Annotated in this window: 51 protein-coding genes (2 of these 51 only partly in view); 31 read left to right on the top strand and 20 right to left on the bottom strand. The window is 66.3% G+C overall.

What is annotated here, in order from left to right; all coding sequences use genetic code 11:
- Positions 1-1528, bottom strand: the 5' portion of a protein-coding gene (rmuC, locus tag ABE571_RS09715) for a DNA recombination protein RmuC (RefSeq protein ID WP_313211286.1). It extends 56 nt beyond the left edge of the window; 1528 of the gene's 1584 nt are visible here — the first part of the coding sequence; the start codon lies at positions 1526-1528; the stop codon falls past the left edge of the window.
- Positions 1529-1565: 37 nt separating this feature from the next.
- The gene (locus tag ABE571_RS09710) at positions 1566-2573 is read right to left on the bottom strand and encodes a zinc-binding alcohol dehydrogenase family protein (RefSeq protein WP_346493623.1); all 1008 of its coding nucleotides are present in this window, start codon (positions 2571-2573) and stop codon (positions 1566-1568) included.
- Between the two features lie 90 nt (positions 2574-2663).
- On the opposite strand from ABE571_RS09710, the gene ABE571_RS09705 reads away from it, so the two are divergent.
- The 3 genes from ABE571_RS09705 to ABE571_RS09695 all read left to right on the top strand — a co-directional run bounded on the left by ABE571_RS09705 (position 2664) and on the right by ABE571_RS09695 (position 4861).
- Positions 2664-3587 (top strand): LysR family transcriptional regulator, encoded by a 924-nt coding sequence (locus tag ABE571_RS09705; RefSeq protein ID WP_313211285.1) that lies wholly within the window; start codon positions 2664-2666, stop codon positions 3585-3587.
- Between the two features lie 61 nt (positions 3588-3648).
- Positions 3649-4275 carry a leucine efflux protein LeuE gene (leuE, locus tag ABE571_RS09700; protein ID WP_070474168.1) on the top strand — a complete coding sequence of 209 codons (627 nt, stop codon included), beginning with the start codon at positions 3649-3651 and terminating at the stop codon, positions 4273-4275.
- A 184-nt stretch (positions 4276-4459) separates the two neighbouring features.
- Positions 4460-4861, top strand: a complete 402-nt coding sequence (locus ABE571_RS09695; RefSeq protein WP_070474169.1) for a hypothetical protein — start codon at positions 4460-4462, stop codon at positions 4859-4861.
- On the opposite strand, the gene ABE571_RS09690 is transcribed toward ABE571_RS09695, so the two are convergent.
- Positions 4827-5726 (bottom strand): LysR family transcriptional regulator, encoded by a 900-nt coding sequence (locus tag ABE571_RS09690; RefSeq protein ID WP_346493622.1) that lies wholly within the window; start codon positions 5724-5726, stop codon positions 4827-4829. The genes ABE571_RS09695 and ABE571_RS09690 overlap by 35 nt on opposite strands.
- 100 nt (positions 5727-5826) lie before the next feature.
- Here ABE571_RS09690 and ABE571_RS09685 point away from each other — a divergent pair, with 100 nt between their 5' ends.
- The 3 genes from ABE571_RS09685 (at position 5827) to ABE571_RS09675 (ending at position 8893) form a co-directional block, all read left to right on the top strand.
- Entirely contained in the window at positions 5827-6822 is a 996-nt protein-coding gene (locus ABE571_RS09685; protein WP_313211282.1) for an aldo/keto reductase, read from the top strand.
- Positions 6823-6923: 101 nt separating this feature from the next.
- Positions 6924-7334, top strand: a complete 411-nt coding sequence (locus ABE571_RS09680; RefSeq protein WP_313211281.1) for a hypothetical protein — start codon at positions 6924-6926, stop codon at positions 7332-7334.
- A 146-nt stretch (positions 7335-7480) separates the two neighbouring features.
- Positions 7481-8893, top strand: a complete 1413-nt coding sequence (locus tag ABE571_RS09675) for an amino acid permease (protein ID WP_313211280.1) — start codon at positions 7481-7483, stop codon at positions 8891-8893.
- Positions 8894-9018: 125 nt separating this feature from the next.
- Here the strand turns inward: ABE571_RS09675 and ABE571_RS09670 are convergent, their stop codons facing one another.
- Both ABE571_RS09670 and ABE571_RS09665 read right to left on the bottom strand, forming a co-directional pair.
- Positions 9019-10269, bottom strand: coding sequence for a dipeptidase (locus tag ABE571_RS09670; RefSeq protein WP_346462796.1), 1251 nt, complete (start codon positions 10267-10269; stop codon positions 9019-9021).
- A 119-nt stretch (positions 10270-10388) separates the two neighbouring features.
- Positions 10389-11558, bottom strand: a complete 1170-nt coding sequence (locus ABE571_RS09665; RefSeq protein ID WP_313211278.1) for a class I SAM-dependent rRNA methyltransferase — start codon at positions 11556-11558, stop codon at positions 10389-10391.
- Between the two features lie 414 nt (positions 11559-11972).
- On the opposite strand from ABE571_RS09665, the gene ABE571_RS09660 reads away from it, so the two are divergent.
- Both ABE571_RS09660 and ABE571_RS09655 read left to right on the top strand, forming a co-directional pair.
- Entirely contained in the window at positions 11973-12932 is a 960-nt protein-coding gene (locus tag ABE571_RS09660; protein WP_070474178.1) for a TerC family protein, read from the top strand.
- Positions 12933-13029: 97 nt separating this feature from the next.
- Complete coding sequence (locus ABE571_RS09655; RefSeq protein ID WP_070474180.1) at positions 13030-13812, top strand: rhomboid family intramembrane serine protease; 783 nt, start codon at positions 13030-13032, stop codon at positions 13810-13812.
- Positions 13813-13925: 113 nt separating this feature from the next.
- Here ABE571_RS09655 and ABE571_RS09650 read toward each other — a convergent pair whose 3' ends face one another.
- The 5 genes from ABE571_RS09650 to rpmH all read right to left on the bottom strand — a co-directional run bounded on the left by ABE571_RS09650 (position 13926) and on the right by rpmH (position 18901).
- Entirely contained in the window at positions 13926-14978 is a 1053-nt protein-coding gene (locus tag ABE571_RS09650; protein WP_346493636.1) for a glycerophosphodiester phosphodiesterase, read from the bottom strand.
- A 136-nt stretch (positions 14979-15114) separates the two neighbouring features.
- Positions 15115-16458 (bottom strand): tRNA uridine-5-carboxymethylaminomethyl(34) synthesis GTPase MnmE, encoded by a 1344-nt coding sequence (gene mnmE / locus ABE571_RS09645; RefSeq protein ID WP_313211277.1) that lies wholly within the window; start codon positions 16456-16458, stop codon positions 15115-15117.
- A gap of 108 nt (positions 16459-16566) precedes the next feature.
- Positions 16567-18264, bottom strand: a complete 1698-nt coding sequence (yidC, locus tag ABE571_RS09640) for a membrane protein insertase YidC (protein ID WP_088435262.1) — start codon at positions 18262-18264, stop codon at positions 16567-16569.
- On the bottom strand, positions 18264-18755 hold the full coding sequence (gene rnpA / locus ABE571_RS09635; RefSeq protein WP_313211276.1) for a ribonuclease P protein component: 492 nt from the start codon (positions 18753-18755) through the stop codon (positions 18264-18266). Before rnpA ends, yidC begins: the two co-directional genes overlap by 1 nt.
- 5 nt (positions 18756-18760) lie before the next feature.
- Positions 18761-18901, bottom strand: coding sequence for a 50S ribosomal protein L34 (gene rpmH, locus ABE571_RS09630; RefSeq protein ID WP_006404565.1), 141 nt, complete (start codon positions 18899-18901; stop codon positions 18761-18763).
- 253 nt (positions 18902-19154) lie between these two features.
- Here rpmH and dnaA point away from each other — a divergent pair, with 253 nt between their 5' ends.
- The 17 genes from dnaA to ABE571_RS09545 all read left to right on the top strand — a co-directional run bounded on the left by dnaA (position 19155) and on the right by ABE571_RS09545 (position 37757).
- Positions 19155-20489 (top strand): chromosomal replication initiator protein DnaA, encoded by a 1335-nt coding sequence (dnaA, locus tag ABE571_RS09625; protein WP_046272260.1) that lies wholly within the window; start codon positions 19155-19157, stop codon positions 20487-20489.
- Between the two features lie 276 nt (positions 20490-20765).
- A complete protein-coding gene (dnaN, locus tag ABE571_RS09620; RefSeq protein ID WP_019184048.1) occupies positions 20766-21866 on the top strand; it encodes a DNA polymerase III subunit beta in 1101 nt (366 codons plus the stop codon).
- A 1137-nt stretch (positions 21867-23003) separates the two neighbouring features.
- Entirely contained in the window at positions 23004-24101 is a 1098-nt protein-coding gene (gene recF, locus ABE571_RS09615; protein ID WP_313211275.1) for a DNA replication/repair protein RecF, read from the top strand.
- A 113-nt stretch (positions 24102-24214) separates the two neighbouring features.
- Entirely contained in the window at positions 24215-26674 is a 2460-nt protein-coding gene (gene gyrB / locus ABE571_RS09610) for a DNA topoisomerase (ATP-hydrolyzing) subunit B (protein WP_346462795.1), read from the top strand.
- 73 nt (positions 26675-26747) lie between these two features.
- Complete coding sequence (locus ABE571_RS09605) at positions 26748-27599, top strand: CPBP family intramembrane glutamic endopeptidase (protein WP_313211273.1); 852 nt, start codon at positions 26748-26750, stop codon at positions 27597-27599.
- Positions 27600-27671: 72 nt separating this feature from the next.
- Positions 27672-28478, top strand: coding sequence for a M48 family metallopeptidase (locus ABE571_RS09600; RefSeq protein WP_313211272.1), 807 nt, complete (start codon positions 27672-27674; stop codon positions 28476-28478).
- A 142-nt stretch (positions 28479-28620) separates the two neighbouring features.
- Entirely contained in the window at positions 28621-29817 is a 1197-nt protein-coding gene (locus ABE571_RS09595; RefSeq protein ID WP_313211271.1) for a tetratricopeptide repeat protein, read from the top strand.
- A 257-nt stretch (positions 29818-30074) separates the two neighbouring features.
- A complete protein-coding gene (locus ABE571_RS09590; RefSeq protein WP_172407616.1) occupies positions 30075-30632 on the top strand; it encodes an energy transducer TonB in 558 nt (185 codons plus the stop codon).
- A gap of 86 nt (positions 30633-30718) precedes the next feature.
- Positions 30719-31477, top strand: a complete 759-nt coding sequence (gene exbB, locus ABE571_RS09585) for a TonB-system energizer ExbB (protein ID WP_019184055.1) — start codon at positions 30719-30721, stop codon at positions 31475-31477.
- 57 nt (positions 31478-31534) lie between these two features.
- Complete coding sequence (locus ABE571_RS09580) at positions 31535-31960, top strand: biopolymer transporter ExbD (protein WP_046272259.1); 426 nt, start codon at positions 31535-31537, stop codon at positions 31958-31960.
- Between the two features lie 3 nt (positions 31961-31963).
- A complete protein-coding gene (locus tag ABE571_RS09575) occupies positions 31964-32377 on the top strand; it encodes a biopolymer transporter ExbD (protein ID WP_046272258.1) in 414 nt (137 codons plus the stop codon).
- A 115-nt stretch (positions 32378-32492) separates the two neighbouring features.
- Complete coding sequence (gene cls / locus ABE571_RS09570) at positions 32493-33953, top strand: cardiolipin synthase (protein ID WP_346481165.1); 1461 nt, start codon at positions 32493-32495, stop codon at positions 33951-33953.
- A gap of 68 nt (positions 33954-34021) precedes the next feature.
- Positions 34022-34282: a hypothetical protein gene (locus ABE571_RS09565; RefSeq protein WP_070474188.1), complete on the top strand. Its 261-nt coding sequence runs from the start codon at positions 34022-34024 to the stop codon at positions 34280-34282.
- 4 nt (positions 34283-34286) lie between these two features.
- Entirely contained in the window at positions 34287-35030 is a 744-nt protein-coding gene (locus tag ABE571_RS09560) for a pyridoxine 5'-phosphate synthase (protein ID WP_346493621.1), read from the top strand.
- Positions 35031-35316: 286 nt separating this feature from the next.
- Positions 35317-36408 (top strand): PA0069 family radical SAM protein, encoded by a 1092-nt coding sequence (locus tag ABE571_RS09555; protein WP_346493620.1) that lies wholly within the window; start codon positions 35317-35319, stop codon positions 36406-36408.
- Between the two features lie 101 nt (positions 36409-36509).
- Positions 36510-36875 (top strand): hypothetical protein, encoded by a 366-nt coding sequence (locus ABE571_RS09550; RefSeq protein WP_346493619.1) that lies wholly within the window; start codon positions 36510-36512, stop codon positions 36873-36875.
- Positions 36876-37481: 606 nt separating this feature from the next.
- Positions 37482-37757, top strand: a complete 276-nt coding sequence (locus ABE571_RS09545; protein WP_346493618.1) for a hypothetical protein — start codon at positions 37482-37484, stop codon at positions 37755-37757.
- Here ABE571_RS09545 and ABE571_RS09540 read toward each other — a convergent pair whose 3' ends face one another.
- The 3 genes from ABE571_RS09540 to ABE571_RS09530 form a co-directional block, all read right to left on the bottom strand.
- On the bottom strand, positions 37758-38468 hold the full coding sequence (locus tag ABE571_RS09540) for a 2OG-Fe(II) oxygenase (protein ID WP_346493635.1): 711 nt from the start codon (positions 38466-38468) through the stop codon (positions 37758-37760).
- 109 nt (positions 38469-38577) lie between these two features.
- On the bottom strand, positions 38578-39594 hold the full coding sequence (locus ABE571_RS09535) for a class 1 fructose-bisphosphatase (RefSeq protein WP_313210537.1): 1017 nt from the start codon (positions 39592-39594) through the stop codon (positions 38578-38580).
- Positions 39595-39761: 167 nt separating this feature from the next.
- Complete coding sequence (locus ABE571_RS09530; RefSeq protein WP_070474201.1) at positions 39762-40964, bottom strand: amino acid aminotransferase; 1203 nt, start codon at positions 40962-40964, stop codon at positions 39762-39764.
- 176 nt (positions 40965-41140) lie between these two features.
- Here ABE571_RS09530 and ABE571_RS09525 point away from each other — a divergent pair, with 176 nt between their 5' ends.
- A complete protein-coding gene (locus ABE571_RS09525; protein WP_346493617.1) occupies positions 41141-43267 on the top strand; it encodes a TonB-dependent receptor in 2127 nt (708 codons plus the stop codon).
- Positions 43268-43277: 10 nt separating this feature from the next.
- On the opposite strand, the gene ABE571_RS09520 is transcribed toward ABE571_RS09525, so the two are convergent.
- Positions 43278-43619 carry a hypothetical protein gene (locus ABE571_RS09520; protein WP_102788774.1) on the bottom strand — a complete coding sequence of 114 codons (342 nt, stop codon included), beginning with the start codon at positions 43617-43619 and terminating at the stop codon, positions 43278-43280.
- Positions 43620-43763: 144 nt separating this feature from the next.
- Between ABE571_RS09520 and ABE571_RS09515 the strand changes: the two genes are divergently transcribed.
- From ABE571_RS09515 to ligD, 3 genes are all read left to right on the top strand, one after another.
- On the top strand, positions 43764-44159 hold the full coding sequence (locus tag ABE571_RS09515) for a hypothetical protein (RefSeq protein ID WP_346493616.1): 396 nt from the start codon (positions 43764-43766) through the stop codon (positions 44157-44159).
- Positions 44160-44254: 95 nt separating this feature from the next.
- Positions 44255-45196, top strand: a complete 942-nt coding sequence (locus ABE571_RS09510; RefSeq protein WP_070474208.1) for a Ku protein — start codon at positions 44255-44257, stop codon at positions 45194-45196.
- A 6-nt stretch (positions 45197-45202) separates the two neighbouring features.
- Positions 45203-47788, top strand: a complete 2586-nt coding sequence (gene ligD / locus ABE571_RS09505; RefSeq protein WP_346493615.1) for a DNA ligase D — start codon at positions 45203-45205, stop codon at positions 47786-47788.
- Here ligD and ABE571_RS09500 read toward each other — a convergent pair whose 3' ends face one another.
- From ABE571_RS09500 to adh, 4 genes are all read right to left on the bottom strand, one after another.
- Positions 47789-48184 carry a hypothetical protein gene (locus ABE571_RS09500; protein ID WP_346493614.1) on the bottom strand — a complete coding sequence of 132 codons (396 nt, stop codon included), beginning with the start codon at positions 48182-48184 and terminating at the stop codon, positions 47789-47791.
- A 56-nt stretch (positions 48185-48240) separates the two neighbouring features.
- A complete protein-coding gene (locus ABE571_RS09495; protein ID WP_070474214.1) occupies positions 48241-48618 on the bottom strand; it encodes a DUF779 domain-containing protein in 378 nt (125 codons plus the stop codon).
- An 81-nt stretch (positions 48619-48699) separates the two neighbouring features.
- Positions 48700-49728, bottom strand: coding sequence for an alcohol dehydrogenase AdhP (gene adhP / locus ABE571_RS09490; protein ID WP_176990769.1), 1029 nt, complete (start codon positions 49726-49728; stop codon positions 48700-48702).
- Between the two features lie 83 nt (positions 49729-49811).
- The gene (gene adh / locus ABE571_RS09485) at positions 49812-51341 is read right to left on the bottom strand and encodes an aldehyde dehydrogenase (protein ID WP_346493613.1); all 1530 of its coding nucleotides are present in this window, start codon (positions 51339-51341) and stop codon (positions 49812-49814) included.
- Positions 51342-51580: 239 nt separating this feature from the next.
- Between adh and ABE571_RS09480 the strand changes: the two genes are divergently transcribed.
- On the top strand, positions 51581-53464 hold the full coding sequence (locus ABE571_RS09480) for a sigma-54-dependent Fis family transcriptional regulator (RefSeq protein ID WP_346493612.1): 1884 nt from the start codon (positions 51581-51583) through the stop codon (positions 53462-53464).
- 19 nt (positions 53465-53483) lie between these two features.
- On the opposite strand, the gene eda is transcribed toward ABE571_RS09480, so the two are convergent.
- Together eda and ABE571_RS09470 are read right to left on the bottom strand one after the other, a co-directional pair.
- On the bottom strand, positions 53484-54122 hold the full coding sequence (gene eda, locus ABE571_RS09475) for a bifunctional 4-hydroxy-2-oxoglutarate aldolase/2-dehydro-3-deoxy-phosphogluconate aldolase (RefSeq protein ID WP_346493611.1): 639 nt from the start codon (positions 54120-54122) through the stop codon (positions 53484-53486).
- The gene (locus ABE571_RS09470; protein WP_313210560.1) at positions 54109-55125 is read right to left on the bottom strand and encodes a sugar kinase; all 1017 of its coding nucleotides are present in this window, start codon (positions 55123-55125) and stop codon (positions 54109-54111) included. The genes eda and ABE571_RS09470 overlap by 14 nt, the downstream gene beginning before the upstream one ends.
- A 271-nt stretch (positions 55126-55396) precedes the next feature.
- On the opposite strand from ABE571_RS09470, the gene ABE571_RS09465 reads away from it, so the two are divergent.
- A protein-coding gene (locus tag ABE571_RS09465) for a TonB-dependent receptor (RefSeq protein WP_346462780.1) crosses the window boundary here: on the top strand, positions 55397-56965 show its 5' portion. Its footprint extends 1188 nt past the window's final position; only the first 1569 of its 2757 coding nucleotides appear in the window; it begins with the start codon at positions 55397-55399; its stop codon lies beyond the right edge, outside the window.

The raw sequence follows: 56965 nt of genomic DNA, 5'->3' as shown, positions 1-56965 counted from the left end.
TGTCGCCGAGCAGGTCCTGGGTCTGTTCACTGCCCAGCGTTTCCACGCTGCGCAGGCGGCGCTCGATGGTGCGCGTCTTGCGGCTGGCTTCGCCGAGGCTGCGGCCGACGGTGGTGATCTGCTTCTCGGCCTTTTCCAGGATGCCGGCGAACTTGCCGAACTCGCTCTTGACCGCACCGAGCAGGCCCCACACTTCACTGGAGCGCTGTTCGATGGCCAGCGTGCGGAAGCCCATCTGCAGGCTGTTGAGCAGCGCGGTCACGGTGGTCGGGCCGGCCACCACCACGCGATGGTCGCGCTGCAGCAGGTCGATCAGGCCGGGGCGGCGGATCACTTCGGCGTACAGGCTTTCAGTGGGCAGGAACATCACCGCGAAATCGGTGGTGTGTGGCGGGGCGATGTACTTGTCGCAGATCGATTTGGCCTGGATGCGGATCGCGCGCTCGAGCTGCGCGCCCTGCACGCGCACGCCCTCGACGTCGCCCTGCTCCTGCGCATCGAGCAGGCGCTCGTAATCCTCGCGCGGGAACTTGGAATCGATCGGCAACCACACCGGGGTGTCTTCATGGCCGCGGCCCGGCAGGCGCACGGCGATATCGACGATCTCGTTGCTGTCCGGGCGCACTTTGACGCCGCGCGCGTACTGCTCCTGGGTGAGCGTCTGCTCGAGGATGTTGTCCAGCTGCACTTCGCCCCAGCTGCCGCGGTTCTTGACGTTGGTCAGCACGCGCTTGAGGTCGCCCACGCCGGTGGCCAGCTGCTGCATCTCGCCAAGCCCGCGCTGGACCTGCTCCAGCCGCTCGGAGACCAGCTGGAACGAAGCACCCAGGCGGGTTTCCAGGGTGGTCTGCAGCTTCTCGTCCACGGTCACGCGCATCTGGTCGAGCTTCTCGGCGTTGTCGCTCTGCAGGCTCTTGAGCTGCTGCTCGAGCGTGGCGCGCATCTCGCCGATACGCTGCTCGTTGCGCTGGGTCATTTCCTGCAGGCGCAGGCCCAGCGATTCACCCAGGCGCTGCTGCGACTGCCCGGTTTCCTCGCGGCCCAGGCGCGCGTCTTCGGCCAGGGCCTGGCGCAGCGCGGCCATGTGGCTGTCGGTGCGCGTGGTCAGGTCCACCAGCTGCTGGCCGAACGCTTCAATGCGCGCCTGCTGCTGTTGCCCGAATGCTTCCAGCTGCGCACGCACTTCCTGCATGCGCAGTGCCAGCAGGTCGCCGGTGCGCTGCTGGCTGAGCGTGCTTTCCTCGCGTGCCTTGCGCGCGTCTTCACCGAGCGCATCGCGCAGCAGGTCCAGGCGCTGGTCGGTGCGGGTGGAGAGATCGGTCAGCGCGCGCGCGAAACTCTCCAGCCGGGCATCCTGCTGGCGGCCCAGGCCTTCGAGCTGCTCACGCAGTTCGCTGCGGCCGACCCGCGCTTCCTCGCGCAGGGTCTGTTCGAGGCCGCCGTTGCCGGAACGCCGCAGCAGCGCGAGCAGCTGCAGCACGAGGACGGCACACACCAGGCCGCCGAGAATGAGGAATTCGGTTTGCATGCGCCAAGTGTAGGCCGCGGCGGTCTCATTGGCTGCGTCAGAACCCTTCAAGCACGAGCTTGCCCCGCGCGCGGTGGCTCTCGATCAGGGCGTGCGCCTGACGCAGGTTGGCGGCGTTGATGCGGCCGTAGTGTTCGCCCAGCGTGGTGCGCAGCACGCCCGCGTCGATCAGCGCGGCGACGCGCTCGAGCAGCTCGTGCTGTCGCTGCACATCGGGGGTGTTGAAGCTGGAGCGGGTGAACATCGATTCCCAGTGCAGGGACAGGCTCTTGCGCTTGAGCGCCATCACATCGAGCTGGCCGGGATCGTCGATCAGCGCCAGCTGGCCCTGCGGGGCTAGCACGGTGACGATCTGGTCGTAGTGCTGGTCGGTATGGGTCAGGCTGGCCACGTGGCTGACCTCGGCGATGCCCAGGCGCTGCAGGCCTTCGCTCAGCGGCTGGGTGTGGTCGATCACGTGGTGCGCGCCCAGCGCGTAGACCCAGTCCTGGGTATCCGGGCGCGAGGCGGTGCCGATCACGGTCAGGCGGGTCAGCTGGCGGGCCAACTGGACCAGGATCGAGCCGACGCCACCGGCGGCACCGATCACCAGCAGGGTCTGCCCTTCGCCGCCGTCTTCCGCGATGCGCAGGCGATCGAACAGCAGCTCCCAGGCGGTGATCGCGGTCAGCGGCAGTGCCGCGGCGGCGGCGTCATCCAGGCTGGCCGGCTTGTGGCCGACGATGCGCTCGTCCACCAGCTGGTACTCGGCGTTGCTGCCGGCGCGGCCGATCGCGCCCGCATAGAAGACCGCGTCGCCGGGCTGGAACAGGGTCACCGCGTCGCCCACCGCATCCACGATGCCGACCGCGTCGAAGCCCAGTACGCGCGGCTCGGTGACCGCCACGCCGGTGCGGACCTTGGTATCGACCGGGTTCACCGAGATCGCGCGGACCTCGACCCGCAGATCGCGCGGGCCGGGGGTGGGGATCGGCAGGGTGATGTCCACCAGCGCGGCGGGGTCGCTGATCGGCAGGCCATGCTGGGTATAGGCGACGGCTTTCATCGGGGGAGATCCAGTGGGGAAGGCGGACAGCGTGCGCTTCACGGCGGGGTGGAGAAAGGCGCAAAATCGGGCAGCACTTTCACTGCAGGAATGAAAATGATCCGGTTCGACGACCTCGCCCTGTTCGTCCGCACCGCCGCGCTGGGCAGCTTTTCCAACGCCGCACGCGAGGCGGATCTGCTGCCCGGCCAGGTTGCTGCGGCGGTGGCGCGGCTGGAACGCGAGCTGGACCTGCGCCTGTTCGTGCGCTCCACCCGCAGCCTGCGCCTGACCGCCGAGGGCGCGCTGTACCTGCCCTATGCGCAGGAGGTGCTGGCCGCGCTGCGCGAGGGCGAGGCCCGGGTGCGTGGCGAGGATGCCGAACTGCGCGGCACGCTGCAGGTGGCCGCACCCTCGGATCTGGGCCGCAACCTGCTGCTGCCATGGCTGACCGAGTTCCGCGCCGCGCACCCGAAGCTGCAGCTGCGCCTGCAGTTGTCCGACCAGGTGGCCGATGTGTTCCGCGATCCGGTCGACATCGCCTTCCGCCTGGGCCGCTTCGACAACGCCAGCTATGTCGCCCTGCCCCTGCTGCCCGGCAATCGCCGGGTGCTGGCCGCATCACCGGACTACCTGGCCCGGCACGGTACGCCGGACAACCTGGAAGCGCTGAAGGAGCACCACTGCCTGCTCTATCAACTCGCTGGGCGTGCCTATGACCGCTGGAGCTTCGAGGCCGATGGTCGGCGCACGGTGATCCCGGTGCGCGGCAACATGGTCTGCGACGATGCCGACGTGGTCCGGCGCTGGGCAGTGGCGGGGGAAGGCATCGTGTTCAAGTCGTGGCTGGATATCTGCGCCGATGTGCAGGCCGGGCGCCTGCAGGTGCTGCTGGACGGGGCCGGCGACAGTCTTCCGTTGAACCTGGTGTGCCCGCACCGCAAGCAGTTCTCGCCCGCCATCCGGCAGCTGCATGCGATGTTCGCGCAACGGCTGCAGCCGCTGCTCGCCGGGTTGCCGGCCGGCGCGCGCTGACGCTATCGCCCGGCGCGCGGCTGCCGGACAATGCCCCTCCCCCCGTAGTCGAGTCGCCGCCATGCCGTGGATGGGCATCCAGGATCTGTGGACCTTTGTTGCTGCCGTGCTGGTGTTCCTTGCACTGCCGGGCCCAGGCACCTTCACCCTGCTCACCGCCACCGGGCGCGGCGGGGTGCGCGGCGGTTACACGGCGCTGTTCGGCCTGCTGCTGGGCGACCAGATCCTGATGTGGCTGGCGGTAGCCGGTGTGGCGGCGCTGCTCAAGGCCAACCCGCTGGTGTTCCACGCGGTGCAGTACCTCGGCGCGGCGTACCTGGTGTGGATCGGCATCGGCCTGCTGCGCGCACCGCGCGCCCAGGGCGAGGAAGGTGGCATCCGCCTCACGCCGGGCCACTACTTCCGCCAGGCGGTGCTGATCAACCTGCTCAACCCGAAGGCGATCATCTTCTACATGGCCTTCCTGCCGTTGTTCATCGATCCGGCACGGCACCAGGGTGTGGTGACGTTTGCGACCATGGCGCTGATCATCTTCGTCATGGGGCTGGCCTACTGCTCGGTGCTGATCGGGGTGGGCAACCTGCTGCGCCGTCGGATTCTGCAGCACCCGCGTGTCGGGCTTTGGCTGAGGCGGGTCGCAGGGGTGTTCCTGGTCGGGTTCGGTGTGCGGCTGGGCGTGAGCGGCTGAACCCTTGCAGGCCGGCAGGGTGCACGATGACAGCGCGCGTCGTGTTCGGCTGCGGATAGGCAGCATCATCGCGACGCTCGGTTTTCATTCAAACATTGAGATTCCCCTGCGTACCGGCGAGGTGTCCAATCGGCGCCATCGTCCAACGTCGCCACCGGCGCGTGCGCAACACTGCGGGGACCCCATGCCGCCACCTGTCTACTTCGTGCAGCACCTGAGCGGTCATGACGAGCGCCTGCTCGGCATGCACACCCGGCGCATCGATCTGGCCCATCCCGCCGTGACCCGCATCGTCGCGGGGCTTCAGCCGCTGGACCGGATCGATCTGCGTACGTGCCTGTTCGACTGCCACGCCAGCCTGGTGCTTGGGCTGCGCCATCGCATCGCCGAGGCCGAAGCGGCGGCGCAGGGCTGGCGTCTGTTCGATGCCGACGGCGTGTTGTGCTGCAAGCGCTTCCCCGGGGATGCGCAGGTGATCTATCCACAGGGCCATCCACCGCAGGCAGACTGGGCACGCGCCCTGCTGCCCGGCACCGGCCCAGCCGCGCGCGTCAGCGCCGCATCGCCTCACGCAGGTGGTCGATGAACACCCGCAGCTTGGGCGCCATCTGCTCACGTGCCGGGTAGTAAAGGTGGAAACCGGCGAACGGCTGCTGCCAGTCCTGCAGCACGCACTGCAGCCGGCCGGCCGCCACGTCGCCGGCGTACAGCGCCTCGAACCCCTGGGCCAGGCCAATGCCCCGGGTGACGGCGGCATGGATCAGCCCGGCGTCGTTGAACACCAGCCGGCCCGCCACCTCGACCTCGAAATCGCGACCCTCGCCGGTGAACTCCCACGCCATCCGCCGGCCGGTGCTGAGCCGGTGCACGATGCACTCGTGCGCGACCAGGTCGGCCGGGGTCGCGGGCACGCCGTGCATGGCCAGATAGTCCGGCGTGGCCACCACCACCTGGCGTTCCAGCGGCCCGATCGGCACCGCGATCATGCCGCGGGCCAGGCTTTCGCCCAAGCGGATCCCCGCGTCGAAGCCGCCGGCGACCAGATCGGTCAGCGCGGTTTCCACGAACAGCTCCACCTCGATCTGTGGATAACGCGCCAGGAAGCCGGGCAGGTGCGGCAGCACCAGCAGTTCGGCAGCGATCCGCGGCACGTTGATGCGCAGCTTGCCGGCGGGGACATCGCGCACCTGGTCCAGGTCGTCGAACGCGGCGTCGATCCGGGCCAGGCCCTCGCGTACCTGCGCCAGGAAGCGTGCGCCCTGCTCGGTCAGGCCGACCCGGCGCGTGGTCCGGTGCAGCAGCCGCACGCCAAGGTGGGCCTCCAGCGCACGCACCGTCTGCGAGAGCGCCGAGGGCGATACGCCCAGCTCGTCGGCGGCCCGGGTGAAGCTGGCATGGTGCGCGACGCGGGCGAAGGCAACCACGGCGGGCAGGGGATGCTGAGCGCTCATTGTGAAGGCTTGCTTCAAAGACGATGCAGGAGCGGCCAGTTTATCCACATAGTCCGCAGGAGGATGCTGGTCCTGTTCCTTCCCTTCCCCGGAGTACTTCATGCAGACCCGCACCCTTGGCCGTGATGGCCCCACCGTTTCCGCGCTCGGCCTGGGCTGCATGGGCATGAGCGCCTTCTATGGCGGCCGCGGCAGCGATGCCGACGCGATCGCGGTCATCCACCGCGCGCTGGAACGCGGCGTCACCCTGCTCGACACCGCCGACATGTACGGCCCGCACACCAACGAGGTGCTGGTCGGCAAGGCGATCGCCGGCCGCCGCGACCAGGTGTTCCTCGCCACCAAGTTCGGGATCAGGCTGGAGCCGAGCGACACCGCCGCGCGCAGCGTCGATGGCCGCCCCGAGTACGTGATCGCCGCCTGCGAGGCCAGCCTGCAGCGGCTGGGCGTGGACCACATCGACCTGTACTACCAGCACCGCGTGGACGGCACGGTGCCGATCGAGGACACCGTGGGGGCGATGGCGCGGCTGGTCGAACAGGGCAAGGTGCGCTTCCTCGGCCTCTCCGAAGCCTCGGCAAGCACGATCCGCCGCGCCCATGCGGTGCATCCGATCACCGCGGTGCAGACCGAGTACTCGCTGTGGTCGCGCGATCCGGAAGCCAACGGTGTGCTGGCGACGGTGCGCGAGCTCGGCATCGGCTTCGTACCCTACTCGCCGCTGGGCCGTGGCTTCCTGACCGGCGCGATCCGCAGCCCGGCCGATTTCGACGCCGATGACTACCGCCGCCAATCGCCGCGTTTCCAGGGCGAGAACTTCGACCGCAACCTGGCGCTGGTCGACGCGGTCACCGCGATGGCCAAGACCCAGGGCGTGAGCCCCGGGCAGCTGGCCCTGGCCTGGGTGCTGGCGCAGGGCGAAGACCTGGTGCCGATCCCGGGCACCAAGCGGCTGGCCTATCTGGAAGAGAACCTCGGCGCGCTGCAGGTGCAGCTGAGCGCCGACGCGCTGGCCCGGATCGATGCGATCTTCCCGGCCCATGCCGCCGCCGGCCCGCGTTATGCCCCTGCGGCCATGGCAACGTTGAACCGCTGACCTCCACCGGCCGGATCGGCATGCTCGATCCGGCCGAGGCTGCCGACAGCGTGCGCGGGGGAGGACAATGGCCCTCTTTCTGCCTGGTTGGACCCTGCCCCATGCGCTGGCTCGCCCCGCTGTTGCTGCTGCTGGCCATCGCGCCGGCACACGCCGATGAGATCCGCTGCCTGACCGGCGGCAGCCGCCAACAGATCCACCTTGAATGGAAACTCCCCGAGGGCACTGCCGACGGTGAGCGGGTCAGTCATGTGCGTTACGCCGGCAAGACCGCGTGGCTGCGGCTGACCCTGGCCTCGCAGGAGAGCACGGTACTGGCCGAGGATCGCCCTTGGCAGTTCGATACGGTGTGGGACGAGCACCTGGACGGCAAGGTCATCGGCCACTATGCGATCAGCACCCAGGGCGCGCGTATCTATGGCTTCTCCTACACCAACGCGCGGACGGGCCAGCAGACCGTGTTCGGTGAAGACGTCGGTGCGATGACCGACACGGGCTGCCACTGGGAATGAGCGTCCGGCCTTTGTGCCGGTTTCGTCACCTTCGCCTCAGTCATGCGGGCCGTGCAGCCGCTTACGACGCTTGGCAGTAGTAATGCTGCGCCGCGTTCGGTAAAACTCGCAGACTTGTCGTTCACAGTCATCCACCGCGAGGCCCCATGTCATTGCTCCGGCGCAAGTCCCTAGACACTGTCACCGTCCATGAAGCCGGCAGGCAACTGATCCCGACCCTGAGTTGGCCGCACCTGATCGCGCTGGGCATCGGCGCCATCGTCGGCACCGGCATCTACACCCTGATCGGTGTCGGCGCGAACCTGGCCGGCCCCGCGGTGCTGATTTCCTTCGCCATCGCCGGCGCGGTCTGCGCCTGCGCGGCCCTGTCCTATGCCGAGCTGTCGACGATGATGCCGGCCGCTGGCAGCGCCTACACCTACAGCTACACCGCCCTGGGCGAGGTGGTGGCCTGGGTGGTCGGCTGGAGCCTGATCCTGGAGTACTCGCTGGTGGTGAGCACGGTCGCGGTCGGGTGGTCCGGCTACGCGGTCGGCTTCCTGCACGGCTTCGGGATCGACCTGCCCTTGATGCTGACCGCCGGCCCCCACGTGGAAGGCGGCTTCATCAACCTGCCGGCGGTGCTGATCACCTTCCTGGTGGCCGGCATGCTGATGGCCGGCACCAAGGAAAGCGCGACCCTCAACGCAGTCCTGGTGGTGATCAAGATCATCGCGCTGACCGTGTTCGTGGCGATCGCCCTGCCGCACTTCGATACCGGCCACATGGAGCCGTTCATGCCGTTCGGCTTCGTCAAGTCGCTGGGCGCCGATGGCGTGGAACGCGGGGTGATGGCGGCCGCCGCGATCATCTTCTTCGCGTTCTACGGCTTCGATGCGATCTCCACCGCCGCTGAAGAAACCAAGAAGCCCGAGCGCGACCTGGCGATCGGCATCATCGGCTCGATGGTCGGTTGCACCATCATCTACGTGCTGGTGGCGCTGGCCGCCGTGGGTGCGATGAGCTACACGATCTTCGGCCAGAGCGCCGAGCCGCTGGCGCTGATCCTGCGCGAGCTGGGCAGCCCGGGTGCGGCCAAGTGGATCGGCGCTGCCGCCGTGATCGCGCTGCCGACCGTGCTGCTGGCCTTCCTGTACGGCCAGAGCCGCATCTTCTTCGTCATGTCGCGCGATGGCCTGCTGCCGCGCGGTCTTTCCAAGGTCAGCGCGCGCACCGGCACGCCGGTCGCCACCACGCTGTTCACCGCGGTGCTGGTGGCCGCGCTGGCCGGCGTGGCACGTCTGGACGAGATCGCCGCGCTGGCCAACGCCGGCACGCTGGCCGCGTTCACCGCGGTGGGCCTGTGCCTGGTGGTGCTGCGCAAGCGCGAGCCGAACCGCGTGCGCAAGTTCCGCACGCCGCTGGCCTACGTGGTCGGCCCGCTGGCGGTGATCGGCTGTGTGTACCTGTTCTTCAGCCTGCCGAGCACCACGCAGTTGTACTTCCTGGCGTGGAACGTTCTGGGCCTGATCGCCTACTTCGCCTACGGGCGTCGCAATGCGGTCCTGGGCAAACGCTGAGCTATCGCGCCGGCCACCGGGCCGGCGATGAGCGGGGGTGAAAAAGGCAGGCCCAGGGCCTGCCTTTTTCGTTGTTGGCAGCGGTGACACCACCCTGCCGCGCAGCGCGCGACGCGCCACTGGCCTCAGGGTTTCGCGGCGGCGACCTTGGCCGCGTGATCCTGCGCCTGCTGCATGACGCGCAGCAGGTTGCCGCCCCAGATACCGGCGATCTGTTTCTCGCTGTAGCCCTTGCGCAGCAGCCACGCGGTGATCTTCGGCAGCTGGCTCACGTCGGGCAGATCGGCCAGGCCGCCGCCGCCATCCCAGTCCAGCCCGATGCCCACGTGTTCGGGGCCGACCACCGTGAGGATGTGCTCGAAATGCGCGAAGAAATCGTCGAGCGTGGCCTTGCGCAGCGGAATGCGCTGGTCGATTTCCTCCAATCCCTTCTTCAGCGCGACACCCTGCTGGATGCTCATGCCGTCGTAATCGGTGCCCAGCTGCGCCATCAGCGCCGTCTCGGCCGCCTTGCGCGCCTCACTCTTGGCGGTGTCGATCAGATAACCACCATAGGCGTTGACCTGGATCACGCCGCCGGCCTTGGCCAGCCGCTTCAGACGCGCATCGTCGAGGTTGCGCGGATGGTTGTAGATCGCCTTGGCCGAGCTGTGCGAGAGCACGAACGGCACCGGCATGCGCTCGATCAGATCATCGAACACCGCATCGGCGGCATGCGACTGATCGATCACGATGCCCAGCCGCACCGCTTCATCCACCAGCGCCTTGCCGGCCGGACTCAGGCCCTTCCACTCGGCGCCCTTGGGATCGGTGGCCGAATCGGCGAACTCGTTGTTGGCGAAATGCACCGTGCTGAGCAGGCGCAGGCCGGCCAGGTGGTAGTAGCTGAGCAGTGTGGGATCGTCGACCAGCGGGCTGGCGTTCTCCATGCTGATGTAGACCACGCGCTTGCCGGCGGCCTTGATGCGCGCGGCATCGGCGGCGGTCAGCGCAAGCTGGAAGGTGTCCGGATGCGCGGCGAGCATCTCGCGGATCTCGGTCAGCCGCAGCAGGCCGGCATCGCGGTCATGCTGGTGCGCCTGCGCGCTGCGGTCGCCCTGATCGGTGTAGATCGCCCAGAAGCCGCCGTCGAGCGCGCCTTCGACCATGCGCGGGTAGTCCACCTGCGACAGTGCGTTGTGGTCGTGCCGCTGGGTGATGTCGAAGCCGGCGCGGTGGAAGTTGGCCGGCGTATCCAGATGGCTGTCCAGGGTCAGCAGCCGCTGCTGCAGCGTGGACGCCCTGGCCAGTTCCTGCGGGGTGAAGTCGACCGCGTGGGCGGCCAGTGGCGTGCACAACGCCAGCGAGACCAGCAAAGACAGACTGCGCAACGTCATGACGCCTCACCTTGGGTTGTCGAGCCACGCCATGCGTGGCTGGGCTTGATCTGGCCCGCGAAGCCACGCATGGCGTGGCTCTACGGTCCCGGGTTCAACGGGTCTGGCCCGGTCAGACCTCAATCCACCACGCGGCAGAACACCGCCTTGAGATACCGCGATTCCTGCACGTGGGCCATGAACGGGTGATCCGGACCGGCGCCGGCCACCTTCAGGATCTGGATGGTGCGGCCGGCGTAGAAGGCGGCGCGGCGCAGCATGTCCAGGAACTGATCTTCGGCCACCAGGCCGGTGCACGAGAACGTGGCGAGCAGGCCACCGGGCTTGACCACTCCCAGCGCCAGCTTGTTCATGTCCAGATACTTCTTCAGCGCGGTGATGACCTGGTCGCGGTCGCGGGTCATCTTGGCCGGGTCCAGGATCACCACGTCGAACTGCTCGCCGCGGTTGGAAGCATCGCGCAGCCACGGGAAGATGTCGGACTGGATGAACTTCGGGCGCACGTTGTTGAGCTTGGCGTTGCCCTTGGCGATGGCGATCACGTCTTCATCGATGTCGATGCCGACCACCTCGGCCGCACCGCGCGCGGCGGCGTACACCGCAAAGCCACCGGTGTTGCAGCACAGGTCCAGCACGGTCTTGCCTTCCACCTGCTGGCTCAGCCATTGGCGGTTCTCACGCTGATCGGCGAAGAAGCCGGTCTTGTGCGCACCGGCCGGGTCGGCGCGGAACTTCACGCCGTACTCGGTGATCACCGAGGCTTCGGTGGTGGTGTTGCCGTGGAAGTCGAAGCTTTCCTGCTTCTGCACGTGTTCGTCGGCGAAGCTGTGGAAACGGCAGCCCGGGAATTGTTCGCGCAGGGCTTCATACACCCACTCGCGGTGGCGGAACATGCCGGCGGCGAAGAATTCGACCACGACCAGGTCGCCATAACGATCCACGACCAGGCCGGACAGACCGTCACCTTCGCTGTGGACCACGCGCCAGGCATCGGAGATCTCGTCCAGCTTGAGCACCTCACGGCGCAGCGACACCGCCTGGGCGATCTTGCGCGAGAACCAGCCGGCGTCGACCGGGATGCCCTGATCGGTCTCCAGGATGCGCACGGCAATGCGCGAATGACCGTTGTAGAAGCCACGCCCGATCCACTCTCCGTCCACGCCGACGACGTCGACGATGGCACCGGGTTTGGGACGGACGGCCGGCTTTTCGACCAGTTTCTGGAAGATCCACGGGTGGCTGGAGCGCCAGGCGTTCTTGAGGCGGACAACGGGGGCAGGGGTATTCATGGGCGTATTGTAAACGGGAAGCCTGCAGCCCTCGGCGCTGGGAGCGACGCCGCTGGCGCTCTGGTGGTGACGGCCGCTGGCCGTCAGCGCGCTAAACCCGGCCGCTACGTGGTTGATGGCCAGCGGCCGTCACTACCGGTTGGGGCGTTTCGTTCAGCCGCACCGGGGCATGGAAAGGATTTGACGCCGGCCCCGGCACCCCGCAGAATCGGCCCCAGAAGGGGAGTAGCTCCCAGACGTTGTCGCCGTCAATTCGAGCCCGCAGGCTCCGGTGCAACGGCAGTCCCACCCATCGGGACTGCGAGCGAGACCTTCGCCGTATGGCGAAGCTCTGTCCCTGGATCCCCCCGATCCTCCGTTGCAGATCCTCGCCATCCGGCTTGAGGCAATCTATTTTTCCAACGGATAAACCCAATGCAGACGATCGGTAATGTGTGGTTGTGGGGCGGCTTCGGCGCGGTGGTGATCATCGCGCTGCTGGTCGACCTCGTCCTGATGCGACACGGCGGCCCCCACAAGGTCACCTTCAAAGAAGCCCTGTGGTGGTCCATCGGCTGGGTCGCCCTGGCCCTGGCCTTCAACGGTGGCCTCTGGTACTACCTGAACGAGACTGCCGGCCAGGTGGTGGCCAACAAGGTCGGCCTGGAGTTCCTGACCGGTTACCTGGTCGAGAAAGCCCTGGCGGTGGACAACATCTTCGTGTTCCTGATGATCATGGGCTACTTCGCGGTGCCCGAGGAACAGCGTCAGAAGGTATTGATCATCGGCATCCTGGGCGCGATCGTGCTGCGTACGATCATGATCTTCGCCGGCAGCGTGCTGCTGACCAAGTTCCACTGGCTGCTCTACGTGTTCGGTGCGTTCCTGCTCTTCACCGGTTGGAAGATGTGGTTCTCGGCCGGCAGCGAGCCGGATCTTGAGACCAACCCCGCCCTGCGCTGGATGCGCAAGCACCTGCGCCTGCTGCCCGACTATGCCGGCAACGCCATGAGCGTCATGCGCGATGGCAAGCGCTGGTTCACGCCGCTGTTCGTGGTGCTGATCCTGATCGCGGTCACCGACGTGATCTTCGCGGTGGACAGCATCCCGGCGATCTTTGCCATCACCACCGACCCGTTCATCGTGCTGACCTCCAACGTCTTCGCGGTGCTGGGCCTGCGCGCGATGTTCTTCCTGCTGGCCGGCATGGCCGATCGCTTCCACCTGTTGCCGTACGGCCTGGCCCTGGTGCTGGCCTTCATCGGCATCAAGATGATGCTGATCGACCTCTTCAAGATCCCCACCCCGATCTCGCTGGGCGTGGTGGCGGTGATCATCGCCGCGACCGTGGTGTTGAGCTTGAAGAACCCGCCGAAAGAAGGCGGCCACGCCTGACCGACCGTGCCGCCTGCGGGATTGTCCCGCAGGCGGTACCTCTCTCTCCCACGACGTTGCCCTTGTGTTCATCCGGGGCGACGCCATCCCTAAGGGTATGAACGCCAACCTGCCCCAGCCCACCGGCGCGCCGCCGGTTCCGTCCCGCAACGACCGTGGTGGTGTACTGCGGGCGTTCAACCTGAGCCTGGCCTTCGTGGTGCTGCTGGTCGCGGTGTATACCGCCCAGGGCCACTTCGACTGGCGTCCGTGGGCCGTGGCCCCGCTGGACAAGGCCGGCCTGCTCGGCATTCTCGGTGCACCGCTGCTGCACGGCTCGATCCAGCATCTGGGTGCCAACGCGGCAGCCCTGCTGATCCTCGGCACCCTGGCCGGCAGCGTGTATCCCAAAGCAACGCTGCGCGCGCTGCCCCTGCTGTGGCTCGGCTCGGGCCTGGGTGCCTGGTTGCTCGGCGATCTGGGCAGCCGCCATCTGGGCGCCAGTGGCATCACCCACGGCCTGATGTTCCTGGTGTTCGTGCTCGGCCTGCTGCGCCGCGACCGGCCAGCGATCGCTGCCGGGCTGATCGCCTTCCTGTTCTACGGCAGCATGCTGCTGACCATCCTGCCGCACGAGCCGGGCGTGTCCTGGCAATCGCATATGGGCGGTGCCTTCGCCGGCATCATCAGCGCGCTGCTGTTCCGCCTCTCCGACCCGATGGCGCCGCGCAAACGCTACAGCTGGGAGGATGAGGAAGAGGACGACATCGAGGCAGCGCGCGACGCCGATCTGGAGCCGCCCTCCCCGACCCGCGTGCCGGTGCTGTGGCAACCGCGCGAGGGCCGCGACTTCGTGGTGCTGCCGTTCCGGCGGCGCGATGAAGGGTCATCGCTGGATTGACCGGCGACGCCATCTGATGGCATGCCGGGGTAGAGCCACGCCATGCGTGGCTGCCGTGCGCCGGACATTCCGATATCGCGCCGATCACGATCGTACCGACCAACGGTCGGTACCTACCGGCTCGCCGGTGCGCCATCCCCATCCACCGCACGCCTGCCCAGCGCCGGGTCATCGGTGAAGAAGGCATCGATGCCGGTGGCCAGATAGGCCCGCATCTCGGCGACCGAACCTTCCGCGTTGCGGGTATTCGGCTCGCCGCTGCGGAACTCCGCGGCCTGGAAGTAGTTTTCCGGCCGGAACGTATACGGCACCACCATCAAGCCGGCCGCATGCGCATCACGCACCAGGGAGGTCGGGGTGCCGAGCTTCCCCTGCGCGTCCAGCGGAATGACCATGCGCAGGCTTGGGCCGATGCCGTCGGCATAGGTGGCCACGTCGCGCAGCCCGGCCGGGGTGATCAGGTCGGCATAGCGCTGGCTGCCCTTGGCCGCGAGTACATCACCGGGCTGCTGCTTGGGATCGCCGAGCAGCTGCAGCAGGCGGATATTGCTGTCGCGGCCGAGCTTGCCGCGCAGGTAACGCAGGTTGCCGACCTCGAAGGACTGGATCGTCACCGGCGCCACGCGGGTATAGGCGTTGCCCTGCAGCGTGGCCAGCACCTTGTCTTCTATCGGCAGGCCGATGCCCTTGAAGTAGGTGCCGTGTTTGATCTCGGGCACCAGCCCGATGCCGCGGTTGGCGCGGCCGGCCTGCTGCACCAGGAAGGCGATGATTTCGTCCAGCGTGGCGATGCGGAACTGGCCGTCGAACGCGGTGCTGCGCAGCTGCGGCAGGCGCTCGCGGGCGTACAGCGTCTTCAGTTCGGCCAGGCTGAAGTCTTCGGTGAACCAGCCTTCGATGCGCTCGCCGTCGATGGTCTTGACGGTCTTGCGGCTGGCGAACTCGGGGTGCGCGGCCACATCGGTGGTGCCGCCGATCTCGTTCTCGTGCCGCGATACCAGCACGCCGTCCTTGGTCATCACCAGGTCCGGCTCGATGTAGTCGGCGCCATCGGCGATGGCCTGCGCGTACGCGGCGAGCGTGTGCTCGGGCAGCAGCGCACTGGCGCCGCGGTGGCCGTAGACGGCGGCCCTGGCCGGCGTGGAGGAAGACGATTCAGCGCTCATGGCCACCGATGGTGCCACGGCCAGCGACACCAGCAACACACCTCCCCACAACTGCTTGGACACTGCAAACCCCTGTCGATAAAGAACCCGGTCAGTCTGCTGCAAGGCTGTGACAGCGCGAAGAAAGGCCGCGTGCCTACTTCCCGATACAGAAGCTCGAGAAAATCCGCCCCAGCAGGTCATCGGCGCTCATCCGCCCGGTGATCTCGCCCAGCGCCTCATGGGCCAGGCGCAGTTCCTCTGCCGCCAGCTCCAGATGCTCGTGGACCAGCTCCGATTCGGCGCGCTCGGCATGGCCGATGCCCTGGCTGATCGCCTCGACGTGGCGGGCGCGCGCGGAGAACTCACCGTCCACGCTGTCGCCGGCACTGCCGCTGGCCAGCGCGCGCAGGCGTGCGTGCAGCTGATCCAGGCCGAGGCCGGTCGCGGCCGAGACATGCACCACGTCTGCACGAGCGTCGGACGGCATCGCGGCCAGCAGATCGCTCTTGTTGTGGATCCACAGCTGCTGCGGCACATCGTCGATGCTGTCGCCCACCGCGTCGCGGCCGGCCTGCGGATCGCGTGCATCGACCACCACGATGGCCAGGTCGGTGCGCTGCATCTCCACGCGCGCCCGGCGCATGCCCTCGCGCTCGATCGCGTCGCCGCCGTCGCGCAGGCCGGCGGTGTCGACCAGCGTGAGCTCAAGACCGTCGATGCGGATGGTCTCGCGCAGGGTGTCGCGGGTGGTCCCGGCGATGTCGGTGACGATCGCCCGTTCACTGCCGGCCAGCGCATTGAGCAACGAACTCTTGCCGGCGTTCGGCGGCCCGACCAGCACGGCGTGCAGGCCGTCGCGCAGTTTGCGGCCGCGTTCGGCATCCTCGCGGAGCCGGATCAACGCCTGCAGGGCGGTGACCAGGCCACTGCGCACCTGCGCGCCGCCGAGGGTATCGAGCGGTTCGTCGGCGAAGTCGATCGCCGCCTCCACGTGGATCCGCAGCAGAACAAGCTGTTCTGCGACCTCGTCCACACGGCGCGAGAACACGCCGTCCAGCGAGCGGCGGGCCGCGCGCGCTGCGCGGGTGTCGCTGGCGGCGATCAGGTCGGCGATGGCTTCGGCCTGGGCCAGGTCGAGCTTGCCGTTGAGGAAGGCGCGCTCGCTGAACTCACCGGGTCGTGCCTGGCGTGCGCCCAAGGCAATGCAGCGCGCGACCAGCTGCTGCAGCACCACCGGGCTGCCGTGCCCCTGCAGTTCCACCACCTCTTCGCCGGTGAAGCTGTTCGGCGCCGGGAACCACAGCGCGATGCCGTCGTCGATCACCTCGTCGCCCGCATCGCGGAAGCGCGCGTAGTGCGCATGCCGTGGCTGCATCGCGCGCACGCCGATCGCCTCGGCGATGGGCCGCGCCTGCGGGCCGGACAGCCGCAGCATGCCGACGCCGCCAGCGCCGGGCGCGGTGGCGATGGCCACGATGGTGTCGGGGGCATGGGTCATGTCGGGCTCACTGCAGGGTGCGGGGAATCAGGGGGCATTCTACGGACCGCACGGTTGGCCGGGCCGCAGATGCAGGAAACCCGCCTTGCGGCGGGTCTCCTGTGTGGCTTACTTCTTGGCGGTGACGACCGGCAGCGGATCGCTGCCATGACGCTTGGTCATCCACCACTGCTGGAGCAGGCCCAGGCCGCCGTTGACGACCCAGTACAGCACCAGACCGGACGGCATGAAGGCCATCATGACGCCGAACACCAGCGGCATCAGCTGCATCATCTTGGCCTGCATCGGGTCCATGCCCGGTGCCGGGGTCAGCTTCTGGGTGGCCCACATCACCGCCACGTTGATCACCGGCAGGATGAAGTACGGGTCACGTGCGGTCAGATCCTGGATCCAGCCCAGCCACGGGGCCTGGCGCAGTTCCACCGATTCCACCAGCACCCAGTACAGCGCGAAGAAGATCGGCATCTGGATGAGGATCGGCAGACAGCCGCCCATCGGGTTGATCTTCTCTTTCTTGTACAGCTCCATCATCGCGGTCTGGAACTTCTGGCGGTCATCGCCATAGCGTTCCTTGAGCTGCGCGATGCGCGGCTGGAAGCGACGCATCTTGGCGCCGGACTTGTACTGCACGGCCGAGAGCGGATACAGCACCAGCTTCAGCAGCACCACCAGGCCGACGATCGCCCAGCCCCAGTTGTTGACGACCTTGTGGACCTGGTTGAGGACCCAGAACAGGCCCTGGCCGATGATCGCCATCAGCGAGAAGCGGCTGTAGTCGACCACGCGGTCCAGGCCCTTCACGTCTTCCTTGGCGATCAGGTTGACCAGCTTCGGGCCGACCCACAGACGGGCTTCGGTGCTGACCTGCTGGCCCGGGGCCACGGTGAAAGCCGGGCCACGCGCTTCGATCTGGTCGCGGCCGTTGTTCTGCGCCAGCGAGTACTGCGCGGCCTGGTCGGCCTGCGGAATCCACGCGGTGAAGAAGTGGTGCTGCAGCATCGCCAGCCAGCCGCCGGTGATGGTGCGGTTGAGGTGGCCGTCGTCCAGGTAATCCTTGAACGCGCGACGCTCGTAACCGTCCTGCGGGCTGAACCAGGTCGCGCCGTTGAAGCTGAACGAGTCCGGGTTGGTCATGCTGCGCGAGAGGATGGTCGGGGTGCGGTCCAGGGTGCGGAACACGTAGCCGCTCCACGGGGCGCTGCCACCGTTGACCACTTCATCCTTCACCGTGATCGCGTACTCGTTGCGACCCAGCGAGTAGGTGCGGCGGATGGTCACGCCGTTCGGGCCGGTCCATTCGAAAGGCACCGTGACCTCGTCCTGGCCCTTGGCCAGCACGAAGTCGTGGTTGTCGCCGACCAGCTTGAAGCCGTTGGCGGCCGGCACCGGCATGGTCTTGTCTTCGCTGATCCAGCCACTCACCGCGCGGTACGGGTGGGTCGCTTCTTCGGTCAGCAGGCGGACCGGCGGGCTGCCTTCTTCCTTGGTCTGCGGGAACTGCAGCAGCTCGGCATCCAGCACCGTGCCACCGTCCAGCACCAGACGCAGGACGTCGGTGGTGATGGTCACGCGGGCCGGACCGGCCTCGGTCTGTGCGGCCGGCTGTGCCGCCGGCAGGGAACCGTCCGCCTGGGGCACGGGCGCACCGGGGATGCTGCCGGCAGCCGCACCCGGCACGCTGGCCTGGGTAGTCTGGGTGGCCACGGCCGGGGTCGGCGGCGCGGCTTTATCGCGGCCCCACTCCATCCACAGCAACACGGCCACCATCAGCCAGGCAAAAATCAGGAAAACGCGGGTCTGGTTCATCAGCGTGCAGGCTCGACGGGGCCGGCACGCAATGCCGGCTCGGACTGGGAAAGGGGTGCAACGCCCAGGGGCGGCGGCATTGTGCCGTCCGCGCCCGGCATGGGCAATGCGCCAAGGCGGCGCAACAGGCGTTCAAAGGCCTGGCGGAGTTCTGAATTGCTGGCGGTACGGGCGGCACTGCGGGCAACGACGACGTAATCGCCGGCACTCATCCACGGCCGTACGTGGCGTGTGGCATCGCGCAACACACGCTTCACTCGGTTGCGACCCACGGCTCGGGGATCGACTTTGCGCGACACCGCAAGACCCAACCTGGCTGGCGTATCGCTCTTCAGCCAGTGCAGGGTCATCAGCGGATCGGACACACGGCGGGCGCCGTTGAAGACCGTTGTATATTCGGCACGCGTACGAACCCGCGCAGAGCGAGGAAATCGCTTGCGCGGGTCGGAACTGCTCACAGTCAGGATTGCGTCTGCCGCGGAAAGCGGCATTGCAATCAAGCGCTCAGGACTTTACGGCCCTTGGCGCGGCGACGCGACAGGATCTTGCGGCCGTCAGCGGTCTTCATACGGGCACGGAAGCCATGGTCGCGCTTACGCTTGAGGTTGCTGGGTTGGAAAGTGCGCTTGGTGGCCATGCGGGCCTCTATATGAAGGGGACGGAAAGAACCGGAAATTCTATAGACCTCATCGAGGTCCCGTCAAGTGTCTGTCACTACGGGAATTCACCGGGCTGTGCAATAGCTGTGGATCGTTTTGTGAATAACTTTGGGACAACCATTCCCGGCCCCCCTCGTCGGTGGTAGTCTGCGCCATCCATTCTTCCCCCCTTCCGGCCTGCGGTGCGGCGCTTTTGTTCGCCTATCCGCTGGCCCCAGACGATTATTGCCGATGGATGCCTGGTCTCGTTCTCTCGAACGCCTCGAAGCGGAGTTTCCGCCCGAGGATGTTCACACCTGGTTGAAGCCGCTGCAGGCAGATCTGCGCGCGGACAGCCTGGTGCTTTATGCGCCAAACGCCTTCATCGTCGACCAGGTGCGCGAGCTGTATCTGCCGCGCATCAAGGAGCTGCTGGCGCACTTCGCCGGTTTCGGCGACGTTTTTCTTGAAATCGGCTCGCGTCCGCGTCCGGTAGAGGCGCAGATCGCGCCGATTCCGGGCCTGTCCGCACCGGCGGCGCCGGCCGAACCGCTGGTGCCGTTCGCCGGCAACATGGATTCGCACTACACCTTCGCCAACTTCGTGGAAGGCCGCAGCAACCAGCTGGGTCTGGCCGCGGCGTTCCAGGCGGCGCAGAAGCCGGGCGACCGCGCCCACAACCCGTTGCTGCTCTACGGCGGGACCGGCCTGGGCAAGACCCACCTGATGTTCGCGGCCGGCAATGCGATGCGTCAGGCCAATCCGGCGGCCAAGGTGCTGTACCTGCGTTCGGAACAGTTCTTCAGCGCGATGATCCGTGCGCTGCAGGAAAAAACCATGGACCAGTTCAAGCGCCAGTTCCAGCAGGTGGACGCGCTGCTGATCGATGACATCCAGTTCTTCGCCGGCAAGGACCGTACCCAGGAAGAGTTCTTCCACACGTTCAACGCCCTGTTCGACGGCAAGCAGCAGATCATCCTGACCTGCGACCGGTACCCGCGCGAAGTCGAGGGCCTGGAAGCACGGCTGAAGTCGCGCCTGGCCTGGGGCCTGTCGGTGGCGATCGAGCCGCCGGACTTCGAGACGCGTGCAGCGATCGTGCTGGCCAAGGCCCGCGAGCGTGGCACCGATATCCCCGACGATGTGGCGTTTCTGATTGCCAAGAAGATGCGCTCCAATGTCCGCGACCTCGAAGGTGCGTTGAATACCCTGGCCGCACGCGCCAACTTCACCGGCCGTGCGATCACCACTGATTTCGCCCAGGAAACCCTGCGCGACCTGCTTCGCGCCCAGCAGCAGGCGATCAGCATTCCCAACATCCAGAAAACCGTGGCCGACTACTACGGGCTGCAGATCAAGGATCTGCTGTCCAAGCGTCGGACCCGGTCGCTGGCCCGTCCCCGTCAGGTTGCCATGGCCCTGACCAAGGAACTGACCGAGCACAGCCTGCCGGAAATCGGCGACGCCTTTGCCGGCCGGGACCACACCACGGTGCTGCATGCCTGCCGGCAGATCCGGACGTTGATGGAAGCGGACGGCAAGTTGCGGGAAGACTGGGACAAGCTGATCCGGAAGTTGAGCGAATGATGCATGTACGCCGCTAAGGCGTCATCGCATAAAACGGTGCAGAATCCGGTAGTAAGCGCGGGATAGGTTGTGGATAAAAAAGCCGCTCGATTCGGCGGTAAAGTTATCCACACCTTTCCCCACCCCTTGGGGGCTAGTAATGCAGAGGGTTTCTAGGTCAAAAACCCTATTGTTTACAAAGGCTTAGTCGTGTTTTCCCGCGATTCTGGCCCTACCAGCACCACCAAGCTTTTGATTTATTCCACATTTTTTTAAAGCATAGGGGCACGGAACCACATGCGTTTCACACTGCAGCGCGAAGCCTTTCTCAAGCCGTTGGCACAAGTCGTCAACGTGGTCGAACGCCGCCAGACCCTGCCGGTTCTGGCTAATTTCCTGGTTCAGGTCCAGAACGGACAGCTCTCGCTGACGGGTACGGACCTGGAAGTGGAAATGGTGTCGCGGATCGCGGTGGAAGATGCCCAGGACGGCGAGACCACCATCCCCGCCCGCAAGTTGTTCGAGATCATCCGCGCCCTGCCCGACGGCAGCCGGATCACCGTCTCGCAGACCGGTGACAAGATCACCGTGCAGGCCGGGCGCAGCCGTTTCACCCTGGCAACGCTGCCGGCCAACGACTTCCCGTCTGTCGACGAAGTCGAAGCGACCGAACGCGTGGCCATCGGCGAAGCGACCCTGAAGGAACTGATCGAACGCACCGCATTCGCGATGGCCCAGCAGGACGTGCGGTACTACCTCAACGGCCTGCTGTTCGACCTGCGTGGCGATGCCCTGCGTACCGTGGCGACCGACGGTCACCGCCTGGCGCTGTGCGAAACCGAGCTGGAAAAAGCCAGCGGCGCCAAGCGTCAGATCATCGTGCCGCGCAAGGGCGTGACCGAGCTGCAGCGTCTGCTGGAAAGCGGCGATCGTGAGATCGAGCTGGAAGTCGGCCGCAGCCACGTTCGCGTCAAGCGCGACGATGTGACCTTCACCTCCAAGCTGATCGACGGCCGGTTCCCGGATTACGAGGCTGTGATTCCGATCGGTGCCGACCGCGAAGTGAAGGTGGATCGCGAAGCCCTGCGTGCCTCGCTGCAGCGCGCTGCGATTCTGTCCAACGAGAAGTACCGCGGCATCCGCGTGGAAGTCTCGCCGGGCAATCTGAAAATCAGCGCGCACAACCCGGAGCAGGAAGAAGCCCAGGAAGAGATCGAGGCCGATACCACGGTCAGCGATCTGGCCATTGGCTTCAACGTGAACTACCTGCTGGACGCGTTGTCCGCACTGCGCGACGAGCACGTCGTGATCCAGCTACGCGATTCGAACTCCTCTGCCCTGGTCCGTGAGGCCAGCAGCGAGAAGTCACGTCACGTGGTGATGCCGCTGCGTCTGTGACCTGCGACGTGTAGGTTCCACGTGGAACCGAGTGGTTCTGAGAAGCCCGGCATTGCCGGGTTTCTTTTTGGGCGAGAGAACGATGTTCCACGTGGAGCATTATTTTTGCGCGGTGCGTTTGTGGCGTGGCCGTACCGTTCGACTGATCCTGTGGCGCATCCGCAACGCTCGCGAGCCGGAGGACGCGCAGCGAGCGGGACTTTGGCAACGAGCCCCACGAGGTGGTGACCACGTTTGCTCCGGCCCTTCGGTTGGTGCGGCACGGGGCCAGAGAGCGAATGGCGGCGGACGGCTGCCGCGCGTGTCGATTCTGCATACGTCAGCCGAGCGGCCTGCGCCAACTGCACGTCCGCTCCGAAGCGCTGCGGTACCCGGCTTTTTGGCCGCTGGATCACAGCTCTATGCTTTTAAAAACTGTATATAAATCTAAAGCTTGGTGGTGGTGGTAGGGCCAGATTTGGTTGAAAAGTAGGTTAAGTGGTTGGTTTTAAAGAGGAATATAGGCCTGAAACCCCCGGTAAAACAGGGTCTGAGCCTGGGGGTGATCCTGTGGATATCTTTCGAGGCCATTCAAGAGGCCCTTTTTATCCACAGATTGCCCATAGGCTGTGCATAAGCCATACAGAGCGGGTGTGGACAGTCTCGTTTGGGTCTGCGCGAGCTGCTCGGGTTCTACGCTTCGGCGATTCGACCTCACGTCCAGATTTCAAAAAAAACAGGGGACCGGCCGCGTCCTGGCTCGCAAGGCGGGCAAAAAACGGTGCGAATTCGTTGAAATCTGCAGTACCTCAGTGCTGCGTACGGCGCAGATTTGAAAAAATTCAGGCCCCTCCAGCTGGCCATGCGGCGGGAAACGGAGGTTTCACGTGGCGGTGCTGGCCGCGGCGCTGACGTCGGCGGCGAACATCGCGCTTGTCTGGCCCGATGATCGTTGGCGCACCCGAAATGCACGCATGGCAGACCGAGCCGCCATCGCGCTGAACACCGGGACGCACCGACCGGCTCCTTCCGCCCTCGGCGAATGGTCAGGTCGACAACCGGCGCGCGGAGCATCCGGCCACGTGGAACCTGGGCAATGCAGTAAGCTGATCGATTCCCCCTACCCGTCTGCCGCCCCGTGCGGCGTTGATCGTCCGCATGCACATCCGCCGCTTGACCCTGCACCAGGTTCGCCGCTTCGATACCGTCGAACTGGCACCGCAACCGGGCATCAACCTGATCACCGGTGACAATGGCGCCGGCAAGACCAGTGTCCTGGAGGCGCTGCACGTCATGGCGTATGGGCGCAGTTTTCGCGGCCGTGTCCGGGATGGCCTGGTACGCCAGGGCCGGGAGGCGCTGGATGTGTTCGTGGAATGGGATGAGCAGCGCGAAGGTGCCGACACCCCGACCCGTCGCAAGGCCGGGCTTCGCCACAGCGGCCAGGAATGGAAAGGCCGACTGGACGGGGAAGACGTCGCTCAGCTCGGGACGCTGTGCGCCGCACTGGCGGTCGTCACCTTCGAGCCCGGTAGCCATGCCTTGGTCAGCGGCGGCGGCGAACCGCGTCGCCGGTTCCTTGATTGGGGTTTGTTCCACGTGGAACCAGACTTCATGGGTCTGTGGCGGCGGTACTCGCGGGCCCTGAAACAGCGCAATGCCCTGCTCAAGCAAGGAGGGCACCCGAACGCGCTCGATGCGTGGGACCGGGAGCTCGCCGAGGCCGGCGAACCGCTGACCACCCGCCGCCAGCATTACCTGGAACGGCTACAGGAACGGACCGTGGAACTGGCCGCCGTACTGGCGCCCAATCTGGGGATCCAGTCGCTGAGTTTGAGCCCAGGGTGGCGCAAGCAGGAGGTTTCGCTCTCCGACGCCCTGCTGCTGGCCCGGGAACGTGACCGCATGGCCGGCTATACGTCGGTCGGTCCGCACCGGGCCGACTGGAGCGTCGGATTTGAGACCATTCCGGGCCGGGATGCACTCTCGCGCGGCCAAGCCAAGCTGACCGCCCTCACCTGCCTGCTGGCGCAGGCCGAGGACTATGCCGAGCAGCGCGGCGAATGGCCGGTGATCGCCCTGGACGATCTGTCGTCCGAGTTGGATCGCCATCACCAGGCGCGGGTGCTGGAACGGCTCAAGGCCGGCCCGGCACAGATCTTCATCACCGCCACCGAGGTGCCGGCGGCGCTGGTGGACGCGACAGATATCACCCGGTTCCACGTGGAACATGGACAGGTCCTGCCTGTGCCATAGTGGTCCCCCAGGGGCCACAGTGCCCGGCTGGTATAATTGCTGTTGCAACCCCTTATTACTCGGCGCCCCGCCTCACGGCGGCGGACCGACCTGCGGAGCCTACGGCAAGCGCAATGACTGAAGAACAGAACATCCCCGCAAACAGCGGCAACTACGACGCCAACAGCATCACCGCCCTGGAAGGCCTCGAGGCTGTCCGCAAGCGTCCTGGTATGTACATCGGCGACGTCCATGACGGCACCGGTCTGCACCACATGGTGTTCGAGGTCGTCGACAACTCCATCGACGAAGCCTTGGCCGGCCACGCCGACCATGTGTCGGTGATGATCCACGCCGATGGCTCGGTCTCGGTGTCGGACAACGGGCGCGGCATCCCGACCGGCAAGCACGAGCAGATGAGCAAGAAGCTCGATCGCGAAGTCTCTGCAGCCGAAGTCGTGATGACGGTGCTGCATGCCGGCGGCAAGTTCGATGACAACAGCTACAAGGTCTCTGGCGGTCTGCACGGCGTGGGTGTCAGCGTGGTCAACGCGCTCTCGCAGAAGCTGCTGCTGGATATCTACCAGGGCGGCTTCCACTACCAGCAGGAATTCGCTGACGGTGCCGCCGTCAATTCGCTGAAGCAGGTCGAAGCCAGCACCAAGCGCGGTACGACCCTGCGCTTCTGGCCGTCGGTGAAGGCGTTCCACGACAACGTGGAGTTCCACTACGACATCCTGGCCCGCCGCCTGCGCGAGCTGTCCTTCCTCAATTCCGGCGTCAAGATCGTGCTGGTCGACGAGCGCGGCGATGGCCGCCGCGACGACTTCCATTACGAAGGCGGCATCCGCAGCTTCGTGGAGCATCTGGCGCAGTTGAAGACGCCGCTGCACCCGAACGTGATCTCGGTGACCGGCGAATCCAACGGCATCGTCGTGGACGTGGCGCTGCAGTGGACCGATTCCTATCAGGAAACGATGTACTGCTTCACCAACAACATTCCGCAGAAGGACGGCGGTACCCATCTGGCCGGCTTCCGCGGCGCGCTGACCCGTGTGCTCAACAACTACATCGAGCAGAACGGCATCGCCAAGCAGGCCAAGATCAACCTGACCGGCGATGACATGCGCGAAGGCATGATCGCGGTGCTGTCGGTGAAGGTTCCTGACCCGAGCTTCTCCAGCCAGACCAAGGAAAAGCTGGTCAGCTCGGACGTGCGCCCCGCCGTGGAAAGTGCCTTCGGTGCGCGGCTGGAAGAATTCCTGCAGGAAAACCCGAACGAAGCCAAGGCGATCGCCGGCAAGATCGTGGACGCGGCGCGTGCACGTGAGGCCGCCCGCAAGGCGCGCGATCTGACCCGTCGCAAGGGCGCGCTGGATATCGCCGGCCTGCCGGGCAAGCTGGCTGACTGCCAGGAAAAGGATCCGGCGCTGTCCGAACTGTTCATCGTCGAGGGTGACTCGGCAGGTGGTTCGGCCAAGCAGGGCCGCAACCGCAAGAACCAGGCGGTGCTGCCACTGCGCGGCAAGATCCTCAACGTGGAACGTGCCCGCTTCGACCGCATGCTCGCCTCGGACCAGGTCGGGACGCTGATCACCGCGCTGGGCACCGGCATCGGCCGGGATGAGTACAACCCGGACAAGCTGCGCTACCACCGCATCATCATCATGACCGATGCCGACGTCGACGGCGCGCACATCCGTACGCTGCTGTTGACCTTCTTCTACCGTCAGATGCCGGAGCTGATCGAGCGCGGCCATATCTACATCGGCCTGCCCCCGCTGTACAAGATCAAGCAGGGCAAGCAGGAGCTGTACCTGAAGGATGATCCGGCGCTGGACGCGTATCTGGCCAGCAGTGCGGTGGAGAACGCGTCGTTGATCCCGGCCGAAAGCGAGCCGGGTATCGAAGGCGTAGCGCTGGAGAAGCTGTTGCTCTCCTATGCTTCGGCGCAGGAAACCATTGCGCGCAACGGCCATCGCTATGATCGCCAGGTGCTCGAAGCACTGATCGATTTCACGCCGATGGATCTGGAGCACCTGCGCAAGGCCGGCGCCGACGAAGGCCTCGCCGCACTGGCGACCCGCCTCAACCAGGGCAGCCTGGGTTCCCCGCGCTACACGCTGGAACTGCAGGAACCCACCGACGAGCGTCCGGCCGCCGTGCTGGTCACGCGTCGCCACATGGGCGAGCAGATGATCCAGGTGCTGCCGCTGGCCGCGTTCGAGACCGGCGAGCTGCGTGCGTTGCACCAGTCCTCGCTGCTGCTGCATGGCCTGGTCCGCGCCGGTGCCAAGATCAGCCGCGGTGCAAAGTCGGCCGAGGTGGCCAGCTTCGCCGAAGCACGCAACTGGCTGCTGGATGAAGCCAAGAAGGGCCGCCAGATCCAGCGATTCAAGGGTCTGGGTGAAATGAATCCCGAGCAGCTCTGGGACACCACGGTCAATCCCGACACCCGCCGCCTGCTCCAGGTGCGGATCGAGGATGCCGTGGCCGCCGACCAGATCTTCAGCACGCTGATGGGCGACGTGGTCGAGCCGCGCCGCGACTTCATCGAAGACAACGCGCTGAAGGTCGCCAACCTGGATATCTGACACAATCGGGGACGGGCCGGCCGGGTGCGACCTGCACCCTGGCCGGCCATCGCCCCCCGATGCCAGGAATCCGATGTCCGCTACCCCCCCGGCGTCCATGACGCCTCCGCTGCCCCCTGCCGTTCCGTCATTGCCGCGCAAGCCGGGTTCCCCGCTCGCGGGCTTCTTCATCGACCTGGGCATTGGCGTGCTGGTGCTGCTGTCGCTGAGCCTGATCAGCGGCTTGGTCTGGGGGCTGTACCGCGGGGCGATCGTTGGCTACCAGGCCGCTCGCGACGGTGCGGATGCTTCGGCCGTTGCCGGTCTTGCCCAGCAATTGGGCCAACCCGGGGCGCTGGCCCAGATCCTGATGGCGCTCGTTGCCACCGGTGGTGCCGCGCTGGTGCTGTATTTCTTCCGTCGCCGGGCCACGCCCGCCGAACGTACGCTGTCCTTCCAGGCGGCACGCCGCCCCTCGACATGGGGGTGGACGCTGCTGGTCGCCACCGGTGTGATCATCGGCAGCAATCTGATCGCATGGCTGGCCAAGCAGGGCGGCATCGAACCGGTGCCGACCAACCTGGCCCTGATGGAACAGGCGATCACGCGCTTCCCCTGGTTCCTCGCGCTGTTTGCCGTGGTGCTCGCGCCGGCCTATGAAGAGCTGCTGTTCCGCCGTGTCCTGTTCGGTCGCCTGTGGCAGGCCGGTCGCCCGGTGTTGGGCATCGTCCTGAGCAGCCTGGCGTTCGCCCTGGTACATGAAATCCCCGGCACCAGTGCCAACGGCCCGTGGGAAATCGCACAGCTATGGCTCGTCTATGGCGGCATGGGCGCGGCCTTCGCCTGGCTCTACCAACGCACCGGAACCTTGTGGGCGCCGATCGCCGCGCATGCCTTGAACAACGGCATTGCCCTGGTCGCGCTGATGTTTCTGGGCCTCCATTGATCGATCACGCGGCTTGACGAAAATTTACGTGGCCGCGTTCCACACTGCGCACATGAACACGGGGGATCGCACATGAAACCAGTGCTGTTGGGAATTGCCATCGCCATGCTGGTGAGCGCGTGCGCCACCACGACCTCACCCACCGGCCGCCGCCAGATGGTCGGCGGTGTTTCGCAGGCGGAACTGGACCAGCTGGGCGCGCAGGCGTTCACCGAGACCAAGTCCAAGGGAACCCTCAGCAAGGACCCGAAGCAGACCGCCTACGTGCAGTGCGTGGTCAATGCGCTGGTCGCCCAGTTGCCGCCACAGTACCGTGGCGTACGGTGGGAGACGGCGTTGATGGTCGACAAGGAGCCCAACGCGTTCGCCCTGCCCGGTGGCAAAGTCGGGGTCAATACCGGCATCTTCACGGTCGCCAAAAACCAGGATCAGCTGGCCGCGGTGATCGGTCACGAGATCGGGCACGTCATCTCCCGCCACCACGAAGAGCGCATCACCCGCCAGATGGGCGCACAGACCGGCCTGTCGGTGCTCGGGGCACTTGCCGGTGCGGCCTACGGTGAGGGTGCGGCCAGTACGGTCAGCCAGCTCGGCGGCGCCGGCGCCCAAGCCGCGTTCCTGCTGCCCGGCTCGCGGACGCAGGAAAGCGAGGCCGATATCGTGGGTCAGCGGCTGATGGCCGAGGCCGGTTTCAACCCCGCCCAGGCAGTGGATCTGTGGCAGAACATGATGGCCGCCAGTGGGGGTCGCTCGCCCCAATGGCTGTCCACCCACCCCGATCCTGCCAACCGTATCCGTGAACTTCAGCGAGACGCGCCGTCCCTGAGTGGTGTATACCAACAAGCCCAGGCGGCCGGGCGCAGGCCAAAGTGCGGTTGACGCGTCCGGATACGAGTCAAAGATGCTGTATTGCAGCATCGGAAACGATTTCTCACGCCATCAGTTTCTGATACGTTTGGCGGCTCAGATTTTTCTGACAGTCCGTTTTGATGCCGCTGCGGCGGTTCGATCGAGGTGAAAGATGATTTTCAGCAACCACAAGCAAGCCGTCCTTTCCGTCCTCATCGCGACCGCTGTAAGTGGCGCCATGATCACCGATGCCTTCGCCCAGGCCCGCTCGTCGGAGCGTGGCGCGCGTGGCGGGAAGAAGCAGGCCAAGGCCGAAGTGCTCTACCCGCAGGCGACCCGCCAGGAGCCGGAGCAGAAGTCCTCGGCCAAGGTCGGTCCGAAGCTGCAGAAAATGATTGACAGCTACAACGACCAGAAGTTCCCGGAGACGCGCGCGCAGGCCGACGAAATCCTGGCCAATCCCGCTGCCAACGCCTACGACAAGTCGCTCGCCGCGCAGCTCGCCTCGCAGGCGGCCTACCAGCTTGATGACGTCGCCGCTGCCAAGAAGTACCTCGAGCAGGTGCTGCAGCTCGGTGGCCTGGACAACAACGGCCACTACCAGTCGATGCTGATGCTGGGTCAGCTGCAGCTGCAGGACGACCAGATCAACGAAGGCCTGGCGACGCTGGACAAGTACTTCGCCGAGACCAAGTCGAACAAGCCCGAAGAGCTGATCGCCAAGGGCCAGGCGCTGTACCAGGCCGAGCGCTACGCCGAGGCCATCCCGGTGCTGCAGCAGGCCATCGCCGGCTCGCCCGAGCCGAAGGACAACTGGAACCAGTTGCTGATGGCTGCCATGGCCGAAGCCGGCCAGACCGGTGAAGCGGTCAAGCAGGCCGAAGCGCTGGCGGCCAAGAACCCGAACGACAAGAAGGTGCAGTTGAACCTGGCCAGCATGTACATGCAGGCCGACCAGATGGACCAGGCTGGCGCTGTCATGGCCAAGCTGTACGCCGCCGGCCAGCTGACCGACGAGCGGGAGTACAAGCAGCTGTACTCGATCTACGCCAACAGCGAGAACAAAGAAAAGGACGTCATTGCCGTTATCAATGATGGCTTGCAGAAAAACATCCTGAAGCCGGATTATCAGGTATACCTGGCACTGGCCCAGGCGTACTACTACTCCGACCCGCAGCAGACGGACAAGGCGATCGAAGCGTGGCAGAAGGCTGCCCCGCTTTCCAAGGATGGCGAGACCTACCTGAATCTGGCACGCGTGCTGCATTCGGAAGGTCGCATTCCGGAGGCCAAGCAGGCCGCCCAGCAAGCGCTGGCGAAGGGTGTGAAGAACCAGGCGGATGCCAAGAAAATCATCAACCTGAAGTAAGTAGGAATAACGCCTGAACGCCTGCATAAGTGATGCGCAGGCGCTCAGGATTGGTATAAGCTTGGAGGTTCCTGCGGTGTCATGCACCGCTGATCATGGGCTACCTGTCCCCGGGTATCCCGGCCCCACTAATGAGCTCTTGGCGCATGACGGAACAACTAGTCGTTCACAGGTACGAACAACGCGATGACACCGGCCTCTCCTGGCCGCGTATCGTGGGTATCGCTTTTGTAATCGCACTGCATCTCGCCGCCTTCATGATGCTTCTGATCCCGGCTGTGGCTCCCAAGGCCGTGGCGGAGAAAGAACGCAACATCATGGTGACCCTGGTCGACGCTCCGCCGCCGCCACCACCGCCGCCGCCGCCGCCGCCGCCGGATGACACCCCGCCGCCGCCGGTCAAGAACCTGTCGCCGCCGAAGCCGTCCCCGGTTCCGCCGCCGCCGCAGGCTCCCGTGGTCGATATCCCGGACCCGCGTCCGACCGACATCGTCACACCGCCTTCGCCGCCGTCGCCGCCGCAGCCGCCGAGCACCATTGAGGCAAGCGTCGACATCTCGTCGAAGAACATGAACCCCCCGCGTTACCCGCCGGCCGCGTTCCGTGCTGGTATCCAGGGTGAAGTCATCCTGATCATTGACGTCGATGCCAATGGCAACGTCACCAATGTGTCGGTCGAGAAGTCCAGCCGTAACCGTGACCTCGATCGCGCCGCCATGGACGCAGCTCGCAAGTGGAGCTTCCGTTCCGCGGAATCGGGCGGGAAGAAGGTCGCAGGTCGCGTTCGCGTCCCGGTCAACTTTGCGCTGAACTGATAGTGGCCGGTGGCCCGCCGGCCACCGCCCCTAGCGGTTATTTCTAGCAATACCCTTTATCACCACACACAACAAAGGTAAGCGTCATGCTGCAGGAACTTTTCATCGCCGCTGCTGCCGGGGGCAACTCCAACGCCCTGTCGCAGATGGGCTTCGAGCACCTGATCCACGAGATGACCACCCAGCCGGGTGACTTCGCCGTCTCCTGGGTCGTGCTGCTGACCCTGATCATCATGTCGGCCATGTCCTGGTACTGGACCGTCATCAACATCTTCCGCGCCACCCGTCTGAAGGCTGCTGCCGACAAGGTCGTGAGCCTGTTCTGGGATACCCCGAACGCCCAGGACGCCATCCGTGCGATGGAAGAACAGCCGGCTTCGGAGCCCTTCTCCAAGATCGCTCTGGACGCTGCACAGGCTGCTGCGCACCACCAGCGTTCGGAAGGCGGCACCTCGGGTGGCCTGGGTGAGAACCTGAGCCGTTCGGAGTTCGTCGATCGCGCCCTGCGTCAGGCCGTGACCCGCGAAAGCAACAACCTGCAGTCGGGCATGACCCTGCTGGCCACCGTCGGCGCAACCGCTCCGTTCGTGGGTCTGCTGGGTACCGTGTGGGGCATCTACGGCGCGCTGATCAAGATCGGTGCCACCGGTTCCGCCTCGATCGACGCCGTTGCCGGCCCGGTGGGTGAAGCACTGATCATGACCGCCATCGGTCTGTTCGTGGCTATCCCGGCCGTGTTCGCCTTCAACTTCTTCAGCAAGATCAACAGCGCCACGATCAGCAAGTTCGATACGTTCGCTCACGACCTGCACGACTTCTTCGCCACCGGTTCGCGCGTTCGCTAATAGCGACGCGCGTCACCCAGCGAGAACGTAGTCAACACGATCTAGACGGAGCCCGTTATGGCTTTCAGTAGTGGTAACAGCGGCGGCCCCATGGCCGACATCAACGTTACGCCCCTCGTGGACGTGATGCTGGTGCTGCTGATCATCTTCATCATCACGGCGCCCCTGATGTCCCACAAGGTCAAGGTGGATCTGCCTGAGGCCAACCTGGTGCAGAATCCGGAAGACGCTGAAAAGCGGGCGAGCCCGATCACCTTGGCAGTCAAGGAAGACGGCTCGATCTACTGGAACGACGAGGAAATCGACAAGCAGACTCTTGAGTCGCGCTTGGCGACCGCCGCCCAGCAGACCCCGCAGCCGCCCCTCAACCTGCGTGGTGATCGCACCACCAAGATGCGCGTCATCAATGAGATGACGAAGGTCGCGCAGGAACAGGGCATGCTCGACGTGGGCTTCGTCGCCACCAAAGTAAAGGGGCAGTAAGCCATGGCGTTCAGTACTGGTGGTAACAAAGGCCCCATGGCCGACATCAACGTCACGCCCTTGGTGGACGTGATGCTGGTGCTGCTGATCATCTTCATCGTCACCGCGCCGATCATGACGTACCCGATCGCCGTTGACCTGCCGCAGCGCGTGCTCAACCCACCGCCGGTGACGGTCGAACCGCCGCCGCCGATCGAGCTGAAGGTGGACGCCAGCAACCAGGTGTCGTGGAACAACAGCCCCGTGGCTGTGGGCGAACTGCAGCAGCGTATGGAACAGGAAGTGCAGCGCGATCCGACCAACCAGCCGGAACTGCGCATCGATGCCAGCCCGGACTCCGAGTACGACGTGATGGCCAAGGTGTTGGCTGCCGCGAAGAATGCTCAGATGAAGAAGATCGGCTTCGTACAGCAGTAATACGCAAGACGCAGTCATGACGCGACTGGAAAACGCCCCTGGAAACAGGGGCGTTTTTTTTGTGCCGCCGGCCGTGGATACGCGCCAGCGCCACGCTGCCCGCTATCATCCGGCCATGCTCGCAACCTTCGACGTCTTCGGGGACTGGCTCGATGCCATCCCCCACCTGCGCCCCCTGATGGTGGCGGCCTACATTCTCTATCTGCTGTGGCTGACCGGCTGGATCATGCTGCAGAAGCGCGAGCCGGTCGCCACGCTGAGCTGGATCCTGTCGCTGGCCGCCCTGCCCTACCTTGGCCTGTTCATCTACTACCTGCTCGGCCCGCAGAAGGTGAAGCGGCAGCGCCTGCGCCGTGGTCGTTCGCGCTCGGGGATGGAGCATTACAGCAGCGTCTGCCCACCGGATGCGGACTGCACCGAGCTGGCCAAGATCGCCCAGGCCACCACCGGGCTCTCACCGAGCTCGGCCACCGAGGTGGAGTGGCTGGTCGATGGCGCGGCCACCTACAGCGCACTGCTTGCCGCGGTGGCCACGGCCAAGGACCACTTGCACCTTGAGTACTACATCTTCAATCCGGACCACGCCGGCACCGCGCTGCGCGATGCGCTGACCGAGCGTGCGGCCGCCGGCGTGCGCGTGCGCCTGCTGCTCGATGCGGTCGGCTCGTCGTCCATCCGCAAGCGCTTCCTGCAGCCGCTGCTGGATGCAGGCGCCGAAGTCGTCTGGTTCCACCCGCGACAGCTGCTCAAACCGTTCAAGCGGCCCTGGTTGAACCTGCGCACGCACCGCAAGCTCGTCATCATCGATGGCCTGCAGGCCTTCACCGGCGGCATCAACATCACCGATGAGGAAGATGAGAGCGTCCGCCCGGATGCGTATCGCGACCTGCACATGCGGCTGCGGGGCCACGTGGTGCGCAGCCTGCAGCTGGTCTTCATCGAGGATTGGATCTACGCCACCGGCCAGGAGCCGGCGCGCTTCAACATCGCCCAGCTGTGGCCGGAAACCATGCCCAGCCGCAGCGAGGGCAGCATCAATGCGCAGGTGCTGGTCTCCGGTCCGGATTCTTCGTGGGAGACCATCCACCGGCTGCACGTGGCGGCGATCCACGAAGCGAAGGAGCGCGTCTGGCTGGTGACGCCCTACTTCGTGCCCGGCGAGGCCGCGCGCATGGCACTGACCTCGGCCGCACTCGGTGGCCTGGACGTGCGCCTGCTGGTGCCCAAGATGAGCGACTCCTGGTTCGTCACCCAGGCCGCGCGCTCCTATTTCGACGAGCTGCTGCAGGCCGGGGTCAAGATCTACGAGTACGGCCCACGCATGCTGCACACCAAGGCCTTCATCGCCGATGACGACGTGTGCATCGTCGGCAGTGCCAACTTCGATCACCGCAGCTTCCGGCTCAACTTCGAGCTCTCGATGATGATCAGCGACACCGGCCGCGTTGCGGCGCTGGCCGAGATCCTGCTGGCCGAATACAGCAGCGCCGCGCCGGTCTACAACGACCGCCAGCGTTCGCTGTGGCGGCACCGTGTGCCCGAGGCGTTCGCCCGCCTGGCCTCGCCGCTGCTGTAGCCACTTCTCCCCGTGGAACCGCACCCGGCGCCAGCGCTACACTGGCCCGGTCAATCGGGGAGAACGACATGTACTGGCTGTTTCTGCTGTTCGCGCTGGCCTGTTTCGGCATGGCGCTCAAGACCCCCCACATGGGGCTGATGGCGCTGTCGCTGCTGGGCACCCTGGTGTTCCTGCTGGCGTGGGTCCGCGGCCTCTACGTGGCCCGCTTCGGCGATGTGCAGCCCACCCGCGCGGCCATCACCGATCCCAACGAACTCCGTCGGCTGCGGGAGCTCGCCCTCCAGGCGCGCACCCCGGCTGCTCAGGGTGAATCCGACCCCTCGTAGTGCCATGACCCAACTCAGCGTCAACGTGAACAAGATCGCCGTCCTGCGCAACTCGCGCGGCGGCACCGACCCGGACGTGCTGCAGGCCGCCCGTGCCTGCCTGGATGCCGGCGCGCATGGGATCACCGTGCACCCGCGCCCGGACCGACGCCACATCCGCGCCGAGGACGTGCTGGCGCTGTCCGCGCTGACGGCCGAGCGCGGCGTGGAGTTCAACATCGAGGGCAACCCGTTCGCGCCCCCGCGTGAGGGCTATCCCGGGCTGCTGCCGCTGTGCGCGCAGACCCGCCCCGCCCAGGCCACCCTGGTGCCGGACGGCGACGGGCAGCTCACCTCCGACCATGGCGTCGACTTCGGCCGCGACGCGCAGCGCCTACGCCCGCTGATCGCCGAGTTGAAGTCGTATGGCTGCCGGGTCAGCCTGTTCGTGGACGCGGGCAATCCCGACCTCGCCCAGGCCGCCGAGATCGGGGCCGACCGCGTGGAGCTCTACACCGGCCCCTACGCCGAGGCGCATGCCGCCGGTGACGCCACCGCCATGCTGGCGGTGTTTGCCGATGCAGCGCGCCGCGCCCAGGCGGCCGGCCTGGGCGTCAACGCCGGCCACGACCTGTCGCAGGACAACCTGGCTGATTTCCTGCGGACCGTGCCGGACGTGCTGGAAGTCTCGATCGGCCATGCGCTGATCAGCGAGGCGCTGTATGACGGGCTGGATGCCACGGTGAAGGGCTATCTGCGGCTGCTGTGATGCGGCGCGTAGCCCTGCCGCGTAAGGGGCGCCCGGCATCAGGTAGCGCCGACCGTTGGTCGGCTCAGCCGCCCGTGACGTGGCACCGCAGGCACGCGCTCTGGCCCTGTGGATAAATTGGGGGATCAAATCGGTCTCCACCTCCGCCGACCCTTACCCGGCGCGGGTTTCACTTCCCTTTACGCCTGTGGTTAGTAATACTACTAACTATGGCTATCCCCTATCCCCGCCGTTGCCACGCCACGACGTCTCATTCCCTGAGACCTCCCGGCGATAGCCTTTGACGATGGGTATTGCGATCAAAGGCCGGGGCTCCCGCACGCACCTGGCGGGCCGTTTCGAGGTCACCGTCAGCGAAGCGATGGACGACGGCTGGGCGCCGGATGAGAGTGAAGAGTTCGCTGCCCCGCGCCTGCGCACCGAAGTCCGTGCCGAGACCGCGCGCAGCATCATCAGCCGCAACAAGTCGCCGGACGTCGGCTTCAGCCAGTCGGTCAATCCGTACCGCGGTTGCGAGCACGGGTGCTCGTACTGTTTCGCCCGACCCTCGCACGCCTATCTCAATCTCTCGCCCGGGCTGGACTTCGAGACCAAGCTGTTCGCCAAGACCAATGCGCCGCAGCTGCTGCGCAAGGAGTTCTCGCGCCCCGGCTACGTGCCGCAGCCGATCGCGCTGGGCATCAACACCGACGCCTACCAGCCGATCGAGCGCAAGCTCAAGCTCACCCGCCAGCTGATCGAGGTGATGCTGGAAACCCAGCACCCGTTCTCGTTGATCACCAAGAACGCGCTGGTCGAGCGCGACATCGACCTGCTTGCGCCGCTGGCCGAAAAGCACCTGGTCAGCGTGCACTTCTCGGTGACCTCGCTGGACCCGCACCTGTCGGCCAAGCTGGAACCGCGTGCCTCGGCCCCGCATGCACGGTTGCGCGCGATGCGTCGCCTGAGCGATGCCGGCATCCCGGTCGGGGTGATGGTCGCGCCGGTGATCCCGTGGATCAACGATGCCGAACTGGAAGCCGTGCTTGAGGCCGCCCACGATGCCGGTGCCTCCACCGCCGGCTACGTGCTGCTCCGGCTGCCGCTGGAAGTGGCGCCGCTGTTCCGCGACTGGCTCGACACCCACCATCCAGACCGCGCCACGCACGTGATGAGCACCATCAACCAGCTGCGCGGTGGCAAGGATTACAACAGCCAGTTCGGCACGCGCATGCGCGGCGAAGGCATCTACGCCGATCTGCTGTCCAACCGTTTCAAGCTGGCCCGCAAGCGGCTGGGCTTCGATGCGCAGCACAGCCACTGGCCGAAACTGGACTGCACCCGCTTCCTGCGGCCGCTGCCCCCGCGGGTGGACTCACCGCAGGGCTCGTTGTTCTGATCAGCCCCCGATGGACTTTAGGGCGCGCCCGACCAACAATCGGGCCAAGGCACCGCGCCGCGGTGGCCTGACGTCCATATCGGATATCCAGGGGGAACCCCATGTCATCGGCAGCCACCTCGGCCGCATCGAACGCGGCCAACATCGCGATCAACGCTGCCATCACCGCAGCGGTGCAGCAGCAGCGCGACGCGGTGATCGCACACTTCACCGGCCATCAGGCGTTGTCCCCGCAGAGCGCGATCGCGGCGGACAGCATCGACCCTGCATTGCAGGTAGCGCTGAAGTACTACCGCGACAACGGCGTCATCCGCGACGCGGGCGGTGATCGTCTTTATCTGGATCTGGACGTGTTGGCCGGGCTGAAGACCAAGGCGAAGCGCACCGGGCGCAATGTGCTGATCACGGTGATGGTGTTGGCCGTGGTTGTGGTTGTCGGTGCTGTGTTGCTGGTGTTGGCGCGCTGACCAATGGGCATCGAGTGCTGGTGTAGTAGTCGCAGCAGACTGCGATAGAGCTGCGCACACAAAGTGAAGCAAGCAACACACGACTACTGGCTGCAGTAGGCGCCGGAAGCATCACTGATCTCCGGCATCGCCGTCGGGACTGCATTTGGCGGGCACGTGGGTGGTTATGCTTCCGCTGCCGCCTTCTATGGCTCAATGTTTACCGCCACTTACAATGACTCTAAAGCAATAGCGACAGCAGGAATAGTTGGGGAGGAAACATGTCGATGAATTCATCTTTTAAATTCAAGTGTCCAGCATGCGGCACAAGAGCACAGCGATTGCCAGCATTTAAATCGCTTGAGAGAGTACTCACCGTCAACTGTAAAGAATGTCGATCAATCATTGAATCGGATATAGGCTGGCTCAGGTATCTATTACTGATGGCCTATACATATGTATTCGCCGGCTTACTAGGGTCTGCATTTATAATTGGATTGGTTACTGGCAATGCTTTTCAGGTTATGATCTCAGGCTTATTATTTGCACTCCTGGCGCTTCTGCCTGCAATTATTCTCCATTCTCGATTTTTGGTTGTCCAGAAGACGGAGGAAAACGTCAGATCGCTTGATCAGAAGTACGGAAAATATCGAAGGTGATTTCGTCGTCCCTCTTGGCGAGTTACGCAAAGGTCTAGACCTGGCACTCCATGCTCCGCTGAGTTACTACCGCGACAACGGCGTCATCCGCGACGCGGGCGCTGATCGTCTCTATCTCGATCTGGACGTGCTGGCCGGGTTGAAGGCCAAGGCGAAGCGCACCGGGCGCAATGTGCTGATCACGGTGATGGTGTTGGCGGCGGTAGTGGTGGTCGGTGCTGTGTTGCTGGTGTCGGCGCGCTGATCAATTCCCACCAAATAATTTCTGCGCACTCTGGAAAAGAATCCAGCTCGTCGCAATGAACTTGTCCCCACCCTGCGGCCGGTTGCCCCGGTGCGTGTGGGTAAACGCGGTCGGTGCGATCAACAGGCTGCCGGTGCGTGGCGCAACCTTGCGGCCCTGGAACAGGAACTCGGTTTCGCCGGCGTCGAAATCGTCATTGAGGTAGAGCGTCCACAGCAGGTGGCGGTGCAGCGTTTCGCCGGCCGGATCGCGTGGGTACAGCTCGCAGTGCCAGTACGGATAGCCGCCCTCGCCCGCCGCATACCATTGCAGATTGATGGCACCGGGCCGCAGGCAGGTGCGGGCCAGGTCGGACAGCGTGGCGTCGTCCATGTCGGGGAAATCCTCGGCCGCCAACCGGCGCGGTTGGCCCTGGCTGTCCTGGATCTGCAACATCAATGGCGAGATCAGGGCCTGTGGATAACGGCGTAGATAAGTCAGCAAACCCTTGAAAACCGCCTGCTGCAGCACTGCTTCGGCCTGCCGCCACCCGGGGCGCCCGCTGATGCGAAGATCCTTGCTGTGCTTGAGTTCCGGGAACACACCGCTGCCCACTTCGCCCGGCTGCAACTGCGCACTGGATCGCATCTGGGCCTGCAGGGCCGCGCAGACCTCGTTGGGGACGGCGTTGTGGATTACTTCGATGAAATCGAGCGGTGCGTCGGCAGTCATGGGGTCATCCGTGGGCACGAATGGCCGATGGTGACCGCTGCCGTGGCCGATGTCACGCCGTTGCCACGTATCAACAGGGCTGACCGGATGGCCAGCCCTGTGTAGCAAATCAACCCGCCGCGCTGTCGTGTTCGCGGTGGTAACGGGTGGCTTCTTCCACTTCATTGCGCGACCCGAGGAACACCGGCACGCGCTGGTGCAGCTGATCGGGCTGGATGTCGAGAATGCGCTTGCGGCCGGTGGTGGCGGCGCCGCCGGCCTGCTCGACCAGCAGGCCCATCGGGTTGGCTTCGTACATCAGGCGCAGCTTGCCGGCCTTGGAGGGATCCTTCGTGTCCCACGGGTAGATGAAGATGCCGCCGCGGGTCAGGATGCGATGCACGTCCGCCACCATGCTGGCGATCCAGCGCATGTTGAAGTTCTTGCCGCGCGCGCCTTCCTTGCCGGCCAGCAGGTCCTGCACGTAGCCCTGCATCGGGGCTTCCCAATGCCGCTGGTTGGACATGTTGATCGCGAATTCCTGGGTGTCCGCCGGGATCTGCATGTCCGGCGTGGTCAGCACGAACTCGCCCTTCTCGCGGTCCAGGGTGAACGCGTGCGTGCCGTGGCCGACGGTGAGCACCATCTGCGTGCTCGGCCCGTAGATGCAGTAGCCGGCCGCGACCTGCGCGGTGCCCGGCTGCAGGAAGCTGGCATCGCTGGGCTGCTCGGTGCCCGGCGGGCAGCGCAGCACCGAGAAGATGGTGCCGACCGACACGTTGACGTCGATGTTGGAGCTGCCATCGAGGGGATCGAACAGCAGCAGGAAGTCACCGCGCGGGTAGGTGTCGGGCACCGGCTGGCAGTGATCCATTTCTTCCGAGGCGCAGGCGGCGAGATGGCCGCCCCAAGCGTTGGCTTCCAGCAGGATCTCGTTGCTGATCACGTCCAGCTTCTTCTGCGCCTCGCCCTGCACGTTGCCGGTACCGGCTTCGCCGAGCACACCGCCCAGCGCGCCCTTGCTGACCGCGATGGAGATGCTGGTGCAGGCGCGGGCGACAACAGCGATCAGCTGGCGCAGATCGGCGTTGATGCGGCCGGCATGTTGCTCTTCGATCAGATAGCGGGTCAGCGACGTCTGGGACATGGAATCAGGCGGCCTTCAGAGGAGAAGCGCCTATTGTCGCCCTTCGCCGGAGCCATTACGAGGCGCGGGCCGCCGTAACCGTTCCCACCGCGCGCAACGCGCTGCCGGCGCGGCAAAGAAAAACGGCCGCGCAGGGCGGCCGTTCTGCTTCACAGGAGCACTACTGCTCAGCCCTTGCTGACGGTCGCCACGGCCTTGGCCACGTATGCCAGGTTGCCCTGGTTGAGTGCGGCCACGCAGATGCGGCCGGTGCCGACGGCGTAGATCGCGAACTCGTCGCGCAGGCGGTCCACCTGGGCGCGGCTCAGGCCGGAGTAAGAGAACATGCCGGCTTGGTCGTTGATGAAGGCGTACTCCGGTGCGCCGGCGGCGACCAGGTTCTCCACCAGACCATGGCGCAGGGCGTGGATACGCTCACGCATCTCGGTCAGTTCCGCTTCCCACACCTGGCGCAGCTCAACGCTGTTGAGCACGCCGGCCACCAGTGCCGCACCGTGGTTGGACGGGCTGGAGTAGATCGTGCGGATGATGCGCTTGACCTGCGACTGCACGGCCTTGGCCGCGTTCGCGTCCGGGGCGACCACCGACAGCGCGCCAATGCGCTCGCCATACAGCGAGAACGACTTGGAGTACGAGTTGGCGACCACGAAGCTGTCGATGCCGGCCTCGGCGATGATGCGCACGGCGGCGCCGTCTTCGCTGATGCCCTTGTCGAAGCCCTGGTAGGCCATGTCGATGAACGGGAACAGCTGGCGGTCCTTCAACAGCTCGGCCACCTGCTTCCACTGCGCGACGGTGAGGTCGGCACCGGTCGGGTTGTGGCAGCACGCGTGCAGCAGCACCACGGTGCCCGGCTGCAGCTTGCCGAGGTCGGCCAGCATGCCGTCGAAGTCCACGCCATGGGTGGCGGCATCGAAGTAGGTGTAATCGACCACCTCGAAGCCGGCCGCGCCGAACACCGCGCGATGGTTTTCCCAGCTCGGGTTGCTGATGGCGATGGTGGCGTGTGGCAACAGCTTGTGCAGCAGGTCCGCGCCGATGCGCAGCGCACCGCTGCCGCCGATGGTCTGCGAGGTGGCCACGCGACCAGCGGCCAGCAGCGGCGAATCCTTGCCGAAGACCAGCTCGCGGGTGGCCTGGTTGTAGGCCGGCAGACCGTCGATCGGCAGGTAGCCGCGCGGTTTGGCGTCAGTGGCCAGCTGCTGTTCGATCGTGTTCACGGCGCGGAGCAGCGGGATGCGGCCGCTCTCGTCGTAATAGATGCCCACGCCCAGGTTGACCTTGATCGGGCGGCTGTCGGCGTTGTAAGCCTCGGTCAGGCCCAGGATCGGGTCGCCTGGGACCAGTTCCACATTTGCAAAGAAGGACACGGCGGTACTCATTCGGATGACGGAAGGGGGAGGGTGGCGCGACGCGGAGTTGGCGGCAGAATCAGCCAAAACCGACCCATCGTAACAAAGCCCCGCCGAGGGCGCCGAGGCCGTCGTCACGTCGTCTTCCGTACCATGGCGTGCGGCACGCCCATTTACCGAGGATCCCGCCCCGCATGCTCCGTCTTACCCCGCTGGCCCGCCACTGTGCGCTGGCCTCGGCCGTGTTGCTGCCGTCGCTGGCGCAGGCCCAGAACACCCCCGCTCCCGCTGCCTCGATCGAGCGGCTGCCGACGGTCCAGGTCCAGGCCGCCCGCGTGGCGCAGGTGGCCGATATCGATCTGCCGGCCTCGCTGACCACGGTCTGGGTGGACGAGGACCGTACCGGCCCGCTGGCCCAGCTCTCCGAGGCCCTCAACGGCATCCCCGGGGTGGTCGCCCGCGATCGCCAGAACTACGCGCAGGACACCCAGCTCTCGATCCGTGGCTTCGGCGCGCGCTCGACCTTCGGTGTGCGCGGCGTACGCGTGCTGGTGGACGGTGTGCCGGCCACCATGCCCGACGGCCAGGGCCAGCTCTCCCACGCCAGCCTGCTCTCGGCGCAGCGCGTGGAGGTGTTGCGCGGGCCGTTCTCGGCGCTGTACGGCAACTCGTCCGGTGGCGTGGTCCAGGTCTGGAGCGCGGATGGCGCCGAGGGCGACCCGTGGCGCCTGCGGCTGGATACCGGCAGCAACAACACTGTCAGCGCCGGCGCCCAGCTGCGCGGCGTGCAGGGGCCGATCCGCTACAACGTGGCCGCCAACCACTTCCGCACCGATGGTTGGCGCGATCACAGCCAGGCCCGGCGCGAGTCGGTCAACGCCCGGCTGGGCACCGATGTCGGCGGCGGCCAGCTGGATTTGGTCCTGAACTACTTCGATGCGCCCGACGCACAGGATCCGCTCGGCCTCACCCGCGCCCAGGTGCGCGAGAACCCGCGTCAGGCGACCGCGGTGGCTACCCAGTACAACACCCGCAAATCCGTGCGCCAGGCCCAGGCCGGGCTGGTCTTCACCCGAACGGAGGGCGCGGAGACCTGGCGTGCGATGGGCTATGCCGGCCAGCGCAGCGTGGAGCAGTACCTGGCGATCCCACCGGGGCCGCAGGCCAACCCGCTGCACGCCGGCGGGGTGATCGATCTGGACGGGGCCTATGGCGGCCTGGACGCGCGCTGGGCGTGGCACGGTGACTGGGCCGGCCGCCCGTTGGATGTGGTGATCGGTGCCAATGCCGACCGTCAGCAGCAGGATCGCCGCGGTTACGAGAACTTCGTGGGTGATCAGGTCGGTATCAAGGGCCGCCTGCGCCGCGACCAGAGCGACCGGGTCGAGAACGTGGACCAGTTCGCGCAGGCGTGGTGGCAGTGGGCACCGCGCTGGTCGTTGCTGCTCGGTGTGCGCCACAGCACCGTCCGCTTCCGCTCCAACGACCACTACATCACCGCCGGCAATCCGGACGACAGCGGATCGCGTCGCTACGAAGCGACCACGCCGGTGGCCGGCGTGGTGTTCCGCGCCAGCGATGCCTGGCGGCTGTACGCGTCGGCCGGACGTGGCTTCGAAACCCCGACCTTCAACGAGCTGGGCTATCGCGCCGATGGCCAGGCCGGGCTGGCGCTGGATCTCTCGGCCGCCCGCAGCCGCAACCTGGAAGTCGGCAGCAAGTGGCATGGGCGCAGTGGCGCGCAGGTCGAGGCGGCGCTGTTCCGCGCCGATACCGATGACGAGCTGGCCGTGGCGAGCAACAGCGGCGGCCGCAGCACCTACCGCAACATCGGCCGCACGCGCCGCCAGGGCGCGGAGGCCAGCTATGTGCAGCCGCTGGGCGCGCAGGCGGATCTTTCGCTGGCCTACACCTGGATCGAGGCCACCGTGCGTGATCCGTATGCGCTGTGCGTGGCCGCTGGCTGCAACACGGTGGCGGCCGGCTCACGCCTGCCGGGCGTACCCAGGCAGCAGTGGAACGCGCGGGTGCAGTACCGCCCGGGCCCGTGGCAGTGGGCCGCCGAGGTGGTGGCCTCCAGCGACACCGTGGTCAACGATGTGGCCACCGACAGCGCGCCGGGCTATGCCCTGTTGAACCTGGAGGTGTCGCGGCGCTGGACCACCGCGCAGGGCACGCTGCGGGCCTTCGCGCGGATCGACAATGCGCTGGACCAGCGCTACATCGGCTCGGTGATCGTCAACGACGGCAACCAGCGCTTCTTCGAACCCGGCCCGGACCGCCGCTACAACGTGGGCCTGCAGTGGCAGTGGGCGCCCTGACCCAAGGGACTTACCTGGGCGGCTTGGCCGGCACGAAGGGTGAGGTCGGGTCGCTGGCCGGGAACGTCTCTTCCAGCGCCTCGTCCTGGTTGTCGCTGGCGTGTTCCTTGCGCTGGCGGCGCTGGTATTCATCTTCGCGGCGATGATGACCGGCCGGGCCTTTCTCGCCGGCCGCCGAATCCTTGCGGTCGCGCGGGACCGGATCCGGCGTGACCGCCACCGGCAGGTGATCGGGTGCGTCGTCGGGCACGGACATGCCGGCGCCGCGGTCTTCGGCGTCCTGGTTGTCATGTTTGGCGCGCTGCTCGCCGGGGACCGGGGCGGTGGCGTCGCGCAGGGGATCGCGGGGCATGGGAGTTCTCCAGTTGCTGTGCGCCCCACTACAGCGCGCGGCGGGTGAAGTCGCTGCGAATCCCGCCGCATCAACGAATCTGTCACGGCTGGATAACGGCGGCGGGACTATTCCTGCCTGCCCCGCCGCTGTCGGAGTCGTGTCATGCCCCGCCTGGACCGCCGTGCCGCACCCGCGTTGTTCAACGCCTACCTGCAGCCGGAACGGAGCGGGCGCCGTGCGCGCCGCGACCGCGCCGAGGACGCGCAGGCGATCGCACAGGACTACCTGCAGTACATGCGCAGCGATTATGAGCAGCGCCGCAGCCACGGCCGCCGCAGCTGGCGCGACCTGTATCCGGCCTACGCCTTCGCGCTGACCACCCACTACGCGGACTGGCCGCGCGCTGCCGATGACACCGATGGTGAGCTGGCCGAGCACTGGGAACAGATGCGCGGGCAGTCGCGGCTGGGCTGGCACCAGGCCCGCGCCGTGGTCGAAGACGCGTGGCTGGCCCTGGACCACATGCCGGCGGCGGCGGTGCACGGCCTGCTGCAGTAGCCGCGGCGTGCAGCCGGCCTGCACAGCCCGGACACAGGCGTTTCACGTGCTGCGCGGTACAGCTGCCCTCCCTGAAGTGTTGGAGTGGCGCCACCATGGCCCGACCGATCTGGACCGGCACGCTGTCATTCGGGCTGCTCAATGTCCCGGTGTCGCTGATGTCCGGCGAACGCAATGTGGATCTGCACTTCCGGATGCTGGATTCGCGCGACCGCAAACCAATCCGCTTCGAGCGCGTCAACGCGGATACCGGCGAAGAAGTGCCGTGGAAGGATATCGTCAAAGCCTACGAGTACGACAAGGGCAGCTACGTCGTATTGGAAGAAGACGACATCCGCTCGGCCGCGCCGGAAAGTCATGAGGCGGTGGAGGTGGAGACCTTCGTCGATGCCGGCACGATCGATCCGCGCTACTACGAGAAGCCCTACCTGCTGGTGCCCGCCAAGAAAGCCGAGAAAGGCTACGTGCTGCTGCGCGAAACGTTGCGCAGCACCGGCAAGGTCGGCATCGCGCGGGTCGTGGTGCGCACCCGCGAGTACCTGTGCGCGGTGATGCCGCACGGCGACGCGCTGGTACTGATGATCCTGCGCTATCCGCAGGAACTGGTGGACCCGGAAGACTACAAGCTGCCCAGCGGCAGCCTGGCCGAGTACCGGATCAACAGCAAGGAAACGGCCATGGCCGAGCAGCTGATCGAGTCGATGTCCGGCGAGTGGAAGCCGGACGAGTACCACGATGAGTTCCGCGAGCGCCTGCACACGCTGCTGAAGAAGCGGATCAAGGCCAAGGGCGGCACCACCAAGGTGGAGGAAGAGCCGGTCCCGCGCGAGGATGATGCGACCAACGTGGTCGACTTCATGTCGCTGCTGCAGAAGAGCCTGGATGCCAAGAAGCGCACGCCCGCTGCCAAAAAGACAGCGGCGAAGAAGGCCACGGCCAAGGTCGCCAAACCCACGGCGGCCAAAAAGGCGACCAAGACAGCAGGCAAGGCGACGAAGAAAACCACCAAGCGTGCACCCGCGCGCAAAGCCGGGTAAGCCCACGTGTCCCTGCAGGACTATCGCCGCAAACGCCGTTTCGACGGCACCCCCGAGCCGGACGCCGAGCGCCGCGGTGCGCTGGCGCGCCGGCCGATCTTCGTCGTGCAGCTGCACCACGCCAGTTCGCGCCATTATGATTTCCGGCTGGAAGCCGATGGCGTGCTCAAGAGCTGGGCGGTACCCAAAGGCCCCTCGCTGCGCGTCGGTGAAAAACGGCTTGCGGTGGAGGTCGAGGATCACCCGCTGTCCTACGCGACCTTTGCCGGCGACATCCCCAGTGGCCACTACGGCGCCGGGCATGTGGACGTCTACGACCACGGCACCTGGGCCTGCGATGGCGATCCGCTGGAGGCGATCGCGGCCGGCAAGGTGGACTTCGTCCTGCACGGTGAACGGCTCAAGGGCGGCTGGAAACTTGTGCGCACCGCGATGAAGGGCAAGCAGCATCAGTGGCTGTTGATCAAACGCGATGACGAGGAGGCCAGGGATATGGAGGCTGATGATCTGTTGGAGGCACCGCCCAAGGCAGGCAAGCGCGCAAGCGCGACGAAGGTTGCCGCTGCCAACGCCAGCAAAGCTGCCCCGGCAAGGAAGACCGCGCCGGCCAAGGCCGCGACAGGTAGCCCCGCACGCAAGGCCGAACGCAAGGCCGATGCGCGCTGGTCCAAGCGCGCGCTGGCCCTGCAGGGCGCTCGCACAACGCCCTACCCACATGACTTCAAGCCCCAGCTGACCGATCACCGTGCCACCGCACCGGACGGCGAGCAGTGGCTGCACGAGATCAAATGGGACGGCTATCGCCTGCTGGCCGATGTGCGCGATGGCGTGGTGTCGCTGCGCTCACGCGGCGGGTTGAACTGGACCGACGATTTCCCCGAGGTGGTGCAGGCGATCGAGCGGCTGCCGGTGCGCGATCTGCGCCTGGACGGTGAGCTGGTGGTGCTGGATGCGCAGGGCCGCAGCGACTTCACTGCATTGCAGAAGGTCATCGATGGCACCGCCAAACAGCCGCTGCGCTATGTGGTGTTCGACATGCCCGGCATCGCCGGGGTGGATGTCAGCCGGGTGCCGCTGCTGGCGCGCAAGGCCCTGCTCAAGGACCTGCTGGGCAGCAAGCCGGACACCCTGGCCTACAGCGACCATGTGCGCGACCACGGCCCGGCGGTGTTCGCCGCCAGTGGCGAGGCCGGGTTCGAAGGCATCATCAGCAAGCGGATCGATGCGCCCTACGTCAACGCACGCTCACGCGACTGGATCAAGATCAAGCACGAGAACACCGATGAGTTCCTCATCGTCGGCTATACCGAACCGAAGGGATCGCGCAGCGGTTTCGGCTCGCTGCTGATGGCCAAACCGGAAAAGGGCGGATTGCGTTATGTCGGCCGCGTCGGCACGGGCTTCGACGATGCCGCGCTGCGCGCGCTGACCAAGCAACTGATGCCCCTGACGGTGAAGGACGCGGTGGTGGCGCTGCCCACGCATGTGCCGTTCACCGCGCGCAGCGTGCACTGGGTGACGCCGGTGTTGGTGGCGGAAGTCGCTTTCCGTGGGTGGGCCAAGGAAGGGCTGCTGCGCCAGGCCAGTTTCAAGCGCCTGCGCGAGGATAAACAGCCGAAGGATCTGGGCGCCACAGCTACTGCCGTCTCCCCTACCGTCTCCACTACCGCGGCCTCCGCCACCCCGGCCGGAACGCGCGGGCGAAAGAAGGCAGCTACGGCCGCGCAGGACGAGAGCACCGTGACGATCAGCCATCCCGAGCGCGTGGTGTTCGCCAAGGCGAAGATCACCAAGGGCGAGGTGGCCGACTACTACCGCCGCATGGCGCGCTGGATCCTGCCCGAGGTGGCGCACCGCCCGCTGTCGGTGCTGCGCTGCCCGGACGGGGTGGACAAGCCCTGCTTCTTCCAGAAACACCATGGCACCGGCCTGGGTGGCGCGGTCAAGGCGATCCCGCTGGAGCAGAAGAGCGGGCGCGAAGACTACCTCTACATCGAGGACGTGGAGGGTCTGCTGCAGCTGGTGCAGATGAACACCCTGGAGCTGCATCCCTGGGGCGCCACCGTCGAGGATCCCGAACATCCGGACCGGCTGGTGTTCGATCTGGATCCGGGCGAAGGCGTGAACTGGACGCAGATCAAGGCCGCCGCACGCGATGTGCGCGCGCGTCTGCAGGAAGCCGGGCTGGAGAGTTTCGTCCGGCTCTCCGGCGGCAAGGGCGTGCACGTGGTGGTGCCCTTGCAGCCCAAGGCCGACTGGGCGCAGGCCAAGGACTTCTGCGAGGCGTTTGCGCAGGCCATGGCCACCCAGGCACCGGAGCGCTATGTGGCGACGATGAGCAAGGCAAAGCGCGACGGGGTGATCTTCATCGACTGGCTGCGCAATGCGCGCGGCGCCACCAGCGTGAGCTCGTGGTCGCTGCGGGCGCGGCCGGGTGCCGGCGTGGCGGTGCCACTGCGTTGGGAAGAACTGGGTCGCATCGCGGCGCCGGACGCCTTCCCGATGGCGAAGGCGCTGCAGCGCGCGGAGCGGCTGAAGCAGGACCCGTGGGAAGGCATGAAGCAGGTGAAGCAGGTGCTGCCGGGCAGCTGATCAGGCGCGCGCTGGCCGGAACCGCGTGCCTACCCACAGGCCCACGAATGCCTGCACCGGCAGCGAGACCAGCAGGATCACCACGAACCAGAACGGGAAATCGCTGCCGAAATCCCACGCGGTGTAGATCGATGCGGCCGCGATCACCGCCCACACCACGCCGCCGTGCACACGCGGCCAGGTGGGCGCATAACGGCTGGCAAAGGCGATCGCGGCGATGCCGCTGAGGATCGTCCAGGCCAGGTCCCAGGCCAGCTGCGGCTCGCCGCCCGGCGGAATGCGCAGCAACGGCACCAGCCACGAACCGAGGCTGGTGACCAGCACCATCACCGCGAACGCGAACACGACAGCCAGTACGGACAGCAGTGGATTCTTCAGGGCGGACCACACAGGCATGGCAGGGGCGTCACGGCGGGAGAGCCGCCATTATGGACGGGTTGCCGCGGCGTGTTTCAGACCCGGCCGGCTGCCTTGAGCTGGGCGAACTCGTCATCACTGAACAGCCGTGAGCGGACCAGGAAGCGCACGCCCTCGCCGTTCTCCAGCGAGAACATGCCGCCCCGGCCAGGCACCACGTCGATGATCAGCTGGGTGTGCTTCCAGTATTCGAACTGCGCGGGGCTGATGTAGAACGGCGCCCCGCCGATCTCGCCCATGCGCACGTCACGGTCGCCCACGATGAAATCGCCCTGGGCGAAACACATCGGCGAGGAGCCGTCGCAGCAGCCACCGGACTGGTGGAACAGCAGGTCGCCGTGGCGGGCCTGCAATGTCTCGATCAGCTGCAGGGCCGGGAGCGTGGCCATTACCTGGAGCGGAAGGTCGGGCATGATCGGGGCTCTCCGAGCCGGCCAGCGGCCGGCACTACCGTGAAACAGGCGCTGCCGATGGGTCGGCAGCGCGCCGTGTGCTTACGCGCTCATGTCCAGTACCACGCGGCCTTCGATCTTGCCGGCCTGCATGCGCGCGAAGATGTCGTTGATGTTCTCCAGCGAATCGCTGGTGACCGTCGCGGCGACCTTGCCCTGCTCGGCGAATTCCAGCGATTCCTGCAGGTCCAGGCGGGTGCCGACGATCGAGCCACGCACGGTGATGCCGTTGAGCACCATGCCGAAGATGTCCAGCGGGAAGTTGCCCGGCGGCAGGCCGTTCAACGAGACCGTGCCACCGCGGCGGACCATGCCCAGTGCCTGCTCGAAGGCCTTCGGCGAGACGGCGGTGACCAGTGCGCCATGTGCCCCGCCGATCTCCTTCTTCAGGAACGCGGCCGGGTCGGTGTTGCGTGCGTTGACCGTGATCGTCGCGCCCAGCCGCTCGGCCAGGGCGAGCTTGCCGTCATCGATATCCACTGCCGCCACGTTCAGGCCCATCGCCTTGGCGTACTGCACAGCCATGTGGCCCAGCCCGCCGATGCCGGAAATCACCACCCACTGGCCCGGCTTCGTATCGGTGACCTTCAGGCCCTTGTAGACCGTGACGCCGGCGCACAGGATCGGCGCGACCTCGATGAAGCCCACACTCTTGGGCAGCAGCCCGACATACGCCGCGTTCGCCAGAGCGTACTCGGCGAACCCGCCGTTCACCGAGTAACCGGTGTTCTGCTGCGCCTCGCACAGCGTTTCCCAACCCCCCAGGCAGTGCTCGCAATAGCCACAGGCCGAGTACAGCCACGGGATGCCGACGCGGTCGCCTTCGCGGATATGGCTGACCCCGGCGCCTACCGCCACCACGTGGCCAACGCCCTCGTGGCCGGGAATGAAGGGCGGATTGGGCTTGACCGGCCAGTCACCGTCCACCGCATGGAGGTCGGTATGGCACACGCCACAGGCTTCGATCTTCACCAGGATGTCGCCGGGCCCCGGACGCGGCACCTCGACTTCCTCGATACGCAACGGCTTTCCGAATTCGCGGACGACAGCGGCCTTCATGGTCTTGTTCATGCGTGGATCTCCGTGGATTGCCAGTCACTGCACTGTGGCGCCGGCCGCATGCCGGCGCCTTGATCGGGATCAAGCCCGGGGGCTCAGAAGAAGCCCAGCTTCTTGGGCGAATAGCTGACCAGCAGGTTCTTGGTCTGCTGGTAGTGGTCGAGCATCATCTTGTGGTTCTCGCGGCCGATGCCCGACTGCTTGTAGCCACCGAAGGCGGCATGCGCCGGATAGGCGTGGTAGCAGTTGGTCCACACCCGCCCGGCCTGGATGCCGCGGCCCATGCGGTACAGGCGCGAGGCATCGCGGCTCCACACGCCGGCACCGAGGCCGTACAAGGTGTCGTTGGCCAGCTCCAGTGCTTCTTCCTCGGTCTTGAAGGTGGTCACCGAGACCACCGGCCCGAAGATTTCTTCCTGGAACACGCGCATCTTGTTGTGGCCCTTGAACACGGTCGGCTTCACGTAGAAGCCGCCGGCCAGGTCGCCGTCGAGGGTGGCCTGCTCGCCGCCGATCAGCACCTCCGCGCCTTCCTGCCGGCCGATGTCGAAGTAGGACAGAATCTTCTCCAGCTGCTCGGAGGAGGCCTGCGCACCGACCATCGTGTTGGGGTCCAGCGGGTTGCCCTGCTTGATCGCGGCCACGCGCTTGAGCGCGCGCTCCATGAATCTGTCGTAGATCGATTCCTGGATCAGCGCACGCGACGGGCAGGTGCACACCTCGCCCTGGTTGAAGGCGAACAGCACGAAGCCTTCGATGGCCTTGTCCAGGAAATCATCGTCCTCGGCCATCACATCGGCGAAGAAAATGTTGGGCGACTTGCCGCCCAGTTCCAGCGTCACCGGAATCAGGTTCTGGCTGGCGTACTGCATGATCAGCCGGCCGGTGGTGGTTTCACCGGTGAAGGCGATCTTGGCGATGCGCGGGTTGGACGCCAGCGGCTTGCCCGCCTCCACGCCGAAGCCGCTGACCACGTTGAGCACGCCGGCCGGCAGCAGGTCGCCGATCACCTCCATCAGCACCAGGATCGAGGCCGGGGTCTGCTCGGCCGGCTTGAGCACCACGCAGTTGCCGGCGGCCAGCGCCGGCGCCAGCTTCCAGGCGGCCATCAGCATCGGGAAATTCCACGGGATGATCTGCCCGACCACGCCGAGCGGCTCGTGGAAGTGGTAGGCGATGGTGTCCTTGTCGATCTCCGACAGGCTGCCTTCCTGCGCGCGCACCGCCCCGGCGAAGTAGCGGAAGTGGTCGGCCATCAGCGGGATGTCGGCGTTGAGCGTTTCGCGGATCGGCTTGCCGTTGTCCCAGGTCTCGGCATGGGCGAGCAGCTCGAGATTTTCTTCGATGCGGTCGGCGATCCGGTTGAGGATGTTGGCGCGCTCGGTGGTCGAGGTCTGGCCCCAGGCGGTCTTGGCCGCGTGGGCGGCGTCCAGCGCCGCTTCGATGTCCTCGGCGTTGGAGCGGGCGACCTCGGTGAACACCTTGCCGGTCACCGGCGTGGTGTTGTCGAAATACTGACCGCTGCGCGGCGCCACCCACTCCCCGCCGATGTAATTGCCGTAGCGCGGCTTGAAGATGGACTGCGGGTCGGTGGCGTGCGGCTTGGCGGACGTGACGGCATTCATGGGTGCATCTCCGGATGGCGGTGGACAGGCCCGGTAAGGGTCTGTTCCATGGCGCAAGGACGATGCCAGGTTCGACGTGGTGCGGTGCGACATGGCCTCACCCGGCGCACCGATTGGGGAGGCCCGCGGAAACTGGTGCGGTGCACCACCGCCGGTCATTGCACGGTAACGCCGGGTGTGGTGTTTATCGGAACAGGCCCCGCTACAACTGTCGCAGATTGCGACACTGGAGAATCCAGGTGTCCCAGCTCCCGCTCCAGCACCGTGTCGGCAATGCGCGACGCTCCTTTTTCGAGCGCGGCGCGGCGCCGGTCGGCATCGTGCCCGACACCATCCTGCAGTCGTGGCAGCGCTGCCAGCGCGGCGGGCTCTCGGTGGATGCACAGCCGGAGGTCGAACCGCTGCCGGACGCCCGCCTGCGCGAGCTGCGTCAGCGCCAGGAAACATTGTGGCGGTTGGCGCGGCCGGAGCTGGATGGCCTGGCCGCCGACATCGCCGCGACCGGCAGCATCGCGCTGCTCACCGACGAAGCCGGCTGGATCCTGGATGCGGAGGGCAACCCGGGTTTCCTCGACAAGGCCGGGCGGGTGGCGTTGATGCCAGGCGTGCGCTGGGATGAAACCACGGTGGGCACCAATGCGATCGGCACCGCCATCGTGGAAGGTCGCTCGGTGGAGGTGCGTGGCGGTGAGCACTACTTTGCCCCGCACGCGATCCTGACCTGTTCGGCGACGCCGATCTTCGATCCGTACGGGCAGCGTGTGGGCGTGCTCGACATCTCCGGCGACGCGCGCCAGCAGCACCTGCACGCCCGTGTGCTGGCACGGCAGGCGGTGGCGCATATCGAGCACCGCTACTTCGAGGCGGGACTGGGCGATTGCGAGGTGGTCCGCCTGCATCACGACGCCGGCCTGCTCGGTACCGCGCGCGAAGGCGTGCTGGGCTTCCGCAATGGCCGCCTGGTGGCCGCCAACCGCGCCGGGCTGGCCCTGTTCGGTCTGGACCACGGCGACATCGGCAGGGCGCCCTACGCGGCGCTGTTCGATGGTCCGCTCTCGCGGCTGCACGATGATGGCGCGCTGGTTGATCGCCAGGGACGCGCGCTCTACGGCCACGTGAGCCCTGCCGGCGGCGCCACGGTCCGCTCGCCGCTGCCCGCGTGTCCGGCCGCCGCCGCACCCGCGCGTGCCGCCGGGGCAGCGGTGCGGGTGGATGCCAGCCCCCTGTTCGACGCCGCCCAGCAGCAGGTGCTCGAGCGCGCCTGCCGCGTGCTGGACGCGCAGTTGCCGGTGCTGCTGCAGGGCGAGACCGGCACCGGCAAGGAGGTGTTCGCACGCGAACTGCATCGGCGCAGCACGCGTGCCGACAAACCGTTCGTGGCGGTCAACTGCGCGGCGCTGCCGGAAGGGCTGATCGAAGCCGAGCTGTTCGGCTACGAGGAAGGGGCCTTCACCGGTGCGCGCAAGAGCGGCAATACCGGCCTGCTGCGCCAGGCCCAGGGCGGCGTGCTGTTCCTCGATGAGATCGGCGACATGCCGCTGGCGCTGCAGCCGCGCCTGCTGCGGGTGTTGCAGGAGCGCACGCTGTCACCGCTGGGCGGCGGCAAGCCGGTGCAACTGGATTTCGCCCTGATCTGCGCCACCCACCGTGATCTCGATGTGGCGATGACATCCGGTGACTTCCGCAGCGATCTCTACTACCGCATCGCCGATCACAGCGTGCGTCTGCCCGCCCTTCGCGAGCATGCCGACCGTGCGGCGCTGGTGCAGGGCCTGTGGCAACGCCTTGGCCAGGGCCGGCAACTGGAGTCCGCCGCGCTGGAGGCGCTGGCCGGGTATGCCTGGCCAGGCAATGTGCGGCAGTTGTGCTCGTGCCTGCGCACGCTGGTGGCGCTGAGCGATCCGGGCGAGGTGATCCTGCATGGGATGCTGCCGGCCTATCTGCACAGGGTGCACGCAGCGGTGATGCCATCCACGGCAGAGGGGCTGGAGGCGATGACCGAAACCGCCATGCGCGACGCGCTGCGCGCGAGCAACGGCAATGTCGCCGAGGCGGCGCGCGCGCTGGGCATCAGCCGCAGCACGCTGTATCGCCGCGTCGGCGCAACGGCCCGCCGCCACTGAGGCGGCAGGCCCTGCAGGCTCAGCCGACCAGCGCGGCCGAATCGCGTGCCAGCTGCTCGATGCCGGTCCAGTCCTTGGCCTGCAGCAGGGCCCGGGTGGTCAGCCAGGACCCGCCCACGCACAGCACGTTGGGCAGGTGGAGGAAATCGCGCGCGGTCTGCGCGCTGATGCCGCCGGTCGGGCAGAAGCGCACATCGCCGAACGGGCCGTTCCATGCCGAGAGCATGGCCGCGCCGCCGGCCTGCACGGCCGGGAAGAACTTGAAGGTATCCAGGCCGTGCTCCAGGCCGAGCATCAGCTCCGACGAGGTCGCCACGCCCGGCAGGAACGGCAGATCGGTATCGCGCGCGGCGGCGTACAGGCGCGGGGTCGCACCCGGCGATACCGCAAAGCGCCCGCCCACCTGCTTGACCTTCTCCATCTGCGCGGCGGTCAGCACGGTGCCGGCGCCGACCACGGCATCAGGCACCGCCTCCACCATGGCCTGGATCGCGTCCATCGCCATCGGCGTGCGCAGCGTCACTTCGATCACCGGCAGGCCGCCGTTGAACAGTGCGCGCGCGACCTCGACGGCATCCTCGACGTTTTCCGGGGTGAACACCGGAATCACCGGGGCCAGTTTCAGGACTGCGCGTACGCGTGGATCAGCGCCGGACATCGAATCGCTCCTCGCCCGTGAGGGCCATGATGTCAGCCTCGCTGACAGGGTTGAAGTCGCCGGGGATCGAGTGCTTCAGGCAGCCTGCGGCGAGGCCGAAACGCACGATCGCGTCTGGCGCGAAGCCGCGCATCATGCCATGCAGGATGCCGGCGGCGAAGGCGTCGCCACCGCCGATGCGGTCCACGATGCCGATCATTTCGCGGGTTGGCGCCACCGCGCGGGTGCCATCACGGCCGATCAGCATCGCCCCGAGTGCATGGTTGTCCACGCTGTGCGGGGTGCGCTGGGTGCAGGCCATCCACTGCAACCGCGGGAACGCGGCGAAGGCCTGCGCCGCGGCCGCATCGACGCGCTCACGCACATCGGCCTGCTCGAACGCACCCCCGAGCACCACGCCGATATCGCGGTAGTCAGCGAAGACGAGATCGGCGCAGGCGAACAATTCGCGCAGGATGCCAGGCGCATCGCCCTGCCAGCGCGCCCACAGCGACGGGCGGAAGTTGCCGTCGAAGGACACCTTCACGCCGCGCGCGCACGCCGCACGGGCTGCGGCCAGCGTGGCCTGGGCCATCGCCGGGTTGAGCGCCGGGCTGACCCCGGACAGGTGCAGCCAGTCGGCGCCGGCCAGCAGCGTGTCCCAGTCGTAGTCGGCGGGACTGCTGTTGGCGAAGGCCGAATCGGCGCGGTCGTAGACCACTTCACTGGCACGCTGCACGGCGCCGGTGGTCAGGAAGTACAGGCCCATCCGGCCGTCGGTGCGCCGCACGGCGGTGGTGTCCACGCCGTGGCGGCGCAGCTCGCCCAGCGCGAACTCGCCCAGCGGGTTGGACGGCACCGTGCTGACCGCCGCCACTGCATGCCCAAGATGGGCCAGCGAGACACCAACGTTGGCCTCCGCGCCCCCCGCGTGAACCGCCAACTGGCCGCGCTGCAGCAACAGCTCGCGGCCGGGGGCGCTCATGCGCAGCAACAACTCTCCGAAACAGACAACACGACTCATGGTCCTGGATCCTTGTGAGGGCCGCGGACGCCGCAAGGACGCCCAGCAGCAATGGCTAGCGGTGTCATTCTAGCGATGGGCGCCGCCCCGTCCACCTGTCCCGAATGTCGGAACCATTGTCCTGCAAGCGTCTGCGGGACATTAAAAGTCTGCTGCGGTGCAAGATGCCGGATCAGTAACGGGCTGTTAACGTCCGCCCTGACCAGCGGTGTCATTGCACTGACATGTCGTTGGATAGCTGTTTCATGTAGCACCTTGGGAGAGGGAAAACATGCAAGTCCAGAACACGCAGAAAAAGACACCGGTTACCTTGCTCGCATTGTCGATCGGCCTGGCGCTGAGTGGTACCGCGCTGGCCCAGGATGCGGGCACCAACCCCACCGACCTGGATACCGTCACCGTCACCGGCTACCGCGCCAGTGTCGAGAAGGCGCTGGACATCAAGCGCGGCGAAGCCGGCGTGGTCGATGCCATCGTCGCCGAGGATATCGGCAAGTTCCCGGATCTGAACCTGGCCGAGTCGCTGCAGCGCATTCCCGGCGTGGTCATCACCCGTGAGGCCGGCGAAGGCCGCAACATCTCGGTGCGCGGCCTGGGCCCGGACTTCACCCGCGTGCGCATCAACGGCATGGAAGCGCTGACCACCGTCGGCGCCGGCGACCAGAGCGGCGGCACCAACCGTGGCCGTGGCTTCGATTTCAACGTGTTCGCCTCGGACCTGTTCTCGCAGTTGATGGTGCGCAAGACCGCCTCGGCGGACGTCGAGGAAGGCTCGCTGGGGGCCACGGTCGACCTGCGCACCGCGCGCCCGTTCGACTATGACGGCTTCACCTTCGCCGCCAGCGGCCAGGCCGGCTACAACGCGATGGCCGAAAAGGCCGACCCGCGCATGGCCGCGCTGATCTCCAACACCTTTGCCGATGGCACCTTCGGTGCCTTGTTGTCGGTGGCCTATTCCGAGCGCCAGGCGCTGGAAGAGGGCTCCAACACCGGCCGCTGGGCCAACGGCCCGAGCAACGGCAACTTCAATGCGGCCTCGCCGTTCGCCGCGGCGCGTTCGGCCAACGTCTACCACCCGCGCTTCCCGCGCTACGTGCAGATGGAGCATGAGCAGAAGCGCCTGGGCGTGACCGGTACCCTGCAGTGGAAGCCGAGCGACGCCACCGAGTTCTCGCTGGATGCGCTGTACTCCAAGATCGACGCCACCCGCGACGAGCATTACATCGAGGCGATCTCCTTCAGCCGTGGCACCAGCACCACGCCGCGCCTGGTCGGCAAGCCGGCGATGATCGTCAAGAACGGCGTGATCGAGAACAACGCGCTGGTCTACGGCGAGTTCGACAATGTCGACATCCGCACCGAAAACCGCCATGACGAGTGGAGCACCGAGTTCAAGCAGCTCAGCCTCAACGGCCAGCACCGCTTCGGCGATGACTTCACCTTGTCCGGCAAGGTCGGCATCTCGCGCTCCAAGCACGAGAACCCGGTGCAGACCACGATCATCATGGACAAGTACGACGTCGACAATTACAGCTACGACTACCGGGGCAACAGCCGGTTCCCGACGCTGAACTACGGCATCGACCCGACCAACCCCGCGGGCTGGGAACTGGCCGAAATCCGCCTGCGTCCGCAGTACGTGGACAACGACTTCGATACCGGCCAGCTCGACTTCAACTGGAACATCAGCCCTGGCTTCCGCCTGAAGGGCGGCGTGCTTGCCAAGGACTACACCTTCAAGACCACCGAACTGCGCCGTGCCAGCGAACTGGCCGTGCCCAACTTCGCCGATGGCACCAAGATCGTGCCGGTGGACATGACCGAGCAGGCCGGCCTGAAG

Origin of the sequence: Stenotrophomonas sp. TWI273 (assembly GCF_039674765.1) — a bacterium.
In the GTDB taxonomy this organism is placed as follows: domain Bacteria; phylum Pseudomonadota; class Gammaproteobacteria; order Xanthomonadales; family Xanthomonadaceae; genus Stenotrophomonas.
Note: the sequence above shows the minus strand (reverse complement) of the source record. Positions and strands in the feature narration are given on the sequence as shown.

Bases quoted from the DNA above. Each gene is read 5' to 3' on its own strand.
- ABE571_RS09560 (WP_346493621.1), top strand. From the start codon at position 34,287: ATGACCCAACTCAGCGTCAACGTGAACAAGATCGCCGTCCTGCGCAAC.
- ABE571_RS09500 (WP_346493614.1), bottom strand. From the start codon at position 48,184: ATGCCTGTGTGGTCCGCCCTGAAGAATCCACTGCTGTCCGTACTGGCT.
- eda (WP_346493611.1), bottom strand. From the start codon at position 54,122: ATGTCCGGCGCTGATCCACGCGTACGCGCAGTCCTGAAACTGGCCCCG.
- ABE571_RS09655 (WP_070474180.1), top strand. From the start codon at position 13,030: ATGAACGCCAACCTGCCCCAGCCCACCGGCGCGCCGCCGGTTCCGTCC.
- ABE571_RS09550 (WP_346493619.1), top strand. From the start codon at position 36,510: ATGTCATCGGCAGCCACCTCGGCCGCATCGAACGCGGCCAACATCGCG.
- ABE571_RS09605 (WP_313211273.1), top strand. From the start codon at position 26,748: ATGTCCGCTACCCCCCCGGCGTCCATGACGCCTCCGCTGCCCCCTGCC.
- ABE571_RS09665 (WP_313211278.1), bottom strand. From the start codon at position 11,558: ATGAATACCCCTGCCCCCGTTGTCCGCCTCAAGAACGCCTGGCGCTCC.
- ABE571_RS09675 (WP_313211280.1), top strand. From the start codon at position 7,481: ATGTCATTGCTCCGGCGCAAGTCCCTAGACACTGTCACCGTCCATGAA.
- ABE571_RS09565 (WP_070474188.1), top strand. From the start codon at position 34,022: ATGTACTGGCTGTTTCTGCTGTTCGCGCTGGCCTGTTTCGGCATGGCG.
- rnpA (WP_313211276.1), bottom strand. From the start codon at position 18,755: ATGCCGCTTTCCGCGGCAGACGCAATCCTGACTGTGAGCAGTTCCGAC.
- ABE571_RS09575 (WP_046272258.1), top strand. From the start codon at position 31,964: ATGGCGTTCAGTACTGGTGGTAACAAAGGCCCCATGGCCGACATCAAC.
- ABE571_RS09670 (WP_346462796.1), bottom strand. From the start codon at position 10,269: ATGACGTTGCGCAGTCTGTCTTTGCTGGTCTCGCTGGCGTTGTGCACG.
- ABE571_RS09535 (WP_313210537.1), bottom strand. From the start codon at position 39,594: ATGTCCCAGACGTCGCTGACCCGCTATCTGATCGAAGAGCAACATGCC.
- rpmH (WP_006404565.1), bottom strand. From the start codon at position 18,901: ATGGCCACCAAGCGCACTTTCCAACCCAGCAACCTCAAGCGTAAGCGC.
- gyrB (WP_346462795.1), top strand. From the start codon at position 24,215: ATGACTGAAGAACAGAACATCCCCGCAAACAGCGGCAACTACGACGCC.
- ABE571_RS09690 (WP_346493622.1), bottom strand. From the start codon at position 5,726: ATGAGCGCTCAGCATCCCCTGCCCGCCGTGGTTGCCTTCGCCCGCGTC.
- ABE571_RS09660 (WP_070474178.1), top strand. From the start codon at position 11,973: ATGCAGACGATCGGTAATGTGTGGTTGTGGGGCGGCTTCGGCGCGGTG.
- recF (WP_313211275.1), top strand. From the start codon at position 23,004: ATGCACATCCGCCGCTTGACCCTGCACCAGGTTCGCCGCTTCGATACC.
- mnmE (WP_313211277.1), bottom strand. From the start codon at position 16,458: ATGACCCATGCCCCCGACACCATCGTGGCCATCGCCACCGCGCCCGGC.
- ABE571_RS09650 (WP_346493636.1), bottom strand. From the start codon at position 14,978: ATGAGCGCTGAATCGTCTTCCTCCACGCCGGCCAGGGCCGCCGTCTAC.
- adhP (WP_176990769.1), bottom strand. From the start codon at position 49,728: ATGAACAAGACCATGAAGGCCGCTGTCGTCCGCGAATTCGGAAAGCCG.
- ABE571_RS09580 (WP_046272259.1), top strand. From the start codon at position 31,535: ATGGCTTTCAGTAGTGGTAACAGCGGCGGCCCCATGGCCGACATCAAC.
- cls (WP_346481165.1), top strand. From the start codon at position 32,493: ATGCTCGCAACCTTCGACGTCTTCGGGGACTGGCTCGATGCCATCCCC.
- ABE571_RS09510 (WP_070474208.1), top strand. From the start codon at position 44,255: ATGGCCCGACCGATCTGGACCGGCACGCTGTCATTCGGGCTGCTCAAT.
- ABE571_RS09515 (WP_346493616.1), top strand. From the start codon at position 43,764: ATGCCCCGCCTGGACCGCCGTGCCGCACCCGCGTTGTTCAACGCCTAC.
- ABE571_RS09520 (WP_102788774.1), bottom strand. From the start codon at position 43,619: ATGCCCCGCGATCCCCTGCGCGACGCCACCGCCCCGGTCCCCGGCGAG.
- ABE571_RS09695 (WP_070474169.1), top strand. From the start codon at position 4,460: ATGCCGCCACCTGTCTACTTCGTGCAGCACCTGAGCGGTCATGACGAG.
- ABE571_RS09685 (WP_313211282.1), top strand. From the start codon at position 5,827: ATGCAGACCCGCACCCTTGGCCGTGATGGCCCCACCGTTTCCGCGCTC.
- adh (WP_346493613.1), bottom strand. From the start codon at position 51,341: ATGAATGCCGTCACGTCCGCCAAGCCGCACGCCACCGACCCGCAGTCC.
- ABE571_RS09680 (WP_313211281.1), top strand. From the start codon at position 6,924: ATGCGCTGGCTCGCCCCGCTGTTGCTGCTGCTGGCCATCGCGCCGGCA.
- dnaN (WP_019184048.1), top strand. From the start codon at position 20,766: ATGCGTTTCACACTGCAGCGCGAAGCCTTTCTCAAGCCGTTGGCACAA.
- ABE571_RS09595 (WP_313211271.1), top strand. From the start codon at position 28,621: ATGATTTTCAGCAACCACAAGCAAGCCGTCCTTTCCGTCCTCATCGCG.
- exbB (WP_019184055.1), top strand. From the start codon at position 30,719: ATGCTGCAGGAACTTTTCATCGCCGCTGCTGCCGGGGGCAACTCCAAC.
- ABE571_RS09600 (WP_313211272.1), top strand. From the start codon at position 27,672: ATGAAACCAGTGCTGTTGGGAATTGCCATCGCCATGCTGGTGAGCGCG.
- ABE571_RS09525 (WP_346493617.1), top strand. From the start codon at position 41,141: ATGCTCCGTCTTACCCCGCTGGCCCGCCACTGTGCGCTGGCCTCGGCC.
- ABE571_RS09540 (WP_346493635.1), bottom strand. From the start codon at position 38,468: ATGACTGCCGACGCACCGCTCGATTTCATCGAAGTAATCCACAACGCC.
- dnaA (WP_046272260.1), top strand. From the start codon at position 19,155: ATGGATGCCTGGTCTCGTTCTCTCGAACGCCTCGAAGCGGAGTTTCCG.
- yidC (WP_088435262.1), bottom strand. From the start codon at position 18,264: ATGAACCAGACCCGCGTTTTCCTGATTTTTGCCTGGCTGATGGTGGCC.
- ABE571_RS09470 (WP_313210560.1), bottom strand. From the start codon at position 55,125: ATGAGTCGTGTTGTCTGTTTCGGAGAGTTGTTGCTGCGCATGAGCGCC.
- ABE571_RS09710 (WP_346493623.1), bottom strand. From the start codon at position 2,573: ATGAAAGCCGTCGCCTATACCCAGCATGGCCTGCCGATCAGCGACCCC.
- leuE (WP_070474168.1), top strand. From the start codon at position 3,649: ATGCCGTGGATGGGCATCCAGGATCTGTGGACCTTTGTTGCTGCCGTG.
- ABE571_RS09495 (WP_070474214.1), bottom strand. From the start codon at position 48,618: ATGCCCGACCTTCCGCTCCAGGTAATGGCCACGCTCCCGGCCCTGCAG.
- ABE571_RS09705 (WP_313211285.1), top strand. From the start codon at position 2,664: ATGAAAATGATCCGGTTCGACGACCTCGCCCTGTTCGTCCGCACCGCC.
- ABE571_RS09590 (WP_172407616.1), top strand. From the start codon at position 30,075: ATGATGCTTCTGATCCCGGCTGTGGCTCCCAAGGCCGTGGCGGAGAAA.
- ABE571_RS09555 (WP_346493620.1), top strand. From the start codon at position 35,317: ATGGGTATTGCGATCAAAGGCCGGGGCTCCCGCACGCACCTGGCGGGC.